This window comes from Aerosakkonema sp. BLCC-F183 (genome assembly GCF_041929145.1).
Lineage (GTDB): Bacteria > Cyanobacteriota > Cyanobacteriia > Cyanobacteriales > Aerosakkonemataceae > Aerosakkonema.
In genome coordinates this window covers 1-49,103 of record NZ_JBHFNU010000106.1, presented here as the reverse complement: position 1 = coordinate 49,103, position 49,103 = coordinate 1, and the positions used below count along the sequence as shown (strand labels likewise).

General features: G+C 44.2%; 33 protein-coding genes. 21 read left to right on the top strand and 12 right to left on the bottom strand.

The window, feature by feature from the left end; genetic code table 11:
• Nucleotides 1–241: 241 nt before the first annotated feature.
• The 3 genes from minC to minE all read left to right on the top strand — a co-directional run bounded on the left by minC (nucleotide 242) and on the right by minE (nucleotide 2,366).
• Nucleotides 242–1,045 carry a septum site-determining protein MinC gene (gene minC, locus ACE1CD_RS31345; RefSeq protein WP_374827278.1) on the top strand — a complete coding sequence of 268 codons (804 nt, stop codon included), beginning with the start codon at nucleotides 242–244 and terminating at the stop codon, nucleotides 1,043–1,045.
• A 134-nt stretch (nucleotides 1,046–1,179) separates the two neighbouring features.
• Nucleotides 1,180–1,989 (top strand): septum site-determining protein MinD, encoded by an 810-nt coding sequence (minD, locus tag ACE1CD_RS31340; RefSeq protein ID WP_374827277.1) that lies wholly within the window; start codon nucleotides 1,180–1,182, stop codon nucleotides 1,987–1,989.
• Nucleotides 1,990–2,066: 77 nt separating this feature from the next.
• Nucleotides 2,067–2,366 (top strand): cell division topological specificity factor MinE, encoded by a 300-nt coding sequence (gene minE, locus ACE1CD_RS31335; protein WP_374827276.1) that lies wholly within the window; start codon nucleotides 2,067–2,069, stop codon nucleotides 2,364–2,366.
• Nucleotides 2,367–2,837: 471 nt separating this feature from the next.
• Here minE and ACE1CD_RS31330 read toward each other — a convergent pair whose 3' ends face one another.
• Entirely contained in the window at nucleotides 2,838–3,194 is a 357-nt protein-coding gene (locus tag ACE1CD_RS31330) for a transposase family protein (protein ID WP_374827275.1), read from the bottom strand.
• A gap of 164 nt (nucleotides 3,195–3,358) precedes the next feature.
• Between ACE1CD_RS31330 and ACE1CD_RS31325 the strand changes: the two genes are divergently transcribed.
• Nucleotides 3,359–3,766: a response regulator gene (locus ACE1CD_RS31325; RefSeq protein ID WP_374827274.1), complete on the top strand. Its 408-nt coding sequence runs from the start codon at nucleotides 3,359–3,361 to the stop codon at nucleotides 3,764–3,766.
• Between the two features lie 386 nt (nucleotides 3,767–4,152).
• Here the strand turns inward: ACE1CD_RS31325 and ACE1CD_RS31320 are convergent, their stop codons facing one another.
• Entirely contained in the window at nucleotides 4,153–4,326 is a 174-nt protein-coding gene (locus ACE1CD_RS31320) for a hypothetical protein (RefSeq protein ID WP_374827273.1), read from the bottom strand.
• A 154-nt stretch (nucleotides 4,327–4,480) separates the two neighbouring features.
• On the opposite strand from ACE1CD_RS31320, the gene ACE1CD_RS31315 reads away from it, so the two are divergent.
• The 4 genes from ACE1CD_RS31315 (at nucleotide 4,481) to ACE1CD_RS31300 (ending at nucleotide 9,863) form a co-directional block, all read left to right on the top strand.
• Nucleotides 4,481–5,848, top strand: coding sequence for a CmpA/NrtA family ABC transporter substrate-binding protein (locus ACE1CD_RS31315; RefSeq protein WP_374827272.1), 1,368 nt, complete (start codon nucleotides 4,481–4,483; stop codon nucleotides 5,846–5,848).
• A gap of 88 nt (nucleotides 5,849–5,936) precedes the next feature.
• The gene (gene ntrB / locus ACE1CD_RS31310; protein WP_374827271.1) at nucleotides 5,937–6,773 is read left to right on the top strand and encodes a nitrate ABC transporter permease; all 837 of its coding nucleotides are present in this window, start codon (nucleotides 5,937–5,939) and stop codon (nucleotides 6,771–6,773) included.
• A gap of 104 nt (nucleotides 6,774–6,877) precedes the next feature.
• Nucleotides 6,878–8,884 carry a nitrate ABC transporter ATP-binding protein gene (locus ACE1CD_RS31305; protein WP_374793868.1) on the top strand — a complete coding sequence of 669 codons (2,007 nt, stop codon included), beginning with the start codon at nucleotides 6,878–6,880 and terminating at the stop codon, nucleotides 8,882–8,884.
• A gap of 127 nt (nucleotides 8,885–9,011) precedes the next feature.
• Nucleotides 9,012–9,863, top strand: coding sequence for a nitrate ABC transporter ATP-binding protein (locus ACE1CD_RS31300; RefSeq protein WP_374827269.1), 852 nt, complete (start codon nucleotides 9,012–9,014; stop codon nucleotides 9,861–9,863).
• Nucleotides 9,864–10,002: 139 nt separating this feature from the next.
• On the opposite strand, the gene ACE1CD_RS31295 is transcribed toward ACE1CD_RS31300, so the two are convergent.
• From ACE1CD_RS31295 to ACE1CD_RS31270, 6 genes are all read right to left on the bottom strand, one after another.
• Complete coding sequence (locus ACE1CD_RS31295) at nucleotides 10,003–11,121, bottom strand: sulfate ABC transporter substrate-binding protein (protein WP_374827268.1); 1,119 nt, start codon at nucleotides 11,119–11,121, stop codon at nucleotides 10,003–10,005.
• Nucleotides 11,122–11,592: 471 nt separating this feature from the next.
• Nucleotides 11,593–12,882 carry a sensor histidine kinase gene (locus tag ACE1CD_RS31290; RefSeq protein WP_374827267.1) on the bottom strand — a complete coding sequence of 430 codons (1,290 nt, stop codon included), beginning with the start codon at nucleotides 12,880–12,882 and terminating at the stop codon, nucleotides 11,593–11,595.
• 54 nt (nucleotides 12,883–12,936) lie between these two features.
• On the bottom strand, nucleotides 12,937–16,086 hold the full coding sequence (locus ACE1CD_RS31285; protein WP_374827266.1) for an ATP-binding protein: 3,150 nt from the start codon (nucleotides 16,084–16,086) through the stop codon (nucleotides 12,937–12,939).
• A 51-nt stretch (nucleotides 16,087–16,137) separates the two neighbouring features.
• A complete protein-coding gene (locus tag ACE1CD_RS31280) occupies nucleotides 16,138–22,491 on the bottom strand; it encodes a PAS domain S-box protein (protein ID WP_374827265.1) in 6,354 nt (2,117 codons plus the stop codon).
• 461 nt (nucleotides 22,492–22,952) lie between these two features.
• Nucleotides 22,953–23,474, bottom strand: a complete 522-nt coding sequence (locus tag ACE1CD_RS31275; RefSeq protein ID WP_374793862.1) for a response regulator — start codon at nucleotides 23,472–23,474, stop codon at nucleotides 22,953–22,955.
• 13 nt (nucleotides 23,475–23,487) lie between these two features.
• Entirely contained in the window at nucleotides 23,488–26,934 is a 3,447-nt protein-coding gene (locus ACE1CD_RS31270; RefSeq protein ID WP_374793861.1) for a PAS domain S-box protein, read from the bottom strand.
• Nucleotides 26,935–27,426: 492 nt separating this feature from the next.
• Here ACE1CD_RS31270 and ACE1CD_RS31265 point away from each other — a divergent pair, with 492 nt between their 5' ends.
• Together ACE1CD_RS31265 and ACE1CD_RS31260 are read left to right on the top strand one after the other, a co-directional pair.
• Nucleotides 27,427–30,408, top strand: coding sequence for a response regulator (locus tag ACE1CD_RS31265; protein ID WP_374827264.1), 2,982 nt, complete (start codon nucleotides 27,427–27,429; stop codon nucleotides 30,406–30,408).
• A gap of 44 nt (nucleotides 30,409–30,452) precedes the next feature.
• The gene (locus tag ACE1CD_RS31260; protein WP_374827279.1) at nucleotides 30,453–32,288 is read left to right on the top strand and encodes an EAL domain-containing protein; all 1,836 of its coding nucleotides are present in this window, start codon (nucleotides 30,453–30,455) and stop codon (nucleotides 32,286–32,288) included.
• Between the two features lie 18 nt (nucleotides 32,289–32,306).
• On the opposite strand, the gene ACE1CD_RS31255 is transcribed toward ACE1CD_RS31260, so the two are convergent.
• Together ACE1CD_RS31255 and ACE1CD_RS31250 are read right to left on the bottom strand one after the other, a co-directional pair.
• A complete protein-coding gene (locus ACE1CD_RS31255; RefSeq protein WP_374827263.1) occupies nucleotides 32,307–33,470 on the bottom strand; it encodes a response regulator in 1,164 nt (387 codons plus the stop codon).
• Between the two features lie 1,211 nt (nucleotides 33,471–34,681).
• Nucleotides 34,682–34,813, bottom strand: coding sequence for a hypothetical protein (locus ACE1CD_RS31250; RefSeq protein ID WP_374827262.1), 132 nt, complete (start codon nucleotides 34,811–34,813; stop codon nucleotides 34,682–34,684).
• A gap of 49 nt (nucleotides 34,814–34,862) precedes the next feature.
• On the opposite strand from ACE1CD_RS31250, the gene atpD reads away from it, so the two are divergent.
• The 8 genes from atpD to ACE1CD_RS31210 all read left to right on the top strand — a co-directional run bounded on the left by atpD (nucleotide 34,863) and on the right by ACE1CD_RS31210 (nucleotide 42,573).
• Nucleotides 34,863–36,317, top strand: coding sequence for a F0F1 ATP synthase subunit beta (atpD, locus tag ACE1CD_RS31245; RefSeq protein WP_374827261.1), 1,455 nt, complete (start codon nucleotides 34,863–34,865; stop codon nucleotides 36,315–36,317).
• A 117-nt stretch (nucleotides 36,318–36,434) separates the two neighbouring features.
• Nucleotides 36,435–36,851, top strand: coding sequence for an ATP synthase F1 subunit epsilon (gene atpC, locus ACE1CD_RS31240; RefSeq protein ID WP_374827260.1), 417 nt, complete (start codon nucleotides 36,435–36,437; stop codon nucleotides 36,849–36,851).
• A gap of 295 nt (nucleotides 36,852–37,146) precedes the next feature.
• Nucleotides 37,147–38,169, top strand: coding sequence for a hormogonium polysaccharide biosynthesis glycosyltransferase HpsE (gene hpsE, locus ACE1CD_RS31235; protein ID WP_374827259.1), 1,023 nt, complete (start codon nucleotides 37,147–37,149; stop codon nucleotides 38,167–38,169).
• A 30-nt stretch (nucleotides 38,170–38,199) separates the two neighbouring features.
• Nucleotides 38,200–39,201: a hormogonium polysaccharide biosynthesis glycosyltransferase HpsE gene (gene hpsE / locus ACE1CD_RS31230; protein WP_374827258.1), complete on the top strand. Its 1,002-nt coding sequence runs from the start codon at nucleotides 38,200–38,202 to the stop codon at nucleotides 39,199–39,201.
• 59 nt (nucleotides 39,202–39,260) lie between these two features.
• Entirely contained in the window at nucleotides 39,261–40,364 is a 1,104-nt protein-coding gene (locus ACE1CD_RS31225; protein ID WP_374827257.1) for an acyltransferase family protein, read from the top strand.
• 99 nt (nucleotides 40,365–40,463) lie between these two features.
• A complete protein-coding gene (locus ACE1CD_RS31220) occupies nucleotides 40,464–40,781 on the top strand; it encodes a hypothetical protein (protein WP_374793852.1) in 318 nt (105 codons plus the stop codon).
• A complete protein-coding gene (locus tag ACE1CD_RS31215) occupies nucleotides 40,778–41,797 on the top strand; it encodes a glycosyltransferase family 2 protein (protein ID WP_374793851.1) in 1,020 nt (339 codons plus the stop codon). The genes ACE1CD_RS31220 and ACE1CD_RS31215 overlap by 4 nt, the downstream gene beginning before the upstream one ends.
• Before the next feature lie 11 nt (nucleotides 41,798–41,808).
• Nucleotides 41,809–42,573, top strand: coding sequence for a DUF6817 domain-containing protein (locus ACE1CD_RS31210; RefSeq protein WP_374793850.1), 765 nt, complete (start codon nucleotides 41,809–41,811; stop codon nucleotides 42,571–42,573).
• A gap of 3 nt (nucleotides 42,574–42,576) precedes the next feature.
• On the opposite strand, the gene ACE1CD_RS31205 is transcribed toward ACE1CD_RS31210, so the two are convergent.
• Together ACE1CD_RS31205 and ACE1CD_RS31200 are read right to left on the bottom strand one after the other, a co-directional pair.
• Nucleotides 42,577–43,335 (bottom strand): SGNH/GDSL hydrolase family protein, encoded by a 759-nt coding sequence (locus ACE1CD_RS31205; RefSeq protein ID WP_374793849.1) that lies wholly within the window; start codon nucleotides 43,333–43,335, stop codon nucleotides 42,577–42,579.
• 256 nt (nucleotides 43,336–43,591) lie between these two features.
• Complete coding sequence (locus ACE1CD_RS31200; RefSeq protein ID WP_374793848.1) at nucleotides 43,592–45,004, bottom strand: hypothetical protein; 1,413 nt, start codon at nucleotides 45,002–45,004, stop codon at nucleotides 43,592–43,594.
• Between the two features lie 362 nt (nucleotides 45,005–45,366).
• Here ACE1CD_RS31200 and ACE1CD_RS31195 point away from each other — a divergent pair, with 362 nt between their 5' ends.
• From ACE1CD_RS31195 to ACE1CD_RS31185, 3 genes are all read left to right on the top strand, one after another.
• Entirely contained in the window at nucleotides 45,367–45,918 is a 552-nt protein-coding gene (locus ACE1CD_RS31195) for a siphovirus Gp157 family protein (RefSeq protein ID WP_374793847.1), read from the top strand.
• Nucleotides 45,919–46,248: 330 nt separating this feature from the next.
• Nucleotides 46,249–48,441 carry an SPFH domain-containing protein gene (locus tag ACE1CD_RS31190; RefSeq protein WP_374827256.1) on the top strand — a complete coding sequence of 731 codons (2,193 nt, stop codon included), beginning with the start codon at nucleotides 46,249–46,251 and terminating at the stop codon, nucleotides 48,439–48,441.
• Between the two features lie 129 nt (nucleotides 48,442–48,570).
• On the top strand, nucleotides 48,571–48,774 hold the full coding sequence (locus ACE1CD_RS31185) for a type II toxin-antitoxin system HicB family antitoxin (RefSeq protein WP_190462762.1): 204 nt from the start codon (nucleotides 48,571–48,573) through the stop codon (nucleotides 48,772–48,774).
• Nucleotides 48,775–49,103 lie beyond the last annotated feature (329 nt).

The window sequence follows — 49,103 nt, the reverse complement described above, 5'->3', positions numbered from 1 at the left end:
GTAGGTTGGGTTGAGGCACGAAACCTAACGCATCTGTTGGGTTTCGTGCCTCAACCCAACCTACAAAAAAATGACTGGGGGAGGGGTCAGATTCCGGAGTCAATTTGCCAACAGCATCATAAGTTTCCTGGGCGCTGTCGTGGAGAGTAGAAAACATTGCTTTAGCCGTATTTGGCTTTGAAATATCACGCGACTATTAAGATAGTGTTATTCTGTCTGTTGCCGATCGCGCCAACACCGCATGACTGTAGATTCTTCTGTTCCTCCCTCAGTCGAGACAATTCCCGAAAGTCCCCCAGCACCAGTTCTGCCCTTGCAAGTGCATCTCAAGGGTGAAGATGGCAAGCTATTGTTAATCTTGCCGCCAGAAACTCCCAACTCGGATGGTGCTGCGGCTGCTGCGATCGCATGGCCCGATATTTGGCTACAGCTCAAGCAGCGTCTGGGTGCTGGCGAACGTTTCTGGGAACCGAATACACCTGTGCATTTAATGGCGCAAGACCGACTTTTGGATGGACGGCAGTTACAAGAAATTGCTAATGCCCTCTCAGAATGCCAGCTACAACTAGAACGGGTTTCTACCGGTCGTCGTCAAACTGCGGTTGCTGCGGCTACTGCCGGTTATTCTGTAGAGCAACACTCAGTTGCAATTTCGTTCCTGAACAAACCGAATCCAAAACCGGGACAGGCGCTGGCGGAACCATTGTACCTGGAAACAACTTTACGCTCTGGGGTAGAGGTTCGTCACCCCGGTACGATCGTAATTTTGGGAGATGTTAATCCTGGCAGTTCCGTTGTGGCTGATGGCGATATTCTAGTCTGGGGTCGTCTGCGCGGATTTGTTCATGCCGGTGCTAAAGGGAATGCCCAATGTCTAATTATGGCTCTCCAGATGGAACCAACTCAGCTGCGAATAGCCGATTATGTCGCTAGGGCACCAGAAAAGCCCCCGGCTGAGTTTTACGCGGAGGTCGCTTATGTCACTCCCCAGGGAATTCGCATTGCGAAAGCTACTGGTTTTGTTAGACCCAATTTGGAAGAGTAGGAAAGTCAAAAGTCAAAAGTCAAAAGTCAAAAGTCCTCTTCCCTCTTCCCTCTTGCCTAGCCCCTAACCCCTAACCCCTAGCCCCTAACCCCTAACCCCTAACCCCTAGCCAAAATCCAAAATCCAAAATTAATATGAGTCGTATTATTGTTGTCACTTCAGGTAAAGGAGGGGTGGGAAAAACTACCTCTACTGCCAATATTGGCATGGCGATCGCATCTCGCGGTCATCAGGTTGCTGTGGTAGATGCCGATTTTGGTTTGCGAAATCTCGACTTGCTGCTGGGATTGGAAAATCGAATTGTCTACACCGCAGTCGATGTGCTGGCTGGTGAGTGTACCTTAGAAAAAGCTTTGGTGCGAGATAAGCGACAGCCAAAACTGGTACTTCTGCCAGCTGCCCAAAACCGCACCAAGGAAGCGGTAACGCCAGACCAAATGAAAAAGCTGGTGACTGAGTTGGCAAAAAGCCACGAATATATTTTGATTGATAGTCCGGCGGGAATTGAGATGGGTTTTCGCAATGCGATCGCTCCCGCAAAAGAAGCTATTATCGTCACAACTCCGGAAATTGCCGCCGTTCGGGATGCCGATCGAGTGATCGGTTTGTTAGAAGCCCACAGCATTAAGCGCATTCACTTAATTGTCAACCGCATCAGACCGGCAATGGTGCAAGCTAACGATATGATGTCAGTGCAGGACGTTCAGGAAATTCTCGCAATTCCGATATTAGGTGTTATTCCGGATGATGAGCGCGTCATTGTTTCCACTAACCGTGGCGAACCCCTGGTTTTGGGGGGAAGTAACTCTCTCGCCGCTACAGCTTATGGTAACATCGCTCGGCGCTTGGACGGCGAAAAAGTGGAGTTTCTCGATCTCGATGCCCCTTCTGATGGCTTCTTCTCCCGTATCCGCCGCTTCTTTGGCGGTAAGCCCCGCAGTTAAAGGAGGGGGAGAGTGGAAGAATTACCTATGCCCTATGCCCTATGCCCTATGCCCCATTTTTAATTTTGTCATCTACCATGATTAACGAACTTCTGGAACGACTTTTTCCTTGGACAACCGCTACTAACAGTCGCGAGGAAGTTAAGCGTCGCCTGCAACTGGTGATCGCACACGATCGCGCAGGTCTTTCTCCAGAGGCGATGGAGGCTATGCGTAAGGAAATTCTGGAAGTTGTTTCTCGCTATGTGGAAATCGAGGCCGAGGGGTTGGAGTTTTCGGTAGAGAGTCACGAACGTGCTACCGCTTTGATTGCTAATCTCCCCATTCGGCGGGTTAAGGTCGATTCAGAGGAAATTACTCCAGAGGAAATTACTTAAGTCCGATCGCACATATCGTTTCCGGTTGCGTCTGAATCATTAAGGCCGCAGAGAAACACCCCACCCCCAACCCCTCCCCGTAGACGGGGAGGGCAGGGAGGGCAGAGGGACACAGGGGTTAATCAACAGAAAACGAACAATTCCGATGCAGACGGATTCGATCTGAAACGTCTCCAGCATTTTTATACCAAAAATAAAAAATGGGTAGAGAACTGGATTACGTATATACTCCCAGTCCGTCTCCTGAAAAAATCTACCTTAGAGTAGGTTTTTACTGGTATTTACTTAGTATCACTATAAGTAAATATGTTTTTTTGATAAAGAGGTAGAAATAATACGGAGATAAATAATCATTGCTGCAAATTTTACGTAGCAAAATTGTCATACAAGCGCCAATACAGCAAAAAATAAGTGATTTTACGTAACGATTCCTGGCGGCTGAAGCGAAAGAAGTATCGCGCGATCGACCGTTTACCTTGTTTCGGTAATATTGCTCACGTCACGATGAATAACTTGCTCTGTAACAGCTTGGGCGTATCTATAAGTAAAACTTTTTTTATTTTCTACGAAGTCTAAAGTTTCACTAAAAGGCTTGTGGCAATTTTCACACTTGAATCGTCGCCGATTTACTTTCAAAAAAACTTCTCTATCCCCTATTGGTAAATCTCTTACTAAGTGGCCTTGATTTTGATGCAGGCGATGACTTGTTTGAGCGCAACGGGGGCAAACTGCTGTTTTCTGATTGACTCTTACAGATAAAATTAATGTTTTTTCTGTTTCTTTACTATTTTCTACTATCACACCAGGTAAATTTAGTAATTTTGTCATTTTCCTTTTCATAACTTACTCTAAAATCACTAGATTTTGAGGTTTATCTTTATATTTTAGCACACTAAGTACGGAAGAACCTACTTTACCACAAGCGTTTAAAGCTAGTTTGCAGCTTTGGAACTAAAACATGATATTGGTGGGAAGGCTAAGAGTTGCAATTTATGAGTAAACGGATTTTGGTGATTGACGATGAATATCCGCTGCGGCGGGTGATTCAACTGGCGTTGAAAATGACGGTTGGCTGGGAGGTATTGACTGCCGGGTCAGGTGAGGAGGCTATACAAAAAGCTGAGACTGAGCGACCCGACGCGATTATTTTGGATGTGATGATGCCAGAGATGGATGGCTCGGCTACTCTCGCACATCTGCGAGCCAACAAATTTACTCAGTACATACCTATAATTTTGCTCACAGCTAAGGTGCAGGTTGTAGAGCAAAAGTATTTCGCTAACTTAGGGGTAGCCGCAGCGATCGTTAAGCCTTTCGATCCCGCTACCTTGGCTTACCAGATCGCAAAAGCCTTGAACTGGGATATATCAACGACAGTTGATTCTAAGATGAGAGACTGAGGGAGGTTAGTGCCTGCCTGGGGCCAAGAAGGGACTGAGCTCGCGATCGAAATTCCAATTAAACCAGATCGAGCAGGGGTTGGAGCAGTTAAGGTAATGGCTGTCAATCTATAAGACGAAATATATTAAAGATATGGATAAACCCAGTTATACCACTTCAATAATTTTAAGTTATAGTAGTAAGCGAGCGATACCATTTGGCTTTCGATGCGCTACATATATGGAGCTAACTTAAACGCTGGTTATCGCTTTAATAAGCATTACTTATAAGTAATGCCCCATAGAGAGGATTCCCCCAGAACTCTCTATCAATACCATTTAATTTTTCGTTGATAATTGAGACTTGTAAGTTAACCACGCAGCTACAAGAAGTGCTAAAGTTACTTTTAACTCAGAAAAGTAACTGAGCCACTCAATTTAATAAAATCTACAGATGCCAAATCTGGCGTCTGTAAAACGAACAAGGATTTGGACAATCTTCCAGTCTTAATGGCCGCAAATTGATCGCCCAGTTTGCGGCTGACTGATAAAGCATGACTGTAGATAGCAGGAAACTTCATGACTGCTTGAAGTTGCCTATTTCTACTGCGCGCCTAATGTGCATAACTGTTAGCAATAGGGACTCTTGGAGTTATTCTCTAAGGCTTTTCCTTAGCAGTTTTGCAGTAATTTTGTTTGCGAACTTACTCGGAGTATCGATGGCAAGGAGTTAATATGAACCAGTCTACTAATCAATTTTCTCGCCGCAAATTTCTCGTTACAGCTGGAGCTTCTGCTGTAGGTTCTGTTCTCCTCAAAGGCTGTTTGGGAAATCCCCCCGAATACACGTCTCAAAACACACAAAGCAGTCCGACCGCTATTCCCGTTGCTAATGTCAGTGCTGGCGAAGCACCAGAAACGACCAAAATCAAGTTGGGATATATACCGATTGTAGAAGCAGCACCCTTGATTGTGGCAAAAGAAAAAGGCTTTTTTGCTAGGTACGGCATGACTGAGGTCGATATTGCCAAACAAGCTAACTGGGGTGCGGCTAGAGATAACTTAGAAATCGGGTCTGGTGGTGGAGGCGTTGATGGGGGCCAATGGCAGATGCCCATGCCTTATTTAATCTCGGAAGGCAAGATTACCAAAGGCAATGTCAAAATCCCCATGTATGTGCTGTGCCAGTTGAATACGCAGGGAAATGGAATTGCAGTCTCCAGCAAGCACAAAGGCAAAATTGGGTTAAAACTAGGCGGAACTAAATCAATTTTCGATGGGCTGAAAAGCAGCGGTAGTCAATTCACTGCCGCCTATACTTTTCCCCACGTCAACCAAGATTTTTGGATACGCTATTGGTTGGCCGCAGGCGATATCGACCCAGATAAAGAAGTCAAATTACTCACCGTACCCGCTGCCCAAACTGTTGCCAACATGAAGACGGGAACAATGGATGCGTTTAGTACAGGCGACCCTTGGCCTTTCCGCATTGTCAAAGACGGCATCGGCTACATGGCAGCATTAACAGCAGAAATTTGGAAAGATCACCCCGAAGAATATTTAGCCATTCGCGCCGACTGGGTGGATAAACATCCTAAAGCAACTAAAGCTTTATTAAAAGGCATTATGGAAGCTCAGAAATGGTGCGACGATTTCAACAACCGCCAAGAACTAGCGCAAATTTTGTCTAGCCGAAACTACTTTGGCGTACCTATAGAAGTTTTGCTCGAACCATTTATGGGCAAATACGATATGGGCGATGGTCGCATCATTGATGACAAATCAATGGCAACCTACTATTGGAAGGATTCCAAAGGCAACGTTTCTTATCCCTACAAGAGTCACGATTTGTGGTTTTTAACTGAAAGCGTGCGCTGGGGTTTTATTCCGGTAGATACGATGACGAATGCTAAGCAATTAATCGATAAAGTCAACCGCGAAGATTTGTGGCGAGAAGCCGCGAAAGAAGCTGGATTTGCTGCCGCCGATATTCCCACCGATACATCCCGTGGTATTGAAGAGTTCTTTGATGGCATCAAGTTTGACCCCGCCGATCCGATGGCTTATTTGAAGAGTTTGAAGATCAAGAAAGTGCAAGTTTAGGGAGAAGACCAAGAGAGTTACCCTATTCCTGCTCCCTGCTGCCTCTCGTACTAACAACTACCTAATTTGAAGAAGGAAAATAGAATCAATGACAACTTTGCAAAGACGTCCAAGCTCTGCCGCTCAGAATAAATGGTTGGCTAAACTACAAAAACAATTTCCCGATTTGCTCCCTCCGATTGCCGCCATTACTATTTTCTTAATCGTTTGGCAGTTGTTTTCTTGGCTTCCGGGCGCAACCCTACCAGGGCCGATTCAAGTCGTTACAGACACCAGGATTTTGATTTTATACCCGTTTTACGATTTGGGGGGAACAAATAAAGGTCTATTCTGGCAAATTCTCGCTAGCTTGCAACGGGTTGCAGTTAGCTACATCTTGGCTGCTGTTGTTGGTATTGGCTTGGGCATTTTAGTGGGAACGAATAAAACTGTTTCCAAAGCCTTAGACCCAATTTTTCAGCTATTGCGGACAGTACCGCCTTTGGCTTGGGTTCCCATTTCGTTAGCAGCTTTGCGACAAAACGAGCCTGCTGCTTTGTTTGTAATTTTTATCACGGCAATTTGGCCTATCTTAATCAATACAGCCGTGGGCGTGAAACAAATTCCCCAAGATTACAATAACGTTGCCAAAGTGCTGCAATTGAACCGCAAACAGTATTTCTTTAATATCCTTATTCCCGCTACGCTTCCCTACATTTTCACTGGCTTGAGGATTGCGATCGGTCTAGCTTGGTTAGCGATTATTGCGGCAGAAATTGTGATGTCCGGTATTGTGGGAATTGGCTTCTTTATCTGGGAAGCATATCAAAACAACGCCATCAGCGAAGTAATTATAGCCCTGGTTTATATCGGTGTGGTGGGCTTACTGCTCGACAAATTTATGCTGTGGCTGGAATCGGTAATTATCGCCCAAGGACAAAAATAAAAAATGGGCGTCGGGCGTCGGGAATAGATTAATTCTCCCACGCCCGCATTCCCCCACTCTCCCACTCCCCCACTCTCTCTTACCACTACCAATTAGCAATACCTATGTCTTTTTTTGTTGCTGTTGACCAAATTGAAAAGGTTTTCGATCTAGGCGAGAATGGCAAATACATTGCGCTCAAAGGGATTGACCTCCAGATTGAAAAAGGGGAATTTATCTCATTAATCGGTCACTCCGGTTGCGGTAAATCGACGTTGCTCAACATGATTGCGGGTTTGGATTTACCCACAGAAGGCGTTGTTACCTTAGAAGGGGAACAAATTAGAAAACCTGGCCCAGACCGGATGGTGGTTTTTCAAAATTATTCCCTATTGCCTTGGCGGACAGTACGGGAAAATATTGGCCTTGCTGTGGATGCGGTGATGCCAGATTTATCTAAAGGCGATCGCAGCGCTATTGTGGAAAAACATATCGATTTAGTGGGATTGCGTCCGCATGGCGATAAACTGCCAGCAATGTTATCTGGGGGACAAAAACAGCGGGTGGCGATCGCCCGCGCCCTGGCCATCCGCCCCAAACTCTTGCTGCTAGATGAACCCTTCGGTGCGTTGGACGCCCTGACGCGGGGGAATTTGCAAGAGCAATTAATGAAAATTTGCGAAGAAAACCAAGTCACTGCCGTGATGGTAACGCACGATGTCGATGAAGCGGTGCTGTTATCCGATCGCATTGTCATGCTGACCAACGGCCCAGAATCTAAAATCGGTCAGATTTTAGAAGTAGATATTCCCCGACCCCGCAAGCGCATGGAAGTAGTCGAACATCCCAGCTATTACAGCTTGCGAAGCGAAATGATTTATTTCTTGAACCAACAGAAACGGATCAAGAAAATTCGGGCCAGAAAAACTACGGCGATCGCACGTCACGGTCTGGAAAAAGTTAACCTGGAAATTGGCTTCCTACCCCTTACCGCTTGCGCCCCTCTCGCCGTTGCTAAAGAAAAGAACTTTTTTGCCAAACACGGACTCGATGAAGTTACTCTAGTCCGGGAAAGCAACTGGCGCGGTGTGGAAGACGGCATAGTTGGCGGTTACTTAGATGCAGCCCAAATGCCTTCCGGGATGCCGATGTGGTTAACTTTGGGCGGAGAAGGAGACAAACCCATCTCTGTTGTGACTTCCCTGACGATGACTCGCAATGGCAATGCCATCACTTTGGATAAGCGATTTTACGACAAAGGGATACACAGCTTATCGGATTTTAAGCGCTTTTTGTTAAAGACGCGCAATCGTCAGCACAGATTGGGAGTTGTGCATCCTTCCTCCATGCACAACCTCTTGTTGCGCTACTGGTTAGCATCTGGAGGTATCGACCCCGATACCGATGTTTCCCTCCAAAATCTGCCACCAGCCCAAATGGTAGTCGATTTGCAAGCAGGCAGCATCGATGGGTATTGCGTTGGCGAACCTTGGAACATTCGGGCGGCAATGGAAAACGTTGGTTTTACCGTTGCCACTGACTTAGAAATTTGGAACGGACATCCCGGTAAAGTTCTCGGTGTGCGAGAAGATTGGGCGAATACTTATCCGAATACTCATATCGCTTTAGTGAAAGCACTACTGGAAGCTTGTCGCTACTGCGCCGATGAAAATAATGCGGAAGAAGTGCGTCAAATCTTGGCAAAAAGGGAGTATCTCAGCACCGATATTAGTTATATCCAATTGGGCGATCCCAATATTGCTTTTTGCGATTTAGATCGCCCGATGCGGGAATACGCTCATCACCTATTTTACGGAGAAGGCGCGAACCGTCCCAGCCGCACCGAACAACTTTGGATTATGACGCAATTAGCGCGTTGGGGACATACACCTTTCCCGCGCAATTGGATGGAAATTTTGGAACGTATGTGTCGCGTTTCGGTATTTAGTACGGCAGCGAGAGAACTTGGCATTCTCGATATGAAATATAATCGCGGCCCGATTCCCTTATTCGATGGCTCTTCTTTTGATACGGAAGACCCGATTGCGTACCTCAATAGCTTAGGGATTAAACGGGATTTTTCAGTTGCAGAAGTAATTCTCGATTCCCGCAGTCCAATTTTCGCTGCTTAAAAGATCAATTGTCATCAGTCAGTTGTTAGTTGGACTTCATTTGACATTTTACTGCTGACAACTGACCGGATTGTGCAATTTTTACGCCCGCTCGCTCACGCTCGATTACTAATTTACCAATCCAGTCATGACCAACAGAAATCTCAAAGTTGTGGAAACTTCCAAACAGCCCAAGAAATTGGGATTAACCCGTCAGCCTTATTTGTCGATCGACAAGGTTTCTAAGGTTTATCCCACACCGAGAGGGCCGTTTACAGTCCTGAAGGATGTTAATCTGACCATCTACGAAGGCGAATTCATTTGCTTAATCGGTCACTCCGGTTGCGGTAAATCGACGCTGCTGAATATGGTGTCCGGTTTTGCCACGCCAACAGACGGGGAAGTAAGATTGGGAGGCCAGCGCATTACCAAACCTGGGCCAGACCGGATGGTGGTGTTTCAAAGCTACGCTTTACTGCCTTGGCTAACAGCTTACGACAACATTTATTTGGCTGTCGATGCTGTTTATGGCAACAAACTCAAAGCTGAAAAAGATGCCATTGTACGGGAACATTTGGCCTTGGTAGGTTTGTTAGACGCCGCCGAGAAAAAGCCGCCGCAAATGTCAGGTGGGATGCGCCAGCGGGTTTCTATTGCCCGTGCTTTATCTATTCGCCCTCAAGTGTTAATTTTAGACGAACCGTTTGGGGCGCTGGATGCAATTACTAAAGAAGAATTGCAGGAAGAATTGTTGAAAATCTGGAACGATCATCGCTGCACAGTGTTGATGATTACCCACGATATCGATGAGGCTTTATTCCTGGCAGACCGCTTGGTAATGATGACGAATGGCCCTGCGGCACAAATTGGTGAAGTGTTGGAAATTCCTTTTTCCCGTCCGCGCGATCGCGCCCGCATTATGGAAGATCCGCAATACTACAAACTCCGAAATCACGCTTTAGATTTCCTCTTCCACCGCTTCGCCCACAACGACGATTAAGTCAAAAGTCCAAAGTCCAAAGTCCAAAGTCAAAATTTCTTCTCTTCCCTTTTCTGCCACTTTTCTAAACCCAGAAACCCGGTTTCTTGAAGAAACCGGGTTTCCAGTTTTAAGTTATCAAAAAAACAGAAACAGCTAATTAATTACGCGAAGCAACTTGCAGTTGATCGAATAGCGCACCATCGGCAAAAAATCTTCTTTGCGCCCCATCCCAACCGCCTAGCTGGGAGATTGTAAAAAGTTTGCCAATTCTAGGGAAGTTCCTGCTATACTCTGCCGCTACCGTTGTATTAACGGGTCGAAAACCTACCTTAGCGAATTCTCGTTGGGCTTCAGGAGAAAAAAGGTATTGCACAAAAGCTTGTGCTACCTGACGAGTGCCATGTTTATCGGCGTTTTTATCAACCACAGCCACTGGGTTATCGATGGAAATATTCACTTGAGGAATGATGAAAGGTTCTGTTTCTCCCTGCTGTTTAGCTAAGAGAATTTCGTTTTCATAGTTTAGCAATACATCCCCTTGATTTTGCTTGTAAAATACGTCAGATGCTTCGCGAGCATCTTTGGGAAGAATCGGCACGTTTCGATAAACTTGGCCGACAAAGTTACGAGCTGCCTGTTCGTTGCCGCCGTTTTGAGTTACAGAACCCCACAATGCTAAGAAGTTCCAACGAGCTACACCAGAAGTTTTGGGATTGGCAGTAATCACTTTGATGCCACTTTTGGCTAGGTCTGACCAATTTTGTATTCGTTTGGGATTTCCAGGTCGCGTCACCAAAGCGACGACGGATTTACTCACAATTCCACCATTTGGTACTTCTCGCTCCCATCCGGGTTGGATCAGACCGGCTTGTTGAATGCGAGTGACATCAAAACCAAGTGCCAGGTGTACCACATCGGCTTCCAAACCATCAATTACAGCACGGGTTTGCGAACCAGAACCGCCGTAGCTTTGGTTGAATCTGACATTTTGGTTATGTTCTCTTTTCCACTTGGCGGTAAAGCCGGGAATAATTCGATCGTAGGCACTTTTGGTAACAGCAAATGATACCAAAGTCAGTTCCACATCTTTGGCTTGCTGACTCCTGGCTGGCTGAGGAATTAACCAACTCAAACCCAAACCAACGGCAAAAAGTAAAACAAAAGCTCTGAAAAACGAAGATTTGAGCAAGTTGGCTGACTTATCAAAAATAGCTGGCAAACCAGTTCTTTTTCGTAAGCGCAGCAATGCCCACTTTTTTAGACGGGTATACTGCATTGATTGTAATTCCTCCTGTTTTTATTTCTGCTCAATCGTGTTTTCAGCAATGCAAAGCCATCGCTGCATCAAGAAAATTCATGCAACATCAACAATCCCCTATATAAAGACTGGCTATTTGGCGATCGAACCAATCAATAGGGAACTTCATCTGCGCCAAGTATCAGCACCAGATTTTACTTGTTTATAATCTACGGTAAACCAGTGGGAATACAGTAGTTATTGATTACTCAGTATAGTTGCACAAACAATTGCAAAAAGCAAGCCCTTATTTGAGGGACACGAAGCGATCGCATTTATTTGATGATTTTTATTTTTGTTACAAAGTATACAAAGTTGTGTAAAGATAAATTAACTTAAGCGATCTTTACACAACTCTTTAAGTTAGAAAATTTTGTCGGGGGTTGCTTTCTAGTCATCGACGCGATAAATTAGTGCATAAATTTATAAATTACTTATAAAAAATATAATTTAGAGTTGCTGACGAGTCGGAATTTTAATCAAAAACTCAGTACCCTTTCCTTTCGATGACCTGCATTCTAATAACCCTTTGTGCTTATCAACTACAATAGAGTAGGCTATTGCCAATCCTAACCCAGTGCCTTTATCGACTGGCTTGGTGGTAAAAAAGGGATTAAATATTTGTTGCACAACCTCTGGAGTGATTCCCTCGCCGTTGTCAGATATTGCAATTTCAACCCAATTTTCATCTAATAGCTTGGTGCGTATGCTAATTTGTCCTTTTCGCAAAATTAATGATGTTTCACTAAGGGCTAATTCTTCTATCGCATCAATAGCATTGGTGATGATATTGAAAAATACTTGATTTAACTGAGCTGCATAACACTCTACAAGTGGCAAAGTGCCATATTCCTTGATTACTTTAATTTTAGAGGTCTCATCAGTGTAAAGGTTGTCTGAAGTTTCTCCAGATAATCTGTGTTCCAAAAGTAAAAGTGCGTTATCAATATCTGCATGAATATCAACCTGTTTTATTTCCGCTTCGTCGAGCCGAGAAAAACTCTTTAGGCTAACCACAAGGTCGCGAATTCGAGATGCCCCTACTTTCATGGAATCTAAGCTTTTGGGAATATCTGTTTTGAGAAATTCCCAATCCATGTTTTCGATGGCTAAGTTAATCTCTTGTTCTGGCTGAGGGTAATATTTTTGATAAAGATGGATTAGCTCGATCAGGTCATTGAAGCTGTTTTTGGTATAATCGAGGTTGCCGCTGATAAAAGTAATCGGGTTGTTGATGGCGTGAGCGATTCCTGCCACCATTTGGCCAAGAGACGACATTTTTTCGCTTTGCACCAGTTGAGCCTGAGTTTGTTGCAAATCTTGCAAAGTCTGACTGAGTTGCTGATTCGCTTCGCTCAATTGCTGCTGGTATTGATGTACTCGCAATCCCGCTCTTACCCGCGCCAACAATTCATTTGGCTCGATGGGTTTGGAGACAAAATCATCTGCGCCTGCATCTAAACCTAGCACGCGATCGGCTATAGAATCCCGTGCAGTCAACAAAATAAAAAATGTGCTGCTTAATTCGGGTGTTGCCTTAACGCGACGGCAAACTTCTACTCCGTCCATCAGTGGCATCATCCAATCGCAAAGTATTAATGCCGGACGGATTTTAACTGCCTGTTGCAGTCCTTCTTCACCGTTTTTAGCGACAGTAACTTCATAACCTTCTAGTTGGAGGTCTCTTTTCAGAAGTAAACGAGTGGCCGAATCATCTTCAACTACAAGTATTTTGGACATGAGAAAGTAATTGATGATTGGGAAAAAGTTGATATGGCTATGAACCATGAGTCTTTAGCCATTATCTATGACCGATTCCCAATTAGCAATGAAGGTTTTGACACTCTCTAAAATATTTTCCATATCTGTTATAATCAGATCTGCTCCATCTAGCTGGTTTAATTCCGCTTGTTTTTGTAAGGTGAGTGCAAGATCCGGCATAAATCTAATAGCTACGGTAGCGCTTCCGCCTTTGATCTGATGAGCGCGGCGAGCGAGGGTCTGAGCATCTCCTGAAAGCAAAGCTTGTTTGGCTTCTTCTATGTAAGTGGGAGCATCCTCCATAAAAGCTTGCAGTAATTCAAGTTGGAATTCCGAGCTACCTCTGGTGATTTCGTTGAGACGATCGCGATCGATAATTTCTTCTTCATAAGTTTGGGTTGGCAATTCTGAATGAATGTGAGGATTGACTGGCGGTTGAAGTTGAGAATTTATGTTTTCTACCGATAGTTTTTTATCCACAATCTTTCTTCCTTCATCGTACTTGTGCATCCATCGTTCTATAGCGACTGACAATTCGTGCATAGAAACGGGTTTGGTGAGGTAGTCATCCATACCTGCCGCCAGACACTTTTGGCGATCTTCTCTCATCGCGTGAGCAGTCAAGGCAATAACTACAGTGTGTCGATCGTCACCCTCCTGGGCGCGAATTCTTTTTGTAGTTTCATAGCCATCTAGCATCGGCATTTGACAATCCATCAATACTAAATCGTAGGCGATAGATGCCATTCGATCGAGTGCTTCTTCACCGTTTGGAGTGCAATCAGCCTCATAACCCAAGAATTTTAGTTGATTTAGCACCACTTTTTGGTTAATTGGAGTATCTTCCACCAACAATATTTTCAGTTTTTGTTTTGGCGATCGGTAATCGGCAATTGGCGGCTGAGATGGGGAAGCATTTCCCTCTCCCCGACTCTCTATGTCTTCTTCTGTCTTATTCCTGTCCCTTTCTGGACTTATTTGGAAAGGCACTGCAAACCAAAATTCCGAACCCTTACCCAGCTCGCTCTTGACCCCTATTTCACCGCCCATCAACTCCACTAGCTGCTTGCAAATTGCCAAACCCAAACCAGTACCTCCATAAGCTCTTGTAGTGGAGCTATCTAGTTGAGAGAAGGATTGAAACAATTTTTTTTGGTTTTCAGGTGCGATGCCAATTCCCGTATCTCGGATAGCAAACAAAATCCAAAATTCTGAATTGATAGTTTTTTCGCAATCTTCCCTAGTGACGCCTGATTTATTTTGATGATTCGTGACTGTAACTACCACTTCTCCAAAAGCGGTGAACTTAATCGCATTTGCTACTAAATTTGTAATAATTTGTGCCAAGCGATGCGGGTCTCCTATTAATTTTTCGGGTAGATTGGGTGCGATGGCGGTACGCAATTCGATCGCTTTGGCATGGCTCTGAATTTGCAGTATGCTTACCACCGATTCTATGTTGCTCTTCAAGTTAAATTCCTGCATTTCCAGGCGCATTTTACCGACTTCCAACTGGGAGAATTCCAGCAGATCGTTAATCAGCGCTTGCTGGTGTTCCGCGCTTACTTTGAGCAACAGTATGAATTCTTCCTGTTGCTTTGTGAGCGGCGTTTGCAAAAGTAAATCTGTCATTCCCAAAATGCCATTCATGGGAGTGCGGATTTCGTGACTCATGTTGGCTAAAAAAGCAGATTTCATCCGAGATGCTTGTAAAGCTGCTTCTCTGGCTTCTACCAATTCATTAATTATCTGCGTCACGATGACAATGCCACCAATGTGGCTTTTTCGATTTGGAATGTAAGATTTTGAGTTGTTAAATTTATTTTCAACCAATACTAAACCTGTTTGTGCGTACCAGGGCTGGACTGCCCAGCGCAGATAAAGTTTGTTGCCATCTTCTAGCTCCAGAGCTTCTTCGGGCTTGGAAATTACCTCACCTTGCAGCGCCTGGTAATAAATAGGTTTGAAAAGTTTTGCCAAATTTGGTAAAACTTCATAGTGCGATCGCCCGCTCAAGTTTTGCCCTTGGAGATTGTAATCCTTCAGCCATCGATCGCTGTAGGCAATGTACCGCATCTCCGTATCTAACATCGCCATTGCCACGGGTGCATTGGTAATAATTTGACGCAGTTGTTGGCGCTCTTGCTCCAAAGCCAATTCTACTTTTTTGCGCTCTACTATTTCAGCCTTAAGAGACTTGAGCGTTTTTGATAACTCGGCAGTGCGTTCCTCAACGCGAATTTCTAATTCATCCAAAGCTTGGTGCAAACTTTCTTGCGCCCACTTGCGTTGAACTTCCGCAGCAGCTCGCGCCGCAAAAATTTTCATAATTTCTTTGGCGCTTTCTACATCCTGTAGCGGCTTGTCGTTGTTAATGCACAAAACGCCAATTACTTGTTGTAATGAATCCAGCAGAGGCACTCCTAAATAACAAACTGCACCCATAGCAACTAGCCCTTTAGCTTGTGGGAACAGTTCTTGTGTACGCTCTGGGTAGAAAAACAGCTTTCCCTGTTCGATCGCCGGTTCGCAAGGAGTACCGATTAAATCGTCATCAAAGTTTTCCCGCAATTTGCCATCTGCCCAGCAAGCAAGAGTCTGCAATTTATCGGGCTGGTTCCTCACAGTTTGTGCTATAAAAGCGTAGCGAACATCCAAGGCTGCTGCCAGATGAGTGACAACAGCTGAAAAGAATTCTTCACCCGTTACGGAAGCTGTTGCTACTACAATATTGTGTAGAATTTCTTCTGCTCGCTGACGATCGGCTATTTCTTTTTCCAGTTCCCGATTAATTTTCTCTAGTTGCTCTGGAGTTTTCAGCGCCAAGAATTGGGGCAACAGGGTGACCATTTGTCCCGCTGTGAAGCAAGAAACCAAGCCAGTCAGTGCTTTTTCCAAACCCGATAGCCAGTAAGCTGGATGCCAAAGCGTCCAAATTTCCAGTAAGTGACCTGTGCCGCAGAGGATAATGAAGGCTCCGAATAGGGCAAATATTCCTGAAAAGGGAACATCTTGCCGCTTGTAGATAAAATATATTAGCATCGCGGGAATAGAGAAATACGCAGACGCGATCGCTAAATCTGAAACTATGTGCAGCCAAACCAGCGGAGTTTGCCACAGGTAGCAGTGACCGTGAGGTATATACTGAGTTGGCGATAGTAATTGTTGCAAAAGTTCCCACATTTTTTTAAATTCAAAATCCCTAATCCTTAATCCCTAATCCCTAATCCCTAATTATGAGCTATTAGCTACAAAATTTTTTACATTCTCAAAAATACTTTCTAATTCTGCGATCGCTTCATCTGCACCCTCTAGATTATTTAATTTTGCCTGAGTTTCAAGCCAATCTGCAATATCGGGCATCAATCGAATCGCAACTGTAGCGCTCCCGCCTTTGATTTGGTGAGCGCGACGTGCGAGAGCGTCGCAATCTCCTGACAATATGGCTTGTTTGGCCTCTTGGATATACATTTCCCCATCTTCCACAAAAGCTTGCAGAAGTTCTGCTTGAAACTCTGCATCACCTTTAGTAATTTGGTGCAGGCGTTCAATATCTATAACATCTGCCGATGAGGCTACTATGGTAGGGGAGACCAGGAGACCAGGAGACCAGGAGTGAGGTGACTTTTGATTTTTGACTTTTGACTTTTGACTTTCCTTTTTTATTTGTAATTGGGATACCCAGCGTTCTAAAACTGTTTGGAGTTGGTTAATATCGATCGGTTTGCTGATGTAGTCATCCATACCAGCAGCCAGACATTTTTCCCGTTCTCCGACTAAAGCATTTGCTGTCATAGCAACGATCGTATGACGAGTACCATAGAGACGACGCAACCTTTTTGTTGCTTCATAGCCATCCATCACCGGCATTTGACAATCCATTAATACGATGTCGTAATCCTGTGATGCCAAAATATCTATTGCCTCTTGACCGTTATTGACACAATCTGCCTGGTAGCCCAAAACTTTCAGTTGATTCAAACCGACTTTTTGGTTAACCGGAGTATCCTCAACTAAGAGAATTTTAAAATTTTGTGTTGGAGTGGGAGAGGGGTGAGGGGTGAGGGGAAGAGGAGGAATTTTGACTTTTGACTTTTGACTTTTGACTTTCCCACTCTCCCTGTCTTTCTTCGTCGCATTCACCAAGCAATCAAACAAACGGGTAGCTTTCACAGGTTTAGTTAAATAGTCAGCTAAACCCCCCTCGACCAAATGTTTAATATTTTCACGCTGTTTCGCCTGGGTGAGGAGAACCCATTTCGTTTGCTGCATTAATGGTTCTGAGGTAATTGTGCGTTGCAGTGTTTTGTCGCTTAATTCCTCAAGCTGCATATCGACGAGAGCGATATCGTAGGGACGATTTTCAGCGGTGGCATTTCGCACAGCGATCATTGCCATCCAAGCGCGATCGGTTTCGCTTACCTCCATGCCCCACCAAGTTGCGAGAGAACGCACTATTTTTCGCACAGTAGGTCTATTGCTGACCACGAGCATTTTTAGCCCGGAAAGCGAAGTAACTTCTGGTGTGGGTGGAGAAGGTGAAATTGGTGGCGTTAAAGGGAGAGTAAACCAAAAAGTCGAGCCGACTCCGAAAGTACTTTCTACGCCAATTTCTCCTCCCATCAACTCCACCAGCTGTTTGCAAATTGCTAGACCCAAACCGGTACCTCCGTATTGGCGGGTAGTAGAATCATCGACTTGGGAAAAAGATTGAAACAGCTTTTTCTTACCTTCTGGGCCGATACCAATACCCGTATCGCGCACAGAAAATAGGAGACTGGAGGGGGGAGTAGGGGATGGGGGGAGTGGGGGATGGGTGGAGTTTCCCCCAACGGTAACTTCAATTACCACTTCTCCTTTATCGGTGAATTTGATGGCATTGCCCACCAAATTCATGAGGATTTGGCGCAGACGGGCGGGATCTCCGTTGATTTGTCTGTTGACATTGCGATCGATTAATCCAGCTAATTCCAGTCCCTTATTTTCTGCGGAGGGCGCGAGCAAATCCAGCACTTCTTCCAGACAGACATTTAAGTCAAAATCCACCTTCTCCAGTCGCATTTCTCCAGCTTCGAGTTTGGAGAAGTCGAGAATATCGTTGATCAGAGTCAGCAGAGTTTGAGCGCTGATTCTGAGTGTTTGCACAAAGTCCAGCTGTTCGGCAGTTAGCTCGGTTTTCAGAAGTAAGTCGGTCATTCCCACCACGCCATTCATGGGAGTGCGGATTTCGTGACTCATGTTGGCGAGGAACAAGGACTTCATACGGGAAGCTTGCAATGCTTCCTCTCGTGCTTGTTGCGATCGCTCGAACAAAGTCGATTGCTGGATGGCGATCGCCAGTTGTACGCTCAGCTGTCGTAAAAGCTCGGTTTCCGCTTCAGTCCAAGTCCTTGCACCCTGACATTCGTGGGCGATCAGCAATCCCCATAATTGTGCCTGGGGTGTGGAGCATTGGGGATAGAGGTCGCTTTCCGATGCCTCATCACCTCCTTCCAGTATTCCCCCGTCTTGGATGATAATCGGAACTACTAAGTTAGCCCTGACTTGAAATTGTTCTAATAAAGCGATGTGGCAATCTTTTAAACCGCTACCATAAATATCATCAATTGCGCGAATTCGACCTTTCCCGTACAGAGCGAAATAACTACGCTTAAAGCACTCATCTTGAATTTCTCTCCCCAAAAGCGACATCCAAGGCTCGTTAACGGATTCAACAATTATATAGCCTGTGCAGTCTGGGCGGAAGCGGTAAATAACGACGCGATCGGTCGAGAGTAATTGTCGCACTTCTTCGGTGGTAGTGCTGAGTGTTTGAGTGAGATTGAGAGAGGAGCGCACCCGTATCGCGATCGAAGAAACCAACCGCTCCCGCAAAAACAGTTGCCCCAGGCGCTGTTCCGATTGTCGCAATGAGCGTTCTACTTGCTTGCTCGAACTAATGTCGCGCACTACTGCCGCAAGACAGATCGGTTCTTTAGTTTTCGGATGTTTAACAAGAAAAACATTCATCAAAACATCAATGATTTTACCGTTGCGGAAGTGTTGTAGTTGTGTTTCTCCTTGCCAGCGTCCTTCGCTGAGTGCAGTTGCTAAAATTGTTTGACTAAATTCCTGGTGTAGTGCTTGGGGAACATAATCCAATATATTGGTAGAAAAAGCTGCCGACAAATCTTCTAAACCCACGAGTCGGCGTCCGGCTTCGTTGACAAAGCAAATTTTGCCATCTAAAGATGCTTGGGAAATGAAGTCGCTGCTGTTTTCGATCAGAGAAACAAATTTTTGGCGTTCTTCTTCTGCTTGTTTGCGTTCGGTGATATCGCGGATCACGCCCACATAACAAAGCACATTCCCGGCATGATTGAGGACGGCGAAAGCGGAAGCATCGATTTCTACTATTTTGCCGTCTTTAGTGTGGCAAGTAATTTCACCGCGAAACTTGCCGATGGCGGCTAAACTTTCAGCAACAGGTACAAAATCCTCTTTGCCGATGAGTTGAGGTGTCTGTCCTTTTAGTTCGGTGTCGCTGTATCCAAACAGCTCTTGATGGGCGGCATTTTGTTCCAGGTAAAAACCGTCAGGGTCAATGATACCGATCGCATCGATGGAGTTCAAGAATATCTCTTGGTAGAGCCGCAGTTTTTCCTCTGCCTGTTTGCGATGAGTAATATCTCTGTGCGTTCCCGTCATCCGCAGGGGCTGACCGATTTCATCCCGTTCTGTGACTTTCCCGTGGGAGAGAATCCACTTCCACTTTCCCTGCTTCGATCGCATCCGAAATTCGATTTCGTAGACGGTCGTCGCGCCGACCAGATGGGCGTTTTTGCTCTCTTCAACTCTGGGTAGGTCTTCTGGATGTACTAAGCGCAGGAAAGATTCGTAATTATTCTCGATTTCCTCCATTTCGTACCCCAGCATTTTCTTCCACTGCGGGTCGAAATAGCTATCTTTTGTGTTAACGTGCCAATCCCACAATCCCAAACCGCTGCCTTCCATCGCTAGCTGCAATCGCTCATTGGTCACCAGCAAAGCTTCCGAGGCTCGTTTGCGCTCAATTCCCAAGGCGACTTGACTGGCGATCGACTCTAAGGTATCGAGTATATTTGCCTTGAGAGAGGTGCGGGCAAAGATGGCCATGACGCCGACTACGCGGTCTTCGACAATTAACGGATAACCTGCAAAGGCTTCCATTCCTTCTTGCCGCGCCCACTCCGGGTTGCTAATCCGGGGATCGTTGTGCAGGTCATTCGTCATGTAGGGCTTCTTTTCGGCAGCAATTAAACCAATCTTGAAGCTGCCCACGGCTATGCGAGCGTGAGTGCCGTCGATGTGGGTGTAAATTCCCGCAGAAGCTTGCAGTTCAAGTATGTTTGGATTTAATTCGATCGTCCAAATACGGGCAAAGGCAGCATCCAGATGTTCTACCAATGCCTCGCAGCAACGACGCAGCATCACTGGGAAGTCGTCTGCCCCCGTTAGGGCCAAGCCAATATCAGACCTTAATGCCGACTGTGTGGCTCTTGCGGCTAATTCTTCTTCTACCCCCTTTCTCTCGGTGATGTCGGTGGCTGTGCCGAGAATCTGCTTGACTTTGCCGTCGGGAGTTCTGGCAAAGGGGGTTTCCCGACCCATCAGAGTCCGCCATTCTCCTTTGGCATCCCTGACTCGATATTCTATTTCGAGGATGTCTCCATCAGAAGCAGTCTCCCACTGTTTTACGTACTCTAAGAATGTCGGCCAGTCTTCGGGGTGAATAATATTTGGCAAAAGCGCCTCACCCATCAAGTGAATTTCTTCTGGGGTATAGCCCAGCACAGCGGCAAGTTCGCGATTTGTATAAACGTTGCGCTCTTCGATCCGATCGTAAATGTACCAAAGATTGGGCGTAGCTTCGGCTATTCGTTGAATAAAAAGCTGGCTCTCCCGCAGGGCTTCTTCTGCTTGCTTGCGTTCGGTGATGTCGCGGATAATACAAAGTCGCTCGCCTCCTTCCAGGAGGGTGACGGTGACTTCTTGAGGAAATGTGGTGCCATCCCGTCGCCGACCTCTTGCTTCTGTGCGACAGCAACCTTGTTGCAAAAAGGAGGGATATATTTCTTTGGTAAACCGTTGCAGTTCGGTTTCGTCGTACAATACTTGCCAGCTTTTGCCCAATAATTCTTCGGCTCTGTCGTAGCCAAAGATTTTGAGGTGAGCGTCATTTATATAGATATAGTCTCCGTTAGAGTTAAGGATGGCGATGCCATCGGTAGCAGCTGCGATCGCAGCTGCTTGCTGCTTGAGGGCTGCTTCTGCACGTTTGCGATCGCTGATATCTAAGAATACGGCGATCAGGCGATCGAGCGATCCGGCTTCGTTTTTAATGCAGCTTACCGAAACTCTGGTGTAAACTGTATTGCCATCTTTGCGAAGCAAGCGTTCGTCTAAAACGTAGCCATCTATCTCTCCTGTCAAAACTTTCGATAACTGCTGCCAGTTAGCTTCTCTGTCTGAGGGATGAATCAATTCCAGCCAACTATGACGCAAAAGTTCGTCGCTAGGATATCCCAATATTTTGCACAAGGCGTCGTTCGCTTCTATCCAATACAACTCTTTTTGCGAAGAGAGAAAGGGTGTGGGGAGACCTTCCCTTTTCCCTTCTCCCTCTTGTTTTTGACTTTTAACTTTTGACTTTTGACTTTCTCCCTCTCCCTTTTCAGGCAAGGGTGCATAAATAGCAATCCCAACGAGAGAATTCTCGAAATACCCGCGCAATCTGGCTTCACTAGAGCGCAGTGCCAACATCGCGCTTTTTTGCTCTGTGATATCCTTGAGCGTTCCCGTGCGCGAACAAATACTTCCGTCTGGGGCAAAGCTGAGACGTTCGTCGATATCGACGTAGCGAAATCCACCCGATTTAGTTCGCAGCCGAATTTCATAGCGGCTGTCGTCTTTATTGGTTTTACAATTACCGCTAACCTCAGCTTGTTTTTCTTGATATAATGGAATATCGTCTAAATGAACATAACTTAAAAACGGCGTTTGTAAAGTTTCTTCTGCCGAAAAGCCAGTAATTTCTGTCCAAGCTGGGTTAATAAATGTCCAGTTGCCATCGGCATCTGTTTGGAAAATTACTTCTTTAACATTATTGACTACAAAGCGATATTTTTCTTCGCTGTGGTGCAAAATTTCTTGGCTGTGTTGCCGTTCGATCGCGTAACGCAAAGAGCGAATTAATAGTTCGCTATCAATTTTTCTTTTTACTAAATAATCTTGTGCGCCTGCCAATATTAACTGAAGTGCCAGTTCTTCATCCGCACGAGACGTTAGCACTACAATGGGTATATTTTGATTCTCTTGTTTGAGCTTGATTACAGTTTCAAATCCTTGGCTGTCTGGCAGTGAAAGGTCTAGCAGAATTGCATCAAATTTTTCTTTACTTAAAGTTTCTCGTGCCTCTGACAGTCGCTCTACGCGCTGGAGGATAATCGATCGCCCCCAACTGGTCTCCAATAGCAACTCTTCAATTAGTTCTGCCTCATCAATATTGTCTTCAACCAGGAGAACTCTTAAGCTGCTATGGGCGATCGGTTCTTGAAAAACTGCGTGCATACTATTGCAAATGTTTTAACTTTAGTAAAAACAAAGCGGCTCAATTTATTTTTGAGCTGGCTAACTTTAAAGTTAGCAAATATAAGGTTAAAGTTTTCGCCTAGAAAAGCAAGTTCCCAAAGCTCCACCAGGTTATTTACCAGGCTGGATGCTTGTAGCTCCCGTCTTGTCTGGCTTAGATGTAAATTACTTTATTGCCATAAGTTAATTCATATATTTGGTATAGTTGTGAATCTTATCATAAAAACTTATTTTTGTAAATAATCATTACGGAAAATTTATAAATTTTGTAAATTGGGCTATAATTATATGTTTGAGTAATTAACAAACTCCTCACTAACAAAAGCAGTTATTAAGCTGTTCCGCATTTAAATTTGATGATTGGGGAAACAGAAGAAGTAGCTCTAATCCTCTCCCCTGCCCCCCTGCCCGACTGCCCCCCTGCAATCTTAATAACTAATTTAGATGCGTGACAGCTTATCGGTATGTGGTGGAGGCGTGACAATTTCAAACCAGTAATGGCATAAAGCCTTCATCAGGCTCACCAATTCTTTAAAAGTCAGTGGTTTGACAATAAAAGAATTCGCGCCCAAATTATAGCAATCAAAGATATCTTCCTCCCGTTTTGAAGTAGTGATAACCACAATAGGAATGTGCTTCAAATTAGAGTTAGACTTAATTTGTGCCAGCACTTCTTTTCCATCTAAACAGGGCATATTCAAATCGAGTAAAATCAGGTTTGGGCGCGGCGCTCTGGTAGGATCGCTGTATTGCCCGCGACGGTACAAATAATCCAGAAGTTCTGCACCATCTTCTAATACGTAAAGATCGATCGCTAAAGGAACTTCTGCTAGCGCCTCTGACATTAGGTAACAAGCGTTTTCATCATCGTCAGCTACCAAAACAGTAAATGTTTTGGTATTAATATATGATTTATCATTGCTTACGGCTGTTTTCAAATATGCGCTAGTTAAATTTGTCATAAAAGTATGGGTCTCAATAACGATCGCCTAACAGATTTTTGTTAAAAATGGTGAAGTAAAAGGTTGACCCTTGACCGAGTGCAGATTCTACCCAAATGCGACCGCCATGACGTTGCACAATTTTTTGACAAATTGCTAAACCAATGCCAGTCCCAGAGTATTCTTTTTGCGTGTGCAAGCGCTGAAAAATTTGAAAGATGCGCTCGCGGTGCTTGGGGTCAATCCCAATTCCATTATCGCGGATCGCAAAAAGCCACGCACCTTCTTGAAAAGAAACGTTAACGGAAACGATTGGAGGTTCCTGATTGCGGCGGTACTTGATGGCATTACCGATTAAGTTTTGCAAAAGTTGCACCATTTGAGAGCGATCGGCCATTACTACTGGCAATTCGCTTTTTGTAACAATTGCATTACTTTTGCGAATACTGGCCTGAAGATTGGCGCAAACTTCCTCAAACACCAGATTGCAGTCAACTAGCTCAAAAGCTTTGTAACTCCTAGTAACTCGCGAATACAAAAGTAAGTCATCGATGAGCCCCTGCATTCGCTTAGCACCCGATACAATTTTATTTATATAGTTATGACCCTTATCGTCAAGTTTATCTTGATAACGTTTTTCTAAGAGCTGAGCGTAGCTGGCGATCGTTCCTAAAGGCGCTTGCAAATCGTGGGAAGCAACATAGGCAAACTGTTCCAGTTCCGCATTAGAACGAGCCAATTCTTGAGCGTAGTCAGTTTGCTTTTCCAGTAATTGAGCTTGATACAAAGCTATGCTTAACCGCTCCGCTAATTGTTGTAAAAGTGCAATTTCCAATGGCGTCCATTCTCTCATTTCATTACATTGCTGAACGCACAGCAAACCCCATAATTTTTGCGGGGGGGAGGATGAGAGAGGGACAGTAGGAGAATTTTCTAATTTGCTATTTCCGTTTGGCGATTCTCCAGTGACGAGAATTGGGACAATGAGGTTGGAGCGAATCTGATGCTGCTGCATAAATTCCAGATAGCAAGGAGTGCAGCCAACGTTATCAATATCGGAGCAAGAGCGAATTTGTCCTTGGTAGTATTTGTCTAAATATTGAGCGGGCAAACACCGATCTTCTACAACTAATCCCAGCAAGCTTGGAAAATTGGCAACAGCAGCTTCGCTGACAATTTTGCCACCTCCTTCTGGCAGAAGGCGAAAGAACAAAACGCGATCGGCATTCAGGGTATTTTTTACTTCGGTAACCGTGGTGTGGAGAATTTCCTCTATTTGCAAAGATTCGCGGATTTTAAGAGTTAGAGATGCGATTAATTGCTGGTGCTGGACTTGACGGAGTTTTTCTGCTTCTGCTTGTTTTTCTTCCGTGATATCTACCGCACTGCCTTGCAATTTAACAATTTTTCCGGTGGAATCTCGAATCGGGATTAAAGTAGTTCGCCAAATCCGAGTTCCTCCCGGCAATGCTAGCGTTTCTTCGTATTTAATTGGAACGCCAGCACTAAGACAGGCGCGGTAGCGTTCCGTAACGTGGGCGGCGACTTCGGGTGAGAGGGCTTCTGCTGGTGTCTTACCTGCAATTTCAGCAGCAGAAATACCAGTTGCCCGTTCGTGAATTGGGTTCATAGTTTGATAGATAAACTGACCGTCGGGCAGAACGTTAATGAGAAAAATGCTTTCAGCTGAATGGTTAAAAATGCCAGCATAAAGTGCCTCTGAAGCTCGCAGTTTTTCTTGCGCTTGTTGCCTAGCCCAATATGTGTAGATCATTTCGCCAACAACTCGCAGCAGTTGCACATCTTCATCAGACCAATCTTTGCGGTTTTCTCGATACGTTTCAAATCCAATCGTTCCCCAGAGTTGACCGGATGCAGTATTGACGGGAACGGCTAGGGCAGAGCGGATACCCAGGGACTCGAGCAGGTTTTTTTCAATTTCTGCTGTTGTTGGCATTGCCTCGACATCGCTAATTACAGCATTTTCATTTTGGCGATATTTTTCCACCCACCAAGGGAATAAAGAGGTGTCTACATTTTGAAAATGTTGGATTTGCGGTTGAGTTTGACTGTCGCACCATTCGTGAGTCATATAAGCAAAGGTGCTGTTCTCTCGGAAGCGCGTAACATAGGCGCGATTGATGCCCACTGCTACTCCCAATATTGTCAAAACTTGATTGATATCTGCGGCTTCGTTGGTGGCAAATTCTCTGGATACTGCGGCCAAGGCTGTTTCTAAAGTTAGGCGATATTGCAGTTGTTTTTCGGCAAGTTTGCGCTCTTGGATATCCTCGATCGCAGCCATAATGTAACTGATGGCACCGTCAGAGTCTAGTACTACTGATAATGTGAGATTTCCCCATTGCAGGCGACCGTCTTTGCGGATGTAGCGCTTTTCGATCGAGTAATGTTGAATTTCGCCAGCTAACAGCTGACGGTAATATCTCAGGTCTAGTTCTAAGTCTTCTGGGTAGGTAATTTCTTGGAAAGTTAGCGTCAGGAGATCTGACTCAGAGTATCCCAAAAAGTCGCAATATCGTTGATTAACTTTGAGAAGCTGACCGGATAGTGAAGATATAACAATTCCCACAGCAGCTTGCTCGAAAATAGCTCGGAAGCGGGCTTCGCTTTCTCTTAATGCTTCTTGTGCTTGTTTGCGTTGGGTAATGTCGCTGGCAATTCCCGCCAAGCGGAAAATTTCTCCGGCCCAGTTTCTGACGGGAAAAGTGCGATCGAGTACCCAGACAATTGAGCCATCAGGACGAATAACGCGATATTCTTGCTCGCTCGCTTCCCCTTGAAACACACGTTCCCAAGCATTGCGAATTTGCTCTCGGTCTTCTGGATGAACAGCATCTAACCAGCTAATTTTTCGTTCGTAGATACTTTGGCAACTGCGACCCCAAATTTCTTCATAAGCGGGACTGACGTAGAGAAGCTCGCTGATTTCTGCATCTCCTATCCAGAAACATTCGCGAATGCTGCTAGCCATCTGGTCAAATCTCGATTTGCTTTCTAAAAGATCTGCTTCTATTTGTCGGCGATCGCGAATTTCCTGCTCTAACAATTCATTTTTTTCTTGTAGCTGTCGAGCGATCGCTCGCAGTTTTAAATGTATATTAATCCGAGCCAAAACTTCTTCATTTACAAATGGTTTTGTAATATAATCTACTGCTCCCAAAGTCAAAGTATTGACTTTATGTACCCGATCTGAAAGCCCCGTCATAAAAATTACTGGAATGTCTTGGCTTTCCGGTTTATTTTTTAAAGCTTGGAAAGTTTCAAAACCGTCCATTTCTGGCATCATTACATCTAGCAAAATCAAATCAGGCAAGATTGTTTCGATCTGTTTTAAAGCAGTTTCGCCCGATTCTGCCATGAAAATTTGAAACCCTTGTGCTTGCAAAAAAATGCACAGGAATTGCAGGTGATTTGGCCAATCGTCAACTATTAAAATTTTTTGTTTTCCGATTAATTCCATAAATAGTATTTTTGGATAAAAATTATACGGGACTTGATGGCTGTTAAGAAAAATACCACCTTTTTTTTCAAGATCCGCTTTGCGCTTCAGGTGACTTGGGAATTAGTTTCCAAACAGGTAGCAAGTAAATCTTGACATTTTTACTAAATTGTGGTATTATCATCACATTATAATAGAGTTAAGGCACAAAATATTGCTACTATTTTATACTAAAAAGTTTTGGGTACTTGTTTTGTGAGCCGAAAATCGAAACACAGCATTTTTTCTGCACTCTGCAATAGCAGTTGGTTGCCAGAAACGACGCTAATAATTCAGATATAAGTGAAGAAGAGGGCGATATGCTGGCTTCGTTAGCAAAAAATAACTTTTATAAATAATTTTTGAATTATTAAAATTTAGGTAAAAACAACTAGAAGTGCTATTTTCATAACTGTTATAATTTATTGAAATATTATTTGTGAAAAGTTAAGCATAAGTTATGAGCAGGTTGTTATGAAGTGGCTGCCAGATAAGACGGTAAATGCCAATATTTTAATAGTTGATGATACCCTTCACAACTTGCGTCTGTTGTCAAATATATTAAGCGATCGCGGCTATAAAGTGCGATGCGTACCCAAGGGAACGATGGCTCTTGCGACAGCGCGTTTATCTCCGCCAGACTTGATATTGCTAGATATTATGATGCCAGAAATGGATGGCTACGAAGTCTGCGAACAGCTAAAAACAGACGCGCTGACTCGCGATGTACCCGTTATTTTCATTAGTGCTTTACACGAAGCGCTAGATAAAGTGAAAGCCTTTGCCATTGGGGGATTGGACTATATCACCAAACCGTTTCAAGTAGAAGAGGTTTTGGCTAGGGTGGAAAATCAATTGCGCTTGCAGAAGCTGCAAAAACAACTGGCAGAGCAAAATGCCTTGTTACAGGAAGAAATTCGGGTGCGGCGCGAGGCGGAAATGGCTTTGCGGCTGCAATTAAAGCGGGAACAGCTGGTGGGAGCGATACTGGAACGCATTCGTTCCTCTCTCAATTTAGAGGAAGTGCTGACAATGGCAGTTAGGGAAGTGCGATCGTTTTTGTCAACCGATCGCATCATCATTTACCGTTTTAACCCTGACTGGAACGGAGTAGTAGTTGTCGAGTCGGTAGCGTCAGGGTGGACATCCACTTTGGGAATTGAAATTGGCGACGAATGCTTTATCAAAACCTATATTCCCCTTTACCAGCAAGGACGCATTCGAGCGCTTCCAGATATTATCGGCTCCGATTTGCAGCAGTGTCACAAAGATCTGCTCGGTAGATTCGAGGTGAAAGCTAGCTTAGTAGTCCCCATCTTGTATGGAGAAGAAACGATCGAAAATGCCAAATCATTAATTCCCAATCAGTTATGGGGACTGCTAATTGCCCATCATTGCCAAGGAGAAAGAGAGTGGCACACATCAGAGATAGAATCTCTCAAACAACTGTGCCTGCAATTGGCGATCGCCATCAAGCAATGCACCCTCTTTGAACAAGCCAAAACAGAAATTGCCGAACGTAAGCAAGCAGAGGAAAAGCTGCGACAGAGCGAACAGCGTTTTCGCGATGTCTCCGAAGCAGTGGGCGAATATCTATGGGAAGTAGACGCTAACAACACCTACACCTTCGTTACCGACAGAGTGAAATCGGTTAAAGGATATGCACCTTCCGAATTAATCGGACACAAGCCGATCGAATTCATCTCTCAAGAAGATATTGAAAAAGTTATAAATATATTCAGCGATGCCTTTAGCAAAAAATGCACCTTTAAACTACAACATCGCAATATCACTCCCTCTGATGAAATTGTTTGGGAAGAAGTCGTTGGCATTCCACTTTTCGACAATCAAGGTAATATAGTCGGTTTTCGCGGCACCGGACTAAACATTACAGAGCGCAAGCAAGCAGAAGAAGCACTGCAAAAAGCGAAAGAATCTGCCGATGCAGCAAATCGTGCCAAGAGCGAATTCCTCGCCAACATGAGCCACGAACTGCGAACGCCGCTTAATGCCATCTTGGGATTTAGTCAAATAATGAACCGCGATTCATCCCTTAACCAAGAGCAGCGGGAACATCTGAGAATCATCAATCGCAGCGGCGAGCATTTGCTGTCACTGATTAACGACATTCTAGATATGTCCAAAATTGAAGCTGGCAGAACAACCTTTAATGAAAAGACTTTTGACTTAATTCATCTGTTAGAGAGCCTGGAAGAAATGTTGCGATTAAAAGCTTCTAGTAAAAGCTTAGATATTCGCATTAAGTATACCCCAGATATTCCTCAGTACGTGCGAACCGACGAGGGTAAATTGCGCCAAGTCTTGATTAACCTGCTGGGAAATGCGATCAAATTCACTGAAGAAGGAAGCGTAACCCTGCGCGTCAGAGTAGGAGACTGGGAGAGTGGGAGAGTGGGAGATGCCCAACAACTTCTTTCTCCCCCTTATCTGCTCCCCACCTCAACTGGGCCTCACTTTTTCGACCTTTTGTTTGAAGTGGAAGACACTGGCCCCGGTATTGCCAAAGAAGAGATGCACAAGTTATTTCAAGCTTTCGGACAAACAGAAATCGGTAGACAATCTCAACAAGGAACAGGGTTAGGTTTAGCCATCAGCAAAAAATTCGTGCAACTGATGGGAGGCGATATCATCGTCAGCAGTAAAGTGGGTATAGGAACAAAATTTGCATTCAATATCCAGGTGCGTTTAGCTCGATCGCAGGAAGTAGAAACAGCCAAGGAATCCAGGAAGGTAATCGGTTTAGCGCCCCACCAACCTGAATATCGCATCTTGGTGGTCGAAGATGTCAAAGTCAGTCGCCTTCTGTTGATCAAACTTCTGGCGTCGGTCGGCTTTTGCGTGTGCGAAGCTACCAACGGCAGCGAAGCAATTGCCCTATGGGAAAGTTGGAAACCCCACCTAATTTTTATGGATATGCTGATGCCGGTGATGGACGGATATGAGGCGACCAAACATATTAAAGAGCGAGCTAACGGTCCCCAAACCACAATTATAGCTCTGACTACTAATGCCTTTGACGAACAGCGAAAATCTGTTTTGTCAGCAGGCTGCGATGATTTTATTCGCAAGCCTTTCCGAGAGCAGTTAATCTTTGACAAAATTGCTGACTATTTGGGGGTAAAGTATATCTACGAACAGCGGTTGCCAGAGGAAAGGCAAAAAGCAGAAGCTCGAAAAGAAAGTTCATCTGACCCTTTAGGAGGAGCTTCTTCTGAGAGCGTTCATCTATCGTCTTTGCAACAGATGCCTAGTGAATGGATTGCCGCTTTGCATCAAGCTGCAATAGAAGCAGATGACGAATTAATTTTAAATTTAGCCGAGCAAATTAAAAATACAAATGCTACCTTGTCAAAGTATATCAGCGACTTAGCGCATAGCTTCCAATTTGAAAAAATTAATGATTTCACAGAAGAAATAATCAAACATATAGGCTAGAATAGATGACTTCAGAACAAGGAAATCAAAGGGTATATGAGAAAATGAATAAGGATATAGCATCTACAATAAAAGGCAACATTCTACTTGTTGACGATACGCCGGATAATCTGCACCTTTTATCCAATCTGTTGAGCGCACAGGGTTATAAAGTTCGGTGCGTAACGAACGGACAAACGGCATTGAAGGCAGCTCGCGCTAAACTACCCGACTTGATTCTGCTCGATATCATGATGCCGCATATGAATGGCTACGAAGTTTGTCAAATCCTGAAATCCGATACGCAAACGAGAGACGTTCCGGTAATTTTTTTGAGTGCATTAGATGAAGTTTTAGACAAGGTAAAAGCCTTTAGCGTTGGAGGTGTAGACTACATTACTAAGCCATTTCAGTTTCAAGAAGTTTTAATCCGCGTCGAAAATCAACTGGCTTTAAAAACGGCAGAAACAAAAGTTCGTCAACTGAACGCAGAACTTGAAATTAAGGTAAAAGAGCGTACCAGCGAACTAGAAGTGACGAATCAAGAACTTCAGCGAGAAATTGCCGAACGCAAGCTACTAGAAAAGCAACTTTTGCATATGGCGCTGCACGATCCGCTGACTGGTTTGCCCAACCGCGCTTTGTTTATGGAGCGTTTGAAACAAGCTGTCATCCGCGCCAAGCAACAGCCAGAGTACCAATTTTCAGTGCTGTTTCTAGATTGCGATCGCTTTAAAATCGTCAATGATTCTCTCGGTCATTTGGTCGGAGATGAGTTGCTGACGGCAATTGCTAGCCGATTAAAATTATCTCTCAGTCCAGTTGATACTTTGGCCAGATTAGGTGGGGATGAATTCACCCTTCTTTTAGAAGAAATTAAAGATATTACCAGCGTTACACAGATTGCAGAGCGCATTCTTTGGGAATTATCTCGCCCGTTTTACTTAGATAAACGCGAAGTATTCATCACTGCTAGTATTGGCATTGTCCTGGGCAATGCTACCTACGATCAACCAGAACATTTGCTGCGAGATGCCGATACGGCAATGTATCGCGCCAAGGCATCCGGAAAAGCGCGGTATCACGTCTTCAATCCAGCCATGCACCAGGAAGCACTTCAGCTTTTACAGTTGGAAACTGACCTTCGCAGAGCGATCGAACGGCAAGAATTTGTCGTGTATTATCAGCCCATAGTCAGCCTTTGCGAAGGCAAAATTTCTGGTTTTGAAGCCCTCGTGCGCTGGCAGCATCCCACACGCGGTTTTGTTTCTCCAGCAGAGTTCATTCCCGTAGCAGAAGAAACCGGCTTGATTACTTTCATCGGTACTTGGGTAATGCGGGAAGCTTGTCAGCAGCTTCGCATTTGGCAAGAACAAAAACTTTCTGAAGAATCCCTAACTATGAGCGTCAATCTTTCGGTGCGCGAGTTCTCTCAACCCAACTTGATCGAGCTGATTGATGACACTCTTAAAAAAACTCAACTGAGCCCTCAAAGTTTAAAACTAGAAATTACTGAAAGTGCAATTATGGAAAAAGATGGGTCGGTCACGGCGATTCTCCAGCAACTTAGAAACCGTCAAATTCAGTTGAGTATTGATGATTTTGGCACCGGTTATTCTTCCCTCAGCTATTTGAATCGTCTTCCAGTTGATACCCTTAAGATCGATCGCTCGTTTATTAATCCTATAGATAAAAATTCTGAAAGTTTGGGTTTAGTTCCTGCTATTATCACTATTGCTCATTCGCTGGGTATGAGTGCGATCGCAGAAGGCGTCGAAACCCAACAACAGCTAGCCAAACTGAGGACATTAAACTGTGGCTTCGGTCAGGGATACTTGTTCTCGAAACCATTGGGAAGCAAATTAGCAGCAGACTTGCTCGCCGCAGCTCCCCAGTATTGAAATAGCCAAAAAAAGAAGCTATGGAGTTGGAGTCGGGGAAGAGACAATCTTTGCCGGAATGGTGAAGTAAAAAGTTGTTCCCACTCCGGGTTGAGATTCTACCCAGATGCGTCCTCCGTGACGTTCCACAATTTTCTTACAGATGCTCATACCGATACCATTACCTGGGTATTTTTTATAGGAGTGCAGGCGTTGAAAAACCTCAAAAATACGCTCAAAATGCTGACTTTCTATACCTATGCCATTGTCGCGAACTGCTACGATCCATTCGTCGTTTTTCTTTGCTTTGGCAGTAATCTCTACCTGCGGCGGAACTTCGGGACAACAAAACTTGATGCTGTTGCTAATCAAGTTTTGGAAAAGCTGCATCAGTTGCGTGCTAGAGCCCATTACTGTGGGCAAATCGGAATAGCTAATACTTGCACCGCTGGCGGAGATTTCTTCCTCTAGATTGGCTAGCGCTTCTTCTAGTACGGTTTTGCAGTCAGTCGGTTTGAATTCTTCTGTAGAAGTGCCTACCCTCGAATAATCTAGCAAGTCTTCAATTAGCTGTGTCATCCTCCATCCCGCATTCACAATATTTGCGATGTATTGCTTAGCATCTGTATCGAGATGATTTTCGTATGTTGCTTCTAGAATACGGGCGTAGCCAACGATCGCCTGTAGGGGTGATTGCAGGTCGTGGGAGGCAATGTAAGCGAATTGTTCTAGTTCGTCGTTGGATCTTTTCAGTTCTTCGTTCAATTTTTGCAACTGTGTATTTTGCTCGGTGAGTTGACGATACAACTGTTGAATAGTCAGTTGATTGGCGACGCGAGCGAGAACTTCTTCAACTTGAAACGGTTTGGTGATGTAGTCTACGCCACCGACGCTAAAAGCTTTTACTTTGTCCATCACATCATCGAGAGCGCTGATAAAAATTACTGGCACCTCGCAGGTTTTCTCCGAAGCTTTCAGCCTTTGGCAAACTTCATAGCCATCCATGTCCGGCATCATAATATCGAGTAAAATTACGTCGGGTAATAGAGTCTGACAGGCAGTCAGAGCCATTTGACCGTTCAAGGCTTTGCGAACCTGGTATCCCTGCTCTCTCAGCATGAAGGATAATATACGCAAGTTATCTGGCTGATCGTCAACTACAAGGATGTTACCTTTAAGTGTATGGGAAGAATTTTTACTCATTGTTTGTGAACCCCGGCTGTAGATTACCATCGCAACTGGGGCGCAGCCGCAAGCAGGTTTAAAACCAATTTATTTTCCAAAGGTTTAGAAAATAGGCAGCCCTAACCAAAGTTACAGTTTCTTTTGTAATCTTTTCTCAAAGAATAGCAAATTTATCGGTGGCTCATAGCCTAATCTGAGGGTTATTGAGAGAGGGATAAACCTGTATTTTACACTAAAACACTGAGATAGACGGCCTACCTCTCTAAGTAATTTACGTATGGACAGCATAGGATCTGCCTTTTGCCGTACTGGATTGGAACGGTATCAGTACTTTGCCTCAACCCCACAGGCGATCGCTACTTCCACACTGCACAATATTTGCCTTTGTCAATCCCTATTTACCAAAAATTCATCAATAGCGATAGAGCTGTTGAGATTGTGCAGCAAGTGAAAGCTTCTTACAGCAAGCTTTTTGCTGATTTTCAGTTCGTCGCGATCGTATTTTTACTTATTTTCAATTCTAAATTTTCTATAAAAATTCGGAAAAAGTGCTCGCGGAGCTAGTAAAAATATGGAAAATTTTTATGTATAATTACTCTCCTTTAAAAAAAATGCTACATAAGTAATTTTTACAAAGACAGAAAATAATGTATATTGCTGCTAATTCTATTAAAATAAACCTAGCTTGTTTTTGGGTTTCTAGATCTGATTTTTGCTCATGGCTTGAAACTCTGGCATTGCCAATCGTTGCCGCGTTGTCTGATTTGACTCCCAGTAATTGAGCTAAATCATAGCTTCTATGGCCATTGGCTGTGCGTTCAGGGGTAAGCTTACTGACTGTATTCCCGTGTACCTTCGGCGATACTTCTCTAAGTTTTAAATCACATTAAGTTGTATTTGTCAATACCTACTAAGCCAGAATTTACAGATAAGCATAACCTAATCACCTGAACTTGATTCAATTACAGAAGATTAGGGCAACAGTTGGCATAAATCTGTCCAACCAATTACAGCAAATTCCGTGTTTTTCTCAGTGGAAAGCGCGGCTATTTTTTTGGGGGGATGATGCAGTGGCGTTTAGAAACCCGGTTTCTTGGAGAAACCGGGTTTCTACGGTGTCTGAGTAGAGAATGTGGTCGATCGCGATTCTTCAATCTAGTACCAGGCTCAAAAGCCTCCTTGATTGCCAATTTTCCGCTATAAGCCCGTTTTCTCAAGACTAAATTACCTCAAACATAAGTAGGCTCTAGATCCCCGACTTCTTCAAGAAGTCGGGGATCTGGGCCTTCATCTATGGCTGTAAACGCGATCGCCTCAACCCGCAGAAATATCCCGTTCGGTGGTAATCTGAGAAATGGCATTGCTAAATGTTAAGACAGTTCCCCCATATCTATATAGATAGGCGCAAGCATGGTAGCCAGCACAGAAAGAACAAACATAGGCCGCATCAGCCAGATCATTGGCCCCGTTGTAGACGTGGAATTTTCCGCCGGCAAAATGCCGCAGATTTACAACGCCTTGAAAATCCAAGGCAAAAACGAAGCAGGACAAGACGTATCCGTCACCTGCGAAGTACAGCAGCTGCTGGGCGACAACCAAGTCCGCGCCGTTGCCATGAGTAGCACCGATGGCTTGGTGCGCGGTATGGAAGCGGTAGACACAGGCGCTCCCATCAGCGTGCCAGTTGGCGCTGCTACCTTGGGTCGCATTTTTAACGTGCTGGGCGAACCGATCGACAACCTGGGCCCAGTCAATACCTCGGAAACTTTCCCCATCCACCGTCCCTCTCCCAAACTGACGGAATTAGAAACCAAACCCTCCGTTTTTGAAACAGGTATCAAAGTAGTAGACCTGTTGGCTCCCTACCGTCGGGGTGGCAAAATCGGTTTGTTCGGTGGTGCTGGCGTGGGCAAAACCGTCATCATCCAAGAACTGATCAACAACATCGCTAAAGCTCACGGTGGTGTGTCCGTGTTTGGCGGTGTGGGCGAACGCACCCGCGAAGGTAATGACCTCTACAATGAATTCAAAGAATCGAAGGTCATTAACGAAGAAAATATCGGCGAATCAAAAGTGGCGCTGGTATACGGTCAGATGAACGAGCCACCGGGAGCCCGGATGCGCGTTGGTCTGTCGGCGCTGACAATGGCTGAATACTTCCGCGATGTGAACAAGCAAGACGTGCTGTTGTTCATCGATAATATCTTCCGGTTCGTGCAAGCTGGTTCGGAAGTGTCCGCGCTGCTGGGTCGGATGCCTTCTGCGGTAGGATATCAGCCCACGCTAGCTACCGAAATGGGTGCTTTGCAAGAGCGGATCACCTCCACCACCGAAGGTTCCATCACTTCGATTCAAGCAGTGTACGTACCTGCGGACGACTTGACCGACCCCGCACCGGCTACCACCTTCGCTCACTTGGATGCTACCACGGTGCTGTCTCGCGGTTTGGCTGCGAAGGGAATTTACCCAGCAGTCGATCCCCTCGATTCCACTTCCACCATGTTGCAACCGAGTGTTGTGGGTGAGGAACACTACCAAACAGCTCGTGCGGTGCAGTCTACTCTGCAACGTTACAAGGAATTGCAAGATATCATTGCCATTCTCGGTTTGGATGAATTGTCGGAAGATGACCGTTTGACGGTAGCGCGTGCGCGTAAGATCGAGCGTTTCTTGTCTCAACCGTTCTTTGTGGCGGAAGTGTTTACTGGTTCTCCCGGTAAGTACGTGAAGCGGGAAGATACGATCAAAGGCTTCAAACAGATTCTTTCCGGTGAATTGGATGGTCTACCGGAGCAAGCTTTCTATATGGTAGGCACCATTGAAGAAGCGATCGCTAAAGCCGAAAAGATCAAGTCTGGTAAGTAATCGAGTCGTCAGCGGTCAGTAGTCAGTAGTCAGCTGTCAAGAAAAACACAACTGACAACTGACAACTGACAACTGATAACTAACAACTAATAACTGACAACTGACAACTGACAACTTATGACTTTAAACGTTCGCGTGATTGCACCAGACAAAACTGTCTGGGATTCTCCAGCCCAAGAATTGATTCTGCCCAGCACCACCGGGCAATTAGGTATTCTGAGCGGACACGCACCACTTTTGACCGCTTTGGATACAGGCGTGATGCGAGTTCGTCAAGATAAAGGTTGGGTATCTATTGCTCTGATGGGCGGATTTGCCGAAGTCGAAGAAGATCGAGTGATTATTTTGGTTAACGGTGCCGAACGCAGCGAATCTATTAATATCGAACAAGCTCGCGCTGCTTACAACCAAGCTCAAGAGCGCTATAACCAAGTGCAAAATAGCGAAAACCGTCAGGAAAAATATCAGGCAACTCAAGCTCTGAAGAGGGCACGCGCCCGTTTTCAAGCTGTGGGTGGCATGGTGCAAGTCTAGGAAAGTAGGGTGGGCAATGCCCACCCTAGTTTAAAGTTATAGAAAAGTAGCGATATATTTAAAGTTTTAGTAAAGATTTGCAATAGGTTGAAAAAATTACATCTATCTTGGGTAGTAATTGGGCAAAATAGGTAAGTCCACCAGATCGGTTACGCTGTCGGCTTAACTTTAGAGGGCTTGAGGTTTTTGACGTTCTTATTCGTCGATCGCGATCGCAATGCCTAAGTCCTCAGCAGACTTACCTAAGTAGTATTGCTGACAGTACGAATCGTTTACTAATCAAAGGCTGATCGGAATGGTTGATTTTACTGTAGCGATTCCCACTTACAATGGAGCCACCCGCTTACCCAAAGTTTTGGACAAACTGCTCGCTCAGCTCGACACAGAACACTTTTCCTGGGAAATCTTAGTTGTTGACAACAACAGCAAAGATAATACCGCAAAAGTGGTGCGCGAGTATCAAAGCAACTGGCCGCAAGCTTATCCGTTAAAATATGTATTTGAAGCCGAGCCAGGAGCTGCATTTGCCAGAAATAGAGCTGTGCAAGAAGCCACAGGTAAATTGATTGGTTTCCTCGATGATGATAACTTGCCAGAGTCTGACTGGGTAGCAGCTGCTTACCAATTCGGTCAAGTCCATCCAGAGGCGGGAGCTTATGGCAGCCAAATCTTCGGGAAGTTTGAAGTCGAACCACCCCAAAATTTTCACAGAATTGCTGGTTTTTTGGCAATTACGCAGCGAGGTACAACGGCACATCGCTACGAACCGCGCAAAAAGTTACTACCCCCTGGCGCTGGGTTGGTAGTTCGCAAACAAGCTTGGCGCGACAACGTTCCCGAACGTTTGGTGTTGAACAATGTGGGGAAAGAAGCGGGTTTAGCCAGTGAAGATTTGGAAGCTTTGTTGTATATTCAGAAAGCGGGTTGGGAAATTTGGTACAACCCAAATATGCAGATTTACCACGAGATTCCTAGTTGGCGTTTGTCAAAAGATTACTTGATATCTGTGGCGCGTTGTATTGGTTTGAGTCGCCATCAGTTGCGGATGGTGAGATTAAAAAATTGGCAAAAACCGCTGTTGATTCCGATTTATTTGGCGAACGATTTACGGCGATTGATTATGCACTCGATCAAATATAAAGGTGTGGCGAAAAAAGATGCGATCGCAGCTTGTGAATTAGAGCTATTACGATGCAGCTTAATTAGTCCTTTTTTCCTTTGGAAGAAGCACTATTTAGGATGTAATAAAATGAATCGATCGAATCAAGAAAAACAATCAGCTTTGCAGGCGGTAAATCCGCCATTATCTTGCAAATAAAAATAAATTAAAACAAAACGTCTAACGTCTATGGAATTCACCGTAGCTATCCCAACTTACAACGGAGCGATCCGTTTACCCAAACTTTTAGAGCGACTGCGAACTCAGATTAATACCGAACATTTTGCTTGGGAAATTATTGTTGTTGATAATAACAGTAAAGATAATACAGCAGAGGTTGTTCAAGAATATCAAAAGAACTGGCATTCCCATGTTTTACTTAGGTATAGTTTTGAACCAGAACAAGGAGCGGCTTTTGCAAGATTGCGAGCTATTCGGGAAGCCAAAAGCGAATTAATTGGGTTTCTAGATGATGATAATCTACCCGATAGTAACTGGGTATTTGCTGCTTATTCTTTTGGCAAAGAGCATTCAAAAGCGGGTGCTTATGGCGGCCAAATTCACGGAGAATACGAAGCAAAACCGCCTGCGAATTTTAAAAAAATACAATCATTTCTGGCAATTATAGAGCGAGGTTCAAAACCAAAGCTGTACGATCCTGATAAGTTAGTTTTACCTGCTGGAGCAGCATTTGTAGTTCGCAAACAAGCCTGGTGTGATTCTGTTCCCAAACGCCCCATGCTAAGTGGTAGAGTGGGAGGACAAATGTTAGGAGGAGAAGACTATGAGCCATTGCTATATATACACAAAGCCGGGTGGGAAATTTGGTATAATCCAGCCATGCACACCCATCATCAAATTCCCTATTGGCGGCTAGAAAGAGATTACTTAATTTCTCTAAGCCGAGCCTGTGGTTTGTGTGTTTGCCATCTTCGCATGATTAATGCTAAAAAATGGCAGAAGCCAATTCTTATGACCAGGATTTTTTTGAGTAACCTGCGCCGAGCTGTGCGACACCGGCGTCAGTATCGAGAACAAGTTACGACCGATATTGTCGCCGCTTGCGAGATGGAATTCTTCTTGAGTTGCTCGGCTAGTCCTTTTTATTTTATTAAAACTTCTCTAGTTTTGCAATTAGCCGGATATTTTGGAAAAAATAAAGATATAAAAAACACTGAAGTTTGTCAATGACAAAAACATAAGTTACAATATTTGTAGGCTTTTAAAGCACCTATTATTTCCAATAAACTATGGAATTACCCATTGATTCAACAACGCAGCCAGTAAAGGAAAGTAAGCCCGATTACATGATTCAGCTAGATGCTTTACGGGCAATAGCTGTACTCGGCGTATTAGTTTACCACTGGCTACCGAAAGAACTATTTTTAAATTCAAAATTGGAATGGGGGATACTTGGAGTTAAGCTTTTTTTTGTACTAAGCGGTTTTCTAATTACTGGGATTTTGTTGAAATGTAGAGATAAAATTGAATTATATGGTCAAAATACGGGAGAGCTTGTAAGGAAATTTTACATCCGCCGCTTTTTGCGTCTGTTACCGATATATTATCTAATTCTTTTTCTAACTATCATTTCTGTTTCGGGCTGGAATTTTTCTTATTTTTGGCATTTTACTTATACATCTAACATTTATTATGCTTTCAACAAATGGGATGTTAATTCACCTTTCTGGACTTTATCAGTAGAGGGACAATTTTATTTAATTTGGCCTTTAATTATACTTTTTTTACCCAGAAAACACTTATTAAAAGTTATTTTGGTAACTATTTTAATATCCCCATTATTCAGGATATTATTTTTCGATCTTTTCAAGAACGGAATTAAAGTTCAACTTCTTACTTTTGCTTGTTTGGATTTGCTAGGAATGGGGTCTTTACTGGCATATTACTATCACAATCCTGACCTACTTAAAAACAAAAAATATTTATCTAATTTTTGTTTTTGGGTAGGAGGTATGTTGTTCATTAGTTTAATTTTTACCAGACATTATATAAAAGGCCCGCTTGGATTTGGGTTATTTGACACTGTTACCGCTCTTTATTTCACAGGTTTGGTAGATCGCGCAGCACGAGGTTTCGGCGGTATTGTTGGAAATATTTTAGAATTCAAACCATTGGTAAATGTTGGTAAGATAAGTTATGGTATTTACGTATACCACTCTTTTGTAGCTTCTAAAATTCCGGAATCTTTCACTAGCAAGTTGAACCTATCTTACTCAAAGAATATATGGATTGAATTCTTTTTACAAACCGTAGCTACTATAATTATTGCATCATTGTCATGGCATTTTTTTGAAAAGCCAATCAATAATTTAAAGAAATATTTTAAGATTTAATTATTAAAAGTAGGGTGGACAATGCCAACCCTGCTGGTTATAAGCAAGATAATTAGAAAAAAACAGGAGAAAAATTTATGAAAAAACCAGCGATCGCGATTGGAAAAAGATTATTTAATTGCTCTGATTCGTGGCTGCGGTTTAACAATTTGTCATGGACAGATGATTAATCCTAAAAAGTGGCATAAAGCAGCGATTATGGCGAAAATTATGCGAGGAAGTCTGCGCCGCTACCTACAGCACTTGCTCAAGTATGGCGGAGAGGTTATAACAGATGCGATCGCAGCTGGCGAGATGGAATTTTACTTGAGTAGTTTGGCAAGTCCTGTTTATTTTATTAAAACTTCCCTAGTTTCGCAGTTAGCCGGATATGCTGGAAAAAAAAACATACTAAAAATGCTGGAGATGTATAAATGACAGAAGCACAAGTTACTTTACTTATAACCCAACGGGAGAGATTCAGCTATACCGATCGCTCCCTCGAAAGCCTTTACGAGAATACAACTACACCCTTCAAGTTAATTTATGTGGATGGCAATTCACCCGCTCGCACAAAACGCTATCTAGAAAAACAAGCTAAAGAAAAAGGATTTCGGTTAATTCGCCGCGAAAATTTCCTCGCTCCCAATCAAGCGCGTAACCTAATTTTATCGGAAATAGATACTAAATATGTTGTCTTTTTTGATAACGACGTACTATTCACTCCGGCTTGGTTAGATCGACTTTTACAGTGTGCGGAAGAAACGGGAGCGTGGTTAGTTGGGCCACTTTATTGCGAAGGGAAACCGGAAGACAAAATCATCCACATGGCAGGAGGTTCTGCACACTTCCGAGACAAGCAGGGTAGACGGCAGTTTTTTGAACAACATCGCTTCGCCAGAAAATCAGTTGACAAAGTAAGTTCCGAACTGCGGCGAGAAGAAACTGAATTGATCGAGTTTCATTGTGTACTGGCGCGTACCGAAATATTTGAAAAGGTAAGTTTGGATGAAAGATTTTTAAGTACGGGAGAACACTGGGATTTGTGTTTGGAGGTTCGGCAAAACGGCGGTACTATTTATTTTGAGCCGAATTCGATCGTCAGTTACGTTGCGCCACCCCCATTCGCTTGGTCAGATTTACCTTACTTCTTTCTGCGTTGGAGTGAAGCTTGGAATCGCGATAGCTTGAATTACTTCCGGGAGAAATGGAACTTATCAGAAGATGACCCTTGCCTAAAAGGTCATTATATTTGGTTAAATCGCCATCGGCAAAGAACGATCAGAGAGTCGATTCGTCAATATTTACCAATCAAACGCGGTGCTTGGGTTAATCAAAATATTTTGATGCCGATCGAGAAACAGTTGAATAAGATTTTCTTCCGCGAGTCGGGAAGGAAATCCCCAAATCAAAAAGAGGAAACTGTTAGTACAGCCACAGCTTCTAAATCTTAAGAACAAAAGCAATGTATCCCTTTGCTCAAACAAACATTCAACTGTTCGCTCAACTTTCTAGACAGGGTTATTCAGAAACAGAACTAAGCTGTATTCTGAAAGCATACCAGCTAGCGATGTCTCTATTTACAGGTTTCTTTCGAGGGGACAGCAAAACTTTCATCGCGCATTTAGTCGGAACTGCTAGTATCGTAGCTTCTGTTAATGCGCCTGTGGAGGTAGTAGCTGCTAGTTTGTTGCACGCCGCTTATATGCAGGGTGACTTTGGAGATGGGGGAACGGGTATATCCAACAGCAAGCGGGAACAAGTAAGGCGTGCTGTTGGTAAGGATGTAGAAGAATACATTGCCAAATATACTGGTTTGAAGTGGAACGAAGAAAGCATATCGGCGATCGCTCAAAGTCTAAATACGCTTACTCCTAGCGATCGCCAAGTGCTTTTGATGCGTTTGGCAAATGAATTAGAAGATCATTTAGATTTGGGTATTCTTTACTGCGCTAATTTCGAGAAACGACTGCACTATGTCAAATGTAGCGGCGATTTAATTGTAAAAATAGCAAAAGAATTGGGTTTTGCTACCTTAGCTGCCGAACTAACGCGAGTGTTTGCCGAAGTTACTTCAGCTAACATCCCCGCCGGACTTCGCGGCACTTATAATTATTCGTTTCAGCTTGCACCCAAATCTTATCAAAAACGTCCTTTAGTAGCGTTGCGCGATCGACTTGTTCAAAGTCGGCGTTTTCTTGGTTCTGTTGTCCGTCATTTAAAAAAATAGAAGCTATAAAGTTAGTCTTGCTAATACCTTTGTCAGTTCTTGATTCAAAATCTGATATCCCTTGGCGTTGGTATGCAAAGTATCGCGCTGGTACTTATTTTTGCCGTTTTCAGCTAAAAGCGAATAGCTATCTAAAATAATCACATTCGGCGCTTGCAAAGAATATATGTAAGAGTTTAGCTCTAAAATAGCGCGATCGACCTCCGATGACCAAAACGGTTTTCGTGTCAGAGGTACATCACCAACGGGGAAAATAGTTGTGAGGATAACCGTCGCGCCGAGAGAACGCGATCGCTTCACAATTTCCTCTATATTATCCTTACAATTAGCAACTATCCTATCTTTTTGGCGAGGAAACAGCGGTATCGTTTTCAAATCGTTGATACCGACTTGCACAACCACAATCTTCGGACGCAACGGTAAAACGTGCTTATCAAACCTTTCCAACACCTGACTGGAAGTTTGACCGGTAATACCTCTGTTCGCAAACGAAAAACCTTTTAACCCACTGGGAAAAGGCCATTCTTTCGATCGCGAATCGCCAAAGAACACTACATTTGCTGTGGCGGTATTACTCACATCCCGCTGACTGGATTTAGCGCGAAAATCCTGCAAACCCAGCGGATCTAAGCGAATTTGATTTAGGAGAATATAGTAATGTCTTGCTGCAAAGAATAGACTGAAATTGAGGACTACCGATCCAATTAGAACAACGAGACACAAGATTAATCCTAAACTAAAAAGGCGCTGCGAATTTTGCATGATGAGAGGTGATTTAAACAAGAGGATGTATTCTCGTGACAGGGTTGAACTCGATCGCGAGGGATGGGAGGCAGAGCCTCCCGATGATCAGATGTTATATCGTATCTGGTAGCATTGACAGTGCAAGCATGATTTCCGAGATTGTCTGTTGCGATCGTTAGTTAAAATTTAACCGCAGATGTAGACAGATGAACGCAGATAAACGCAGATAAGATCGGATTTTTTTCGCAACTGATGCTACCGGACACGATCTCAGTTAAGCTGGTGTTTTTACCGTGTAATACTCATATTTAGCATACACGCTAATAATCGTATCGTCAACCTCAAAAAATGTTCCTTCGCGCTCATATTTGGAGAATTGCAAGTGGGGATATTTAGCACCAATTTCTGTCGCAGTTTGCGCTACTGCTTCCATATCATTGGGTAAATTTCCGGTAGAACCGATGTAGAAAACCAGCGGACTAATCTTTTCACGATAAACTTTTTCTACATATTCCTCCAGTTGCTCATTTGCGGCAGTCAAAGCCGCTACAAATCGATCGCGAACGACTTTTTCTCCGTTCCATTTTGCCTGCAACATTGGCATCAAATTATCTGCGCCAACTTTTGATAAGATTGCCGCAACGCTACCGTTATCTTCGATGCCGAGAAAGTCATCGAAAATTGGCTGCATCAACTCGTCAACTTGAGTTATTTTGGTGCGCGATGACAGGGTTTTGTGCGCGAAGATAATGTTCGCATCCAAGGCGATATCGAATGTGGGTTTTTCCACCTTCTCGCCAGTATCTCGATTGTATACTTCGTATATGCGATCGAGGAATTTATTGGCGGAATGAAGTTTACCGAAATTGAGGATATCTGTGCTGCCAATATCGACTTTGTAGCTTTTGCGAAAATCAACTGTGCCGTTAGCAAGCGCTGCATCTAGAGAGGCATACTCCGTCGTTTTCGGAAAGTTGATATACAGGTTTTTGGAGAGATAGTGCTTTTTCAATTCCTCCACTTGTTCGGGTATGTAAGTATCTGATTCTTTCTTCAAGAAAGCCGATAAGATACTGGCAAGTACTTTCACTTCGGCTAAATCGTCAAACACGCCGTTAAGATTGTTGTGATTTACCTTGTCAGGTACTAGCGGTAGATTGTCGAAACAGATCGTGTATTCAGCACGAAAATCATAGTTTTCAACTGGATTGCCGTCTTTTTCAACTACGCCTTTTTCCTCGAACAGATCGAACACTTTCTTGCTGGCGAATTTGACTTGTAGGGACTTGACATTTATGTCGCCATCCCTGACAATGGTGTAGTTATTGAAAGTTTCGAGATGGGTAAATAGCAAACCTGCGACTTCGGTAATTTGGATGCCATCTTCACCATTGACCAACTTAAACGGTCGGGAAGTCAGCATATTGATGGTGGCGGTATTGCGATTGAGTTTAAATGCGATCGCACGCACATACTCGCCACCATCGGTAAATTCACCTTTCAGCAAAGGCGGGACAAGATTGCCTTTTTCGTCTCTGGAACCGGGAATTTTCTTCAACCCTTGGCGTTGATAGTTATCCCGCAAATTCTGAAGATTAATAATGATGCTGCTATGGTTCTCTGACCACAGTTTAACTAGCTCCAGCACAGAAATTGTATTGTTGAGTTTTGCGATATTTATAGCCATGTGTCGGTTTTTCCTGAATTACAAAGCAAACATCAGGGAATTTTGGATTTTGGATTTTGGATTTTGGATTAGCACTCTCAGTAGGCTACGTCAGAGGCGGAAAACCTCATGCGATCGAGCTATAACCAAAGTCTGACGAACCCTACAGTTGATTTAAGTGTGACAATCCTTGCCACAGACTACCTAGATAAACCCAGAAAAATCTAAAACTTATCTGCGTTCATCTGCGTTCATCTGCGGTTAAAAATCAGAAAAAATTTGTCAGTGACAGTAAAGATTTTAGGTAAAAGTAATGAAGTGTTCTAACTACATATATTATACTACAAAATTAATGGATTGGGGAAATTTGAGGAGCCAAATTAATGGAAAGCATCGCCACACACAAAGGATCGGCACAACCGCGAACCCTGTTCGGCATTTCCGCCGATCTCAGCCAGTTAAACGTGCTGCTGGATGAGTTAGACGGCGACGATGAAGAAAGCAGACAGCTAATTACGAGTTGGCTGGAAGAGTTGGGAGAAGAACGCGATCGCAAACTCGATAATTACGCCGCCCTAATTTCCGAATTGGAAGCAAAAGCCGCAGTTCGCAAAGCAGAAGCGAAACGGTTGGCAGAATTAGCCACCGCTGATGAAAAACGCGCCCAAATGCTTAAAGAAAGATTAAAATGGTTTTTCGAGGTCAACAATCTCAAAACAGTTGACACCGCACGCTACAAATTATCCATGACAAAACACGGCGGTAAAGCGCCTTTACTTTTAGATGAATCGGTATCGCCAACTGAATTGCCAGAAAAATTTCAGAAAATCACCGTTGAACCCGATAAAACCGCCATTAGAGCAGCGCTAGAGGCGGGAGAGGAGTTAGAATTTGCACAACTGGGCGATCGCGGAACGAGTATTCGGATACGTTAAGAAGGGTATAGAAAAGTCAAAAGTCAAAAGTCAAAAGTCAAAAGTCAAAAGTCAAAAAGAAGAGGAAAAAGGGAAAATATTAATTCTTCCACTCCCACTCTCCCGTTATCCCCCTCTTGCCATTACGAGAAGTTTAAGAATTTGGGTGAAGACTTGGGGAATTGCTAGTGTAGGGATACTCAGATCTTGAAGCAGGCGTCGAAACCGGGTTTCTTGGAAATTAAAGCCAAGAGCCTAAATTTTTGATTAAGAAACGCGGTTTCTCAGGTCTTGTTGACAGTAGTGCAAGATGTGAGCATACCTACTCCCTGTTTGGGGATGATTTTTTTTATGAAAAATTTGACAAAACCTCGTAGAATCGTGGGATTGGCGGCATCGGTAGTGGCATCGATCGCCATTTCCACCGGCATCAACTCTGCCAACGCGGAGGCACTCAAAACCAGTCAAACAGAAAAACCAGCATCGATAAGTCTTAACGCAACTCAGACACAGCCAAAAGAAATCATTGCACCTCTCCAAGAAAGAAACTCTTTGGCAGGCGAGACGCCTACCCCACAAGAGTTAGTGGAGATGTCTATTGCACAACAGGTGCAAACTAATAGCACCCAGTATCGAATTCAACGCGCAGACATCGGGCCACTAATCGCCCTCATTGTAGTCGGCGGCGTCATCGTCTGTATCCCCATATTCTTTGGCGGACTCGTCGTTATCGGCGAACGGGAAGTCGGCGTTGTGGTCAAGAAATTTGCCCTGACCGGTCGCGGACTTCCCCCAGGACGACTGATAGCTTTAAACGGCGAAGCTGGATATCAAGCCGATACCCTTGCACCTGGGTGGCACTGGGGCTATTGGCCCTGGCAATTTTCAGTTCGCAAAGAATTAGTTACCGTCGTATCCCAAGGCGAAATCGCCCTTATCGTCGCCGCCGATGGTGCTTCTATCCCGCCGCAACACATCTTAGGTAAAGTTGTAGACTGCGATAACTTTCAGGATGCCCGCAAATTCCTCAAAAACGGCGGCGAAAAAGGGCGTCAGCTAGGCTTTCTCACGGCAGGTACTTACCGCATCAATACCGCTTTGTTCAAAGTCATCACCACCGCCAACGCAACTAAAGAAGGTATGAGTAGCGAACAGTTGCGCGTCCACACGGTCGCATCGGACAAAGTAGGTATCGTCACTACCTTAGACGGCATTCCCATCTCGGAAGGCGAAATTGCAGGGGCGGTTGTTCCCGGACACGATAATTTCCAAAACGGTCAGAAATTCATCACAGCTGGTGGAAGACGGGGTTTGCAAGAGCAAATTCTGCTGTCCGGGTCTTGGAATTTGAATCCTTGGTTTGTGCAAGTGGAACAAGTTGCCATGACGGAGATTCCGATCGGCTATGTCGGTGTGGTAATTTCTTATGTTGGCAAAGCGCACGAAGATGTCAGCGGCGCTGCTTTCACTCACGGCGATTTGGTGCGTCCGGGACACAAAGGCGTGTGGACGGAACCGCTTTACCCAGGCAAACATCCACTGAATACCCGGATTATGAAGGTGGAGTTAGTGCCGACAACTAATATAGTGTTGAACTGGTCGGCGAGAACAGAACGGCATAATTACGATTCCAAACTGGCATCGCTGACTGTGCGTTCTACTGACGGGTTTGCGTTCGATTTGGAAGTTGCACAGATTATTCACGTCGGTGCTTTGGATGCGCCGAAGGTGATTTCCCGTGTTGGCGCGATGCAAAATCTGGTAGATCATGTATTAGAACCGACGATCGGCAATTACTTCCGCAATTCGGCCCAAGCTTACACGGTGTTGGATTTCCTGAGTGCTAGAAGCGAACGTCAAGCTGAGGCTTCCGAGTATATTAAAACAGCTTTGCGGAGTTACGATGTGCAGGCGATCGATACTTTGATTGGCGATATTCAACCGCCAGGACAGTTGATGCAAACGCAGACCGATCGCAAAATAGCAGAAGAACAGCGCAAAACCTACGAAGTGCAGCAAATGGCACAAACGCAACGCCAGCAACTCGTGCGCGAAACAGCCTTAGCCGAAATTCAACAAGAAATGGTGAAATCCGAACAGAATGTCAGCATTGCGGAACTGAAAGCCAAAGCGCAAATCAAACAAGCGCAAGGTGAAGCGGAAGCGACAAAACTGCAAGCGGCGGCGGAAGCGGCTTCGATTCGCGCTACGGGTACTGCGAAAGCGGAAACCTATCGCGCTGGTGTGGAAGCCTTGGGTTCGCAAGGTTACACGGCAATGCAGCTAATGCAAATTATAGGCGATCGCAAAGTCCGTTTAATCCCCGATGTCCTCGTCAGCGGTAACAACGGCGGTAACGGTTTAGTCGATGGTTTGCTAACAATGCTGTTGTGGAATCAAGCAGGCAAATCGAATAATTCCACCCCGCCAATCACACCAGAAACTAACGGCGAATTACCAAATTCAGATACCGTTCCCGTAATTCCCGTTGAGTTCTTACCCGAAAAAGAAAACGGTCAAGTCAAACCGCCAACAGTTCGATAATTCTGTAGGGTGGGCACTGCCCACCTTACTTAACTTTTTCGCGCCCATGTTTGAATATGGGCGCGAAGTTTAAGGCAGGTTCTTATTCTGCTATAATCAAGAAAACTCTGACTCTTTCTAAAGATAAACATGAAAATAAAAGCAATTATACACCCCGCCGAAGAAGGAGGATATTGGGCAGAAGTTCCCGCCTTACCAGGATGTATTACTGAAGGTGATACTTATGAAGAAGTTATCTTTAACTTACAAGATGCCATTCAAGGTTGGTTAGAAGTAGCTAACGAAATTCAGGTGAATAACGACTCAGAAAAAGTGGTAGAAATTTTAGTATGAAGTCGATATCCGGGAAAAAGCTTTGTAAAATAGTTGAGGAAAGAGGATGGTTGTTAAAACGAATTACCGCCAGCCATCATATTTATCCTGGGGGGGAGACAACAATCGGTCAACCCCTTACTGCGTGCGGGGTTGACCGATTGTTGTCAAAAAAAAATAGGTCTGCTATTCTCAAGTAGACCTAACTGATGAAAAAAATGAATTTAATACCTTCATTTTACACCCAACACTTAAAAACGCAACTAAAAAGAGCAGAGTTTTTAATTTTGGATATATTAGTTGTGATGCTACAACAGCATCGAATAGTAAAGTTAGAAGAATTGGCTGGC

Excerpts from the sequence above, each read along its gene's own strand:
- ACE1CD_RS31205 (WP_374793849.1), bottom strand. The coding sequence starts at position 43,335 with ATGCAAAATTCGCAGCGCCTTTTTAGTTTAGGATTAATCTTGTGTCTC.
- ACE1CD_RS31275 (WP_374793862.1), bottom strand. The coding sequence starts at position 23,474 with ATGACAAATTTAACTAGCGCATATTTGAAAACAGCCGTAAGCAATGAT.
- ACE1CD_RS31265 (WP_374827264.1), top strand. The coding sequence starts at position 27,427 with ATGAAGTGGCTGCCAGATAAGACGGTAAATGCCAATATTTTAATAGTT.
- ACE1CD_RS31295 (WP_374827268.1), bottom strand. The coding sequence starts at position 11,121 with ATGCAGTATACCCGTCTAAAAAAGTGGGCATTGCTGCGCTTACGAAAA.
- ACE1CD_RS31250 (WP_374827262.1), bottom strand. The coding sequence starts at position 34,813 with ATGCCATTTCTCAGATTACCACCGAACGGGATATTTCTGCGGGTTGAG.
- atpD (WP_374827261.1), top strand. The coding sequence starts at position 34,863 with ATGGTAGCCAGCACAGAAAGAACAAACATAGGCCGCATCAGCCAGATC.
- ACE1CD_RS31185 (WP_190462762.1), top strand. The coding sequence starts at position 48,571 with ATGAAAATAAAAGCAATTATACACCCCGCCGAAGAAGGAGGATATTGG.
- ACE1CD_RS31215 (WP_374793851.1), top strand. The coding sequence starts at position 40,778 with ATGACAGAAGCACAAGTTACTTTACTTATAACCCAACGGGAGAGATTC.
- ACE1CD_RS31255 (WP_374827263.1), bottom strand. The coding sequence starts at position 33,470 with ATGAGTAAAAATTCTTCCCATACACTTAAAGGTAACATCCTTGTAGTT.
- ACE1CD_RS31330 (WP_374827275.1), bottom strand. The coding sequence starts at position 3,194 with ATGACAAAATTACTAAATTTACCTGGTGTGATAGTAGAAAATAGTAAA.
- ACE1CD_RS31270 (WP_374793861.1), bottom strand. The coding sequence starts at position 26,934 with ATGGAATTAATCGGAAAACAAAAAATTTTAATAGTTGACGATTGGCCA.
- minE (WP_374827276.1), top strand. The coding sequence starts at position 2,067 with ATGATTAACGAACTTCTGGAACGACTTTTTCCTTGGACAACCGCTACT.
- ACE1CD_RS31260 (WP_374827279.1), top strand. The coding sequence starts at position 30,453 with ATGAATAAGGATATAGCATCTACAATAAAAGGCAACATTCTACTTGTT.
- ACE1CD_RS31305 (WP_374793868.1), top strand. The coding sequence starts at position 6,878 with ATGTCTTTTTTTGTTGCTGTTGACCAAATTGAAAAGGTTTTCGATCTA.
- ACE1CD_RS31325 (WP_374827274.1), top strand. The coding sequence starts at position 3,359 with ATGAGTAAACGGATTTTGGTGATTGACGATGAATATCCGCTGCGGCGG.
- ACE1CD_RS31280 (WP_374827265.1), bottom strand. The coding sequence starts at position 22,491 with ATGCACGCAGTTTTTCAAGAACCGATCGCCCATAGCAGCTTAAGAGTT.
- ACE1CD_RS31225 (WP_374827257.1), top strand. The coding sequence starts at position 39,261 with ATGGAATTACCCATTGATTCAACAACGCAGCCAGTAAAGGAAAGTAAG.
- ACE1CD_RS31285 (WP_374827266.1), bottom strand. The coding sequence starts at position 16,086 with ATGTGGGAACTTTTGCAACAATTACTATCGCCAACTCAGTATATACCT.
- ACE1CD_RS31195 (WP_374793847.1), top strand. The coding sequence starts at position 45,367 with ATGGAAAGCATCGCCACACACAAAGGATCGGCACAACCGCGAACCCTG.
- ACE1CD_RS31210 (WP_374793850.1), top strand. The coding sequence starts at position 41,809 with ATGTATCCCTTTGCTCAAACAAACATTCAACTGTTCGCTCAACTTTCT.
- ACE1CD_RS31190 (WP_374827256.1), top strand. The coding sequence starts at position 46,249 with ATGAAAAATTTGACAAAACCTCGTAGAATCGTGGGATTGGCGGCATCG.
- minD (WP_374827277.1), top strand. The coding sequence starts at position 1,180 with ATGAGTCGTATTATTGTTGTCACTTCAGGTAAAGGAGGGGTGGGAAAA.
- ACE1CD_RS31315 (WP_374827272.1), top strand. The coding sequence starts at position 4,481 with ATGAACCAGTCTACTAATCAATTTTCTCGCCGCAAATTTCTCGTTACA.
- atpC (WP_374827260.1), top strand. The coding sequence starts at position 36,435 with ATGACTTTAAACGTTCGCGTGATTGCACCAGACAAAACTGTCTGGGAT.
- ACE1CD_RS31320 (WP_374827273.1), bottom strand. The coding sequence starts at position 4,326 with ATGAAGTTTCCTGCTATCTACAGTCATGCTTTATCAGTCAGCCGCAAA.
- ACE1CD_RS31200 (WP_374793848.1), bottom strand. The coding sequence starts at position 45,004 with ATGGCTATAAATATCGCAAAACTCAACAATACAATTTCTGTGCTGGAG.
- hpsE (WP_374827259.1), top strand. The coding sequence starts at position 37,147 with ATGGTTGATTTTACTGTAGCGATTCCCACTTACAATGGAGCCACCCGC.
- ACE1CD_RS31290 (WP_374827267.1), bottom strand. The coding sequence starts at position 12,882 with ATGTCCAAAATACTTGTAGTTGAAGATGATTCGGCCACTCGTTTACTT.
- hpsE (WP_374827258.1), top strand. The coding sequence starts at position 38,200 with ATGGAATTCACCGTAGCTATCCCAACTTACAACGGAGCGATCCGTTTA.
- ACE1CD_RS31300 (WP_374827269.1), top strand. The coding sequence starts at position 9,012 with ATGACCAACAGAAATCTCAAAGTTGTGGAAACTTCCAAACAGCCCAAG.
- minC (WP_374827278.1), top strand. The coding sequence starts at position 242 with ATGACTGTAGATTCTTCTGTTCCTCCCTCAGTCGAGACAATTCCCGAA.
- ntrB (WP_374827271.1), top strand. The coding sequence starts at position 5,937 with ATGACAACTTTGCAAAGACGTCCAAGCTCTGCCGCTCAGAATAAATGG.